The organism is Gemmatimonadota bacterium, from assembly GCA_016712265.1.
Classification (GTDB): domain Bacteria; phylum Gemmatimonadota; class Gemmatimonadetes; order Gemmatimonadales; family Gemmatimonadaceae; genus RBC101.
Genome location: JADJRJ010000030.1, coordinates 1,038,087 through 1,095,757, shown reverse-complemented (window position 1 = coordinate 1,095,757; position 57,671 = coordinate 1,038,087). Strand labels below are relative to the sequence as shown.

The following is a 57,671-nucleotide window of genomic DNA, read 5'->3' as shown; positions in this document are numbered from 1 at the left end:
TTTCTGGGCGTTCGCCGGATCGTTGAACGGGGCCGGGGCCATCCGGATCACGGCGCCATTGGGAAAGACTACGACCCCCGCCTCGTACGGATGGTCGATGCTGACCACGACGTACCCATGCGACGCCAGCTCTTCCATTTGTAGGGTATTCTGCGACTCGTAACCGACCCCAAAGCCATGAGAGAACAACATGACCGGCCAGCGCGCTTCCTTCCACTGGAGCGGCACTTCCGGCCAGGTGTGGGTGGGCGTCCGGGAGAGGTGCTGGAATGCGAACGCCGGAAGGTTCAACGCCTTGGCGAGTGATTGCGCCTGGCGGGGCGGCATCAGCGGGGCCACCCGCGGACCGACGGTGTCGGAGGGTACCAGAGGCGGAGGAGCAGGCCCGCTTGACTGCGGTGTCCGCGACGAAATCCTCGACGCGTGTGCTGTCCACGACAGCGAGCCATCGGCTGCCCACCTGAAACGGCCCGGATGGCGCTGGAAGTCGGATGATCGGGAAGGCCCAGCCCAGGGCTCCGACCGCGATCAGGGCCAGCAGCGAGGCCGCACCCATCGCCCGGCGCAGCATGAGGCTGCCATACGTCGAGGGACGGAGCGTGAAGGCAAGCGCGCCCGCGACGCCGTACGCCGGCAGGAAGGTCGGCCGCCGAACCAGGATGAAGTGGGCGGCCGCAAGGGCCAACGCGGCCCACGGCAGATAGCGCTGGCGCCCCGTGAGGGGCGCCTCCGGAGCAGGACACTACGACCCCTGCGGCGGCCAGGGCCACGAGCGTGACGACGTCGAAGGTGAGCATGTCCGAAAGTTCGCGCGGCAGCTCGCCGGGCGCGAGCGCCCCTGTCGCGGTCATGCGCCGCGTCGCATCTTCGCGTTCGTGTCCCGGCGAAAGCCCCCCCCCCCCCCCCCGCCCCCCCGCCGCGGGCCGCGGTGCCGGCGAAGGCCGGACCCGTTCATGTCTTGTCCCCGCTCCTCACTCCCGCAATCCCATGCTCAATCGTCGCACCTTCCTGACCACGTCCGGTCTCGCCGCCGCCGGCGCCGCGTGCACCCCTCAGTCCGGCGGCGCGGCCGGAGGTGATGCGTCCGACCTTCCACCGGCCCTCGCCGCCCTCACGCCGATGAAGGACGGGGTGGTCGCGATCTCGGTCGATGAGCGCAAGGCTCGGCTGGAGAAGGCGCGGCGCCTGATGGCCGAGCAGAAGATCGACGCCCTCATGCTCACCGGGGGGACGAGCATGGTCTACTTCACCGGGATGCAGTGGGGCAATTCGGAGCGCCTGACCTGCGCGGTGATCCCGGCGAAGGGCAACGCCTTCATCGTAACCCCGAAGTTCGAGGAAGAGCGCACGGTGGAGCAGGCTCGGCTGGGCCCGTTAGGCGCAGAAACGGCGGTGATGACGTGGGAAGAGCACGAGAACCCGTATGCGCTGGTGGCGCAGGGGATTCGGGCGGCCGGGTTCTCGACCGGCGCGATCGGGATGGAGGAGACCGTCAAGCACGTGTTCAGTGCGGGGGTGGCCGGAGCCGCACCGCAGATGCGTGTGGTGTCTGGCACGCCGATCTCGGCCGGGTGCCGAATCGTCAAGGATGAGCACGAACTGGCCCTCATGCGCCACGCGTCCGCCGTCACGCTCAAGGCGTACGAAGCGGCGTGGAAGTCCCTGAAGGAGGGGATGACCCAGGGTGACTTCGCCCGCCTGGTCTCCCAGGCCCACGAGCGACTGGGCTACAATGGAAGTGCAGGTGTGCAGGTCGGGGAGTTCAGCGCCTTGCCGCATGGCTCGGTCACCCCGCAGGTGATCCGCGAGGGGTCAATCCTGCTGATCGACGGCGGGTGCAAGGTGGAGGGATACAGCTCGGACATCTCGCGCACGTTCGTCCTCGGGAAACCGACGCAGAAGATGAACGACGTCTTCGAAATCGAATGGCAGGCGCAGACGGCCGCGCTCAAGGCTGCAAAGCCCGGGGTGCCGTGCGAGGCTGTGGATGCCGCGGCGCGAAAGGTCATTGTGGATGGCGGGTACGGACCGGACTACAAGTACTTCTCGCATCGCGTCGGCCACGGGATGGGGATGGACGGGCACGAGTGGCCGTATCTCGTGCGCGGCAACACGCTGCCACTGGCACCCGGCATGACATTCTCGGATGAGCCGGGGATCTATATCCCGGGCGAGTTTGGCATCCGCTTGGAGGACGACATGTACATCACGGCGGATGGGGCGGCGTTGTTCACGCCGCAGAGTCCGTCGTTGGAGGACCCCTTCGGGCCGGCCCGCTAGGCTGATGGTGGGACCCTGGTCGGCGCTGCAGCGCGTCGCCTTTCGCTTCGCGTTCGTTTACCTGCTGCTGCATGCGGCGCCGTGGAACTGGTTTGACATCGTTCCCGGCGTTGGCGCGATCAGCGGCGTGGTGGATCGCGGCATCGACCAGGCGGTACGGTGGTCGAATGCGCACCTGTTTCATGTGCGCGCCGTATTGGTCCCGCCTAACGGTAGCGGTGACACCTCGTGGGCGTGGGCACGACTCTGGTTGTTCCTCTCGTGCGCGGTGTTGGCTACGGTCGTCTGGAGTCTTGTGGATCGCAAGCGAGACGCCTACCCGAAGGCACTGTGGTGGATGCGTACCACGTTGCGCTATTACCTCGCGCTGTTTGCGTTGAGCTACGGGATCATCAAGTTGTTCCTGCTCCAGATGGGGTTCCCGACCCAGAGCCAGATGGCCACGCCACTCGGCGACTTCCTCCCGATGCGCCTGTCGTGGATGTTCATCGGCTATTCAGCGCCCTACCAGTTCTTCTCCGGGGCGGTGGAGACCCTGGCGGGACTCCTGCTGCTCTGGCGGCCGACCATCACGCTGGGGTTGTTCACGGCGGTTGGCGCGTTTGCCAACGTGTTCATGATCAACATCGCGTACGACGTGCCGGTGAAGCTGTTCTCGATGCAGCTGTTCCTGACGGCGGTCGTCTTGCTCGCCCTCGATGCGCCGCGCCTCCTGTCCTTCCTCGTGCTCAATCGGGGGGCGCCACCCACCCACGCCTGGGAGCCGCCCTTCCAGTCGCCGCGTGCCATCTGGGGGGCGCGTGCGGTCAAGGCGCTGTTCATCTACAGCGCGCTGGGGCTCCCGCTGCAGCGTGGCTGGCAGGGGTACCAGGGTGCCCACCGGCCGGTCAACGCGGCACCCTTCGAGGTTGGGATCTACGACGTGCCGAGCTTTGTCCGGGGGCGCGATACGATCCCGCTCACGCTCGCGGACACCGTGCGCTGGCGCGACGTGGCGATCGACAACGCCGCTGGGGGCAGCGTCGGGTCAACGGACCCGCGGTTCTGGCAGCGGTATCGCCGCGGCTACTTCCGGTTCAAGGCGGACACGACGGCACGAACCCTCGCGGTGTGGCGCACGTCATGGACCTTCGACAGCACGCACCTCTTCACGGCGCGGTACGACGTGCCGGCGCCCGGGACGGTGCAGTTACGCGCCGTCGTCGAAGGGGAGTCATTGTTCGTCGTGCTGCGAAAGAGCGCCCGCCACTTCCACCTCTCCGAACGACAGTTCCACTGGCTGTCCGAGTACAATCGTTAGGGCTGCTCAGCCACCGGCGGGTCAGCTGAACCGTCGCCGCGCGGCGCGCGGCCGTAGCGCTCGGTCAGGCGTCTGAATCTCGAGAGCAATGCCGGGGTGACCTGGTCCCAGGTGAAGCGCCACTGCCAATTGCCGCTGGTGCGGCCGGGGAAGTTCATGCGGGCGTCGCTTCCGAGCCCCAGCACGTCCTGGAGCGGGACGATCGCAGTCTCAGCCACCGAACCGTGCACTGCGCGAATGAAGTCCCAATGGAGTGCCGAACCGTCGGTGTCGAGGTAATCGCACGCACGATCGACCGGGTTCGAAGGCTGTGGCGACGCCCCGGTGGCAGCCGTATCCGCTGGCTTGGCGTCGTCTGCCTTGACGATGGCATCCTGCCATCCACGGGTCGTGTCGTTGTCATGGGTGCCCGTGTACGCCACCAGGTCGTGCGTCCAGTTGTGGGGACGATGCACGTTGTCCGCGTCGTCGTCCCCAAAGGCGAACTGCAGCACGACCATCCCCGGGAGTTGCAGCGACGTTCGCAAGGACTCGACGGCCGGGGTGATCTCACCCAGGTCCTCCGCCACGATGCGCACCGGACCGAGTGCTTCGCGCACCGCGTGAAAGAGCGGGGCGCCGGGACCCGATTGCCAGGTGCCATCCACCGCCGTCGACGCGTCGCCGGCGACTTCCCAGTACGACTCAAAGCCGCGGAAGTGGTCCAGGCGTACGATGTCGAAGCGCGTGAAGGCATGGCGCAACCGCGCGATCCACCAGTGGTAGCCCTGCGCTCGGTGAGCCTCCCAATCGTAGAGCGGATTGCCCCAGAGCTGCCCTGCAGGGCTGAAGTAGTCCGGCGGTACACCGGCCTGGACCTTCAGCCCGCCGCGCTCGTCCAGTCGAAAGAGGCGGCGATTGGCCCAGCAATCGGCGGAGTCGTGCGCCACATAGATCGGGACGTCGCCCATGAGCTGGATGCCACGGTCGTGGGCGGCGGCCTGGAGTGCGCGAAACTGCTGGTCAAAGAGGAACTGCTCGACCTGCCGCGCATGCACCAATGGGACGACCGCGCCAGGGTCGATCCCCAATGCGCGGCGGTCGACGCCCGCGTTCCACGTGGTCCACGCGCTGCCGCCATGCAACTCCTTGAGTGCCATGAACAGCGCGTAGTCCGGAAGCCAGCTCTCGCTCCCGACAAGGAAGCGCTCGTAGTCCGGATCCGGCACGAAGTGCGCGACGGCGTCCGCGAGCGCTGCCTGTCGCGCGGCGATCGTGGCCTGGTAGTCCACGCGCTGCGCCGGCCCCGCGGCTGTCGCGCAGCCCGGGAGGTGGATCAGCAGCGGGTTGCCGGCAAAGCTCGAGAACGACTGGTATGGCGAGTCGCCGTACCCGGTGGGGCCGAGCGGGAGCATCTGCCATACCGAACACCCGGCCTCCGCGAGGACGTCGAGGAAGCGATGGGCGTCTGGCCCCAGGTCTCCGCTGCCGTGGGGGCCGGGCAGGGAGGTGGGATGGAGGAGCAAGCCCGCGGTGCGACGATGAGCCATACCGGCAAGGTACTGCGCCGAGGGGATCGTGGGCACGTGGGGCCCGCCTACTCCAGCATCAGCCGGCGAATCTGCCGAAACGGGAGGTCGCCGTAGGAGAGCAGGGTGTCGTGGAAGTGGCGCATGGAGTAGTGGGCTCCCATGCGCCGCTGGTACTCCTCGCGGAGGGCGACAATGGCCAGCTCCCCGATGATTTCGCGTCCCGGTGGCGTCGCGTTCTGGGAATCGCGCTGCACCTCGAGGAACGCGTTGGTCGGCTCCATCCCCATCTTGTCGATGTAGGCCTGGACGGCCTCGTCGAAGGTCATCTCGCCCTTCGCCATCTTAAGCTTGGTGAGGATGCGCTGCACGCGCCACATCCGCATCTGCCGTCGCGCCAGCATCGTCTTGAGGCGCTCCATATAGGGAAGGACGTCATAGTACCCTTCCTCTTCGAGCAACCGTTCGAGGTAGAACGACCATGCTTGCGAGAAGTACCCGCTCTGGAAGAGCCGACGCATGGGGCGTGTCACGTTCTGCGCCGCGCGCGCCCGCTGTGCGGTATGGCCCAGCCACTCGTGGTACGAGATAACGTGGGTCCAGTACGGGTTGTAGCTGCGGATGCGGCTGGCGCGCTGTTCGGCAGTCAACCAGGGCTCGAGCGGCGTGAGCACGTAGTAGCCCGACAGCCGCCCCGCCACGGTGGGCCCATACTGCGCACCTCCAAACGACAGCGTGCGCCGGGCCATCGGCGTCGTGAGCACGGCGCCGTAGTCAAAGTCCGGGATGGTCACGACATGCGAGCCGGCACCCTTGAGCCAGGCGGTGGTCATGTCGACGTATCGCTGCGCCATCGGGATCACGCCTTCCCATGGTGGGGCTTCGTCCTTCATCTGCTCCCACACGGTCTTCAGGTCGCCCGAGGGATGGATCTGGCGGGCGAGGTCCTGCATCTCAGCGGTCAGCTGCGCTTCTTCCCGTGCGGCGATGCGCAGCATCTCCTCTACGGGATAGGCGTCAAGTTGCTCGAAGACGAGTTGGTAGTGATCGATGTCGCTCGGCTTCCACGTCGGTGCCCGAGTGGAGCGGGGCAGGAGCGTCTCCTGCATCCAGGTCGCGAACGACTCGACCGCCGATCGGGCCTGGGCGCCGGCGGCGAGGAGGTCGCGCTTGAGTTGCGGGTCGTCGACCTGCGCCTGGGGCAAGTTGTCGTCCAGGAGGATGCGTGCGTACCGCGACTGCGCGATCGCATTCTCGGTCCAGGTGCGTGCCGGTGCCTTGAGGTTCGCTCGCGCGTTGGACAGGACCGTTGGGAGCGCGCGCAGTTCGTTGAGTGCGTCGCGGACGCCGGCGTCACTGATGGCACCCGGACGGAGGAATAGGCGATCGGTGGCGCCCAACGTGATGTAGTTGACCGGGACGACTTCGTGCAGCTTGAGGGAGTCGATCTCGAAGGCGCGCGTACGGAGGTGCGCGTCGAGGAGATCGTAGTCGACCTGGTCATCGCGGCCGAGGGCGGAGCGATCCACGGCGCGCAGGCGGGTGAGCACACTGCGGTAGCCCGCGGACGCCGTCGCATATTCCGCCGCAGAGCGCGTCGGGACGGTGATGCGTGCGGCCTCCTGCACCAGGGCACCGAGCTGCTGCGCGGGCGTAGTCTGTTGCGCGCCACCCCGCGAAGGGAGGGCGAAGCACGCAAGCGCAAGAAGGCGCCAGGCGCCGCGCGTGTGTCTCTCGCCGCGGGAGAAGTAGGAATGGAAGTGAGCGGCGGTGCGCATCGCAGAGATCATCGCCAGACGGCGGAGAGCAACCGCATCCAGTTCCCACCCAGCACCTTCTCGATCCGCGCCGACGAATGCCCAGCGGCGGCCATGGCGTCCGCGACCATCTCCATCCGGCGCGGCGAGTTCAAGTCCGGCACATAGTTGAAAATGTCCTCGGCCTCCCCCGGGGCTGAAATGCCGGCCGCGCGTCGGTCCTGGACAAACTTCGCGTGCACGGCGCGGAACTCGGGGGAGAGATCAAGCGGGGTGATCGAGAGGTCACTACCGATCCCGACATGGTCCTCCCCGCAGGTGTTGATGCAGTGCGTGAGGTGCCGAAGAAAGTCTTCCTTGCCGGGTTGGCCCTGTGCGCGCAAGAAGGGCATCATGAACACGCCGATCACGCCGCCCTTGTTGGCCAGCTTGCGGAGGATGTCGTCCGGCTTGTTGCGTGGGACGTTGGTCACGGCGGCCGAGCCGGAGTGCGTGGCGGCGACCGGGACGGTGGAGGCGTCGATGGCTTGGCGCGTCGTCTCCCAGCCGACGTGGCTCAGGTCGACGAGCGATCCCAGCGTGTTGAGCTGTCCGATAACCTCGCGGCCGTATGGCTTGAGCCCACGGTCCTCGGGGACCAGGCAGCCGTCCCCCACGAGGTTGGACCCGTTGTAGGTCAGCTGGACGATGCGCACCCCAAGCCGGTGGAACATCTCCACGCGTTCGATCTTGTCCCAGTACGGTGTGGTGTCCTGGAACCCGAAAATGGCGCCGACCTTGCGTTCCGCCTTGGCCCGCCGGATGTCGGCGACGGACCGGATGGGGAGGAAGGCGTCCGGGTGTGCGTCGAACTCGTGGTGCCACGCCGCGATGTTCCTGAGCGTTCCCTCGAACCCCTCCGCCGGGGTGGGGCCGAGCGCGGAGACCGTGGAGTTGACGGCGGTGATCCCAGAGCGGCGCGCGTTCTCCACCATCGCCGGCGTCAGCGGCTTGTCGAGCCACCCCGGGACGTTGAACGGGCCGGCGGTGGCCAGCATGTCGAGGACAATGGATCTGTCGTACCCGGGCCAGGCGGTGGGCGCGGATGGCAGGTGCCGGGCGAGTGGTACGGCGAGCGCGCCGAGGGCGGTTTGCCTGGTTAAGTCGCGACGATTCATGAGACCAATGCTGCCGTGGGGCGCGTCCGTCGGCAAGCGCGCGCCGCCGAGCACTCCCGCATGGTCTGGCCCACTCCGGAACGATTCTGTTTCAGTGGTGGCCGGGCTCCCGTCCGGCCTTGTGTGAAATCGTTAATCGACATACGCTCCCAGCATTCCCCTTCGCGAGGCAGTATACGTGAGCATCTTCAGCAAGATCCTGAGCAAGCTGGGCCTGGGAAAGGACGAGGCGCCGGTCGCCCCCCCGGTGGTTCCCGTACCCGGGCCGCCGAAGCCGGTGGAAGCTCCGGTCCCACCGCCCCCGATCGCGATCTCCGTGGTTGACGTGGTCGCCAAGCTCGAGACGCTCGCGGCGAGCCATCCCGAGAAGCTCAACTGGAAGACGTCGATTGTCGATCTGCACAAGTTGCTCGGTCTCGATCACTCACTTGCCGCGCGCAAGGAGTTGGCCGTCGAGCTGGGTTGTCCGCCAGAGAAGATGGGCGATTCCGCGCAGATGAACATGTGGTTGCACAAGACGGTGCTCGCCCGGATCGCCGAGAACGGCGGAAACATCCCGGCGGACCTGCTCGACTGAATCCCGCAGGTGATTCGGGGGCGATGCGTGTTGTCGCCCCCGATCTCACCAGCCCGAAGGCACGCGGTCGCGGCGGTGTTGCGGTTCAGCCCCGGTCTGCGTGCTTCAACCGTGCGGCGCAGCATCTCACGCGCGCCGACGGGGCCCCCCCCCCCCCCCCCCCGGCCTCCCCCCCCCCCCCCCCCCCCCCCCCCCCCCCCCCCCCCCCCCCCCCCCCCCCCCCCCCCCCCCCCCCCCCCCCCCCCCCCCCCCCGCCCCGGCCCCTTATTGCCAGCTGCCGTACATCGGGTTCGGGAGCAGGAAGTAGCGCGTGCCAAACCGGGCGAAGGCGGCGTCTCCTTGCCGGCGGATGGACTGATCGAGTGCCGGGAAGTCGAGGATGTTGTCGCCGATCCAGGCGATCACCTCTATGGACTGCGCTGCGGGGAGACCTGCGCCGGCCGCGACCGCGGTGAACCGCGGGTTCTTGTCGGATGGCCCGCCGTTCGGGCGGCAGAGAAAGAGGTCCCAGGGCAGCGACAGTTTGTCAAAGTTGGCGCGCGAGTCGGCACATTCGGAGTCGAGTCGGTTGGTCACGATGGCCACGCGTCCCCCGAGGGTGCGCACGTGGTCGAGGAACGCCTTGGCTCCGGGGATGGAGGTGGCCGCCTGTCGCTTTGTCAATGCGTTCCATGAATCGGGCGTGAAGCCCGAGTCCAGCTTCTCGCGTTCGAGTTGGTAGGCGAGGTTCGAGATCACCGTTTCGTCGGCATCGAGAATGACTGCCCAGCTGCCGCGCCCCTTGCCCGCGGCGGCCCGGGTCACGACGTCGGTGGCCTGCGCATACACTTGGCGGGTGATCGCGCCGAATTCGGCGGACCGGGTAACCCAGCTGGTGTAGGTGACCTGCGGAGCGGGCGTTGGGGCGACTGCCGGCTGTCCTCGCCCCGACGCGCAGGCGGCGACGAACAGGGTAAGGGCCGGGAGGGCGACGACGCGGCTGAGATTTCCTCGGCGCGGGGCGTGACTCATGGGGCGTTGGTCAGGGGGCAATGACTTCGGATTGGTGCTCGTCAGACCAGCGCGTACCCGGCCGTGGTGAAGTCCCGGTCGAAGGCGAACGCATGCGAGAGGCGCTCTGTGCGCATCACCTCGAACGTGATCGCGTCTGTCAGGGAGAAACGCTGGTCCTTGAATCGCTCGATCCACCCACTCATGGCGGAGGAGACGAGTTCCGGCGTGACCGCCGTCCACTCGAAGAGCGGATCACGCAACACCCCGCTCACCAGGCGGCGCGAGGCCTCTGCGTCCAGGTGCCGGATCAGGTGCCCGTGCAGTTCGCCGAGTACCAGGGTATGTCCCACGAAGCGCGTCCCAGCCTTCGCGAGCCGGTCCGCGATGGCGCGCGCGCGGTCATGGTACTGATCGCGGGGGGCGGCCAGGGCGAGCAACGCCCCCGTATCAACGGCGACGCGCCTTGGCGGGCTTGGCGTTCGGGTCGCCATAGAGATACGCGTCATGATTCGAGGAGAGATCGGTAGGAACCGCCGGGGCCGTGAGGACACCGGTGAGTGCTCCGAGTCCGGCACCGGGTTGCGAGGCGACGTCGAGCTCGCGCGCGAGGCTGCGGATCGCCTGGCGGATCACCTCTGCCTTGGGCTGCCCGGTACGTGCGGCCAGTTCGTCGAGGAGGTCGAGGTCCGGGCGATCGAGCCAGGCCTGCACGGGCTCCCGCGACTTTGGTGCGGTGGTTGGCATACATGCATCCTGTAAGGCTATGCATGTAGGATGTGCATGTGCGATCATGGAGTCAAGTGCTGTGGGGATGTGACCAGGATACAAAGTCCGGAGCCGGAGGCCGGTACCGCTTTCACTGCAATGGGGGCCATGTGAATGCGATCGCCGTCAGTCATCCTTCACGACGGAGGAAGGGACCGTGGCCGCCACCAAGCCTAAGGGGGGGGCCCCAGCGAGGCCTTGCCGGTCGCAACCCCCGGCCGCACTGTACGTGCATGCCCCACGCCTGCCATCACATGACTCGCACCGCCCTTTCAGCCGCCCTCGCGGCCACCTTCGCCGCCTCCCTCGTCGCGCAGGCGCAGGACCCCGCGCTCGTCGCCCGGGCCCGCGCCATCCACGACCGGGTCATCACGCTCGATACCCACGTGGACATCTCGCCGGCGAACTTCCGGACCGGGCAGCCGAACTACGAGGATCGCCTGAACACGCAGGTGAATATCCCGAAGATGCAGGAAGGTGGACTCGACGCGGCCTTCCTCATCGTCTACGTCGGCCAGAGCCCGTCGTTTTCGCCCGAGGCCTACGCGCGCGCCAAGACGCAGGCGATGGAGAAGTTCGACGCGATCCATCGCCTGGTCACCGAGATCGCGCCGGACAAGGTCGGCCTCGCTCTTACCCCTGCCGACGTCACACGGATCTCACAGGCCGGGAAGAAGGTCGTCCTCATCGGGATCGAGAACGGCTACCCGATCGGCGAGGACCTCTCCAACGTCAAGCTCTTCGCCGAGCGTGGCGGACGATACCTGAGCCTCGCACACAATGGACACTCGCAGCTCTCGGACTCCAACACGGGAGAGCGTGACGGCAAGTTCCAGTGGAACGGGATCTCGCCGCTGGGTGAACAGGTCATCGCCGAGTTGAACAAGTGGGGGGTGATGGTCGACATCTCGCACCCGTCCAAGGCGTCGATGCTGCGGACGATCGAGTTGTCCAAGGCGCCGATCATTGCGTCGCACTCCGCGGTTCGCGCAATTGCGAACGTCAGCCGCAACCTCGACGACGAGCAGCTGCTTGCACTCAAGATGAACGGCGGTGTGGTGCAGATGGTCGCCTTCAACAGCTACGTGAAGGTGGCGCCGCCGGACTCGCCCGAACGGATCAGCGCCCTGAACCGGCTGCGCGAGGAGTTTGGCCTCACCCCTGGCGGCGGTCCTGGCGGCGTCGGCCCGGGGGCGATGGCGCAGCTGGACTCCACCAAGCGGGCGGCCTTCCAACAGCGGATGGCCCAGCTCAACCAGCAGTTCCCGGCGGCCCCGCGCGCGACGGTGAAGGACTTCGTTGACCACATCGACTACGCGGTCAAGCTGATCGGGATCGACCACATCGGGATCTCGTCCGACTTTGACGGCGGCGGCGGTGTGGACGGGTGGAACGACGCGAGCGAGACGTTCAACGTGACGCTCGAGCTGGTGCGCCGCGGCTACACCGAGGAGCAGATCAACAAGATCTGGAGCGGGAACCTGCTTCGCGTGATGGGTGAGGTGCAGAAGATCGGGAAGCAGTTGCGCGGGGAGCGGTAGCCGGCGCCGTTCCGCGAGGTCGTCGTGTCGCTCCCTCCTGGCCTCCGGCGCGGGTCGGTTCGGGGTAGTTGAGCTGTCCGCGTGTCGTCTACCAGCCCGGCTGCGGAGCGTGAGACCGATGCGAGGAATACCACGGTTAATGCTGGGGCTGGCTGCGGCAGTGGTCGCCTGCTGGCGCGACCCGGTCGGGACGATCGACCCCGTCGATGAGGAGACATCAGTTTACCTGCAGATCGCCATGGTCGATGGCGGTGACTCAACGCAAGGCTACTACCGTGGCGGCATCTGGATTGCACCCTGGGTTGCCGCTCCGGGGGGGGCGCTGGTCGTGTGGGGGGCCATGCGCCCCGGTCGCGTGGAGGGGCGGGATCGCACCCTGTCCGAGGCCGCCGTACGGGTGGCCGGCGTCCGGTTTCCCGGTACGTGGGCACGTGGCACGCTCGAGTTTGGAGGCACCGCGCCGCTCCCCGCCGACCTGACGGCGGCGACCATCATCCTGCCGAAGGTCAGCGGTCTTGCTGAGCCCCCCGCGCCCGTGGTGGCCCGCGTCGGGCGCGGAGCAGCGCCTCCCTTCGTGACCCCGGCGGGTTTGCGCATACCGCTCGTCCCCGCAGATTCAGCGCGCACGGCGGTCAACACCTCGCACACGTGGCAGGCTTGGGTGACGCAGGGGGCGCGGACACTCGAGGTGCGTGGGGACGGCCTCCTGGGGGCGATGCTGGCGCTGCCGCGGTGGCACAACGCGACGGAGGATGCGACAGTGCGTATCCTGCAGCGGGCCTTTGCGACGCAGAGTGGTGCCGGTGTCACGAATTACGGCTACTACATCACGGCGATCTCGACCCTGCGTTGGTCCGGGATCGGGGTACTACCGGGCGGAGGGACCCCATGAAGGCGGCGTGGCTCCTGGCCGCGACATGTCTCGCCTGCTACTCGCCGTTTGACCCCATGGCCCCGCGCGGCGCGACGCTGCGCGTGGACATCGGGGATGACTCCATCGGGGTGCGCCGTGTCCGGGCGTACGTCGATCCGGGACGGGCCACGAATCGTCATCGCCGGCTTATCGCGTCGCCACTCATCGTCCTTGGGGTGCCGTTCGCCTTTGTCACCCCGTCGAATCCCGCCATCGAGTGGCAGGAGGTCACCGGAGTGGTCCCAACTGCGCTCGCACTGGGCGACGAACCGCTGTCCATGACGCTGCCACGCATCGAGGGACTCGTTTCACCGCTCTCCACCCTGGCGTTGTCGACCGTACGCAGCGTGACGGGGGATACCCTCGTGCTCGCCCCGGATGGGTCGCTCACGCTCTCCCTGGTGGTCGCGGAGGGAAACGCCCCGGTGCTCGGCCAGCGCTGGAGCCTCGAACTCGTTGGCGCCTCGGTTCTCTCGATTGGTGGCACCGGGCACCCGCCGGCTCGCCTGGTGGTGCCGCCGGAACTGGTCCCGGCACCGCACGCGCAGGGGACGTGGCATGCGCTCCTCAGCTTTACGGAGCGCCAGGGAGTCGCTCCGCCGCCCGGGCGCGATCTCGGACGCAACGACCTCTCCGTCGACGCCTCGTGGTCCCAGCGGGTTCGGATGCGGATCCGGAAGGCTCCGCTCGCCTGATCGCGGCGGTGTCGGGTGCTGCGGTGGCACTCGCGTCCTCGTGAACCGGTCGTGCTACCCGCAGTCGGTGACGCCGCCCACCAGAGTACGCGATGCCGGCACGTGTGAGGACGCGGCGCGGGTGCGCCCGTGCTGCGGCTCAGGGCTTCGTCGGCGGGTCGTCGTGGACCATGCGGATCGCCGGCGTGTCCAGGTCGTCGAACTGCCCGCTCTTCGCTGACCAGACAAACGCCCACAAGGCGACCCCGACCACGAGCAGCGCCAACGGCAGCACGATGTAGATGATCGTCATGGACGCGGCGCCTCCCGGTCAAACGTTCGGCCGTACCAGGCCCCGGCCACCACGGTCAGTGAACTCAGGGGCATCATCAGCGCGGCTACCACGGGATCGAGCTGCCCTGTCATCGCGAGCCCGATGCCCGCGACGTTGTACGCCAGCGAGAAGGCGATGTTGCGCTTGACGACCCGCATCGTGCGACGAGCGCCGTCGACGACCTCGACGAGCGGCTGCAGCCCGGGACGCGTCAGGTAGGCGTCCGACGACGCGAGCGCGGCCTCGGCGCCGCCGTGTACCGCAATGCCGACCGACGCAGTGGCCATCGCGGCAGCGTCGTTCACCCCGTCACCCACCATCACGACCTCGCCGCGCGTCCTGGCTGTGGTCACAGCCGCCGCCTTGAGTTCAGGTGTTGCGCCGCCGCGCACGCGGTCCGACGGGATCCCGACCTGTGACCCCACCGACTCACACACGGAGGGCGCGTCGCCGGAGAGCATGCCGACGGACCACCCACGGGCTACGAGGGCGGCCACCGCCGCCCGGGAGTCGACTCGCACCGGGTCGCCAAAGCCGGCCGTGCCAACCAGCTGGCCGTCAATGGCAATGTGTACTGGGGTGAGGGAGGGAGCGACGGCAACGACACCAGCTCCCAGCGCTCGCTGGGACGCGTCGGAGGGAACGACACTGGGTCCCGGCTTTCGCCGGGACGCATAAGTGGGGGATCGTAGCGCCTCAGAGATCGCGGCATCGACAAACGCCGGTGAGCCAATGGCCACGTCATGTCCCTCGACGACGCCGGCGATCCCACCTCCGGACGTGTGCTCCACCGAGGACAGAACTGCAGGGGCCACACCGTGCCACGCCGCGCGGAACCCGGCGGCTATGGGATGCAATGACCCCTGCTCCAGCGCGAGGATCATCGGCCGGACATCATCAGGCCCGTCCCATGATACTAAGGCACTGCGACCCTCGGTCAGTGTGCCGGTCTTGTCCAAGAGCATTGTGCCGTGGCCCGCGAGCACCTGCAGGGCATCGCCGCCCTTCACGAAGATCCCCCGCCGGGCGGCGCGCCCCAGGGCGACGGTGACGCTCAGCGGGGTCGCCATCGCCAGCGCGCACGGGCAGGTGACGATCAGCAGGGCGATCGCGTTGTCGATCGCGGCGTTGGGGTCACTCGTGCGCCAGAGCGCCCAGGTGACCACCGAGAGGGTGAGGACCGCGGCCACGAACACCCCTGCCAGCCGATTGGCCAGCAACACCACCGGGGCGCGGCGCTGGGCGCTTTCCTCGACTTGTTGGAGTACCCGCGCGACCCGTGTTTCCTCCCCTGCGCGCGTGACGCGCACGCGTACGGGCGCGGCGACGTTGATGGTCCCCGCGAGGACTTCATCACCCACCGCAGCCGCGACGGGACGCGACTCGCCGGTGAGCCATGCCATGTCGAGCGTGGTGCGCCCGGACTCGATCGTACCGTCGGCCGCCAGCGTGTCGCCGGCTCGCACGTCGAGCAACATCCCTGGGGTAATTGCGCTGGCGGGGACCTCGCGGATCGCGTCTCCCTCGACGACCCGGGAGCCGTTCGGAGTGAGGGAGTGCAGCAACTCGGACGCATCCGTCGCGGCGCGTTGCCAGCGTTGCTGGAGGTAACGCCCCACGAGCAAGAGGAAAATCAGGACGGCGATGCCGTCCAAGTACACCGGACCACTCCCTCGAAACGTATTGAACGCACCGCGCACGAAGCCGACGCCTAACGCGATGGCGATCGGGAGGTCGAGGTGCAGGGCGCGCGCTCGGAGCGAGGCCCACGCACTCCGGAAGAACACCCGGCCGGGGCCGAGCATCGCCGGGATGACCAGCGCGAGCGAGAGCCAGCGGAAGAAGCGCTCGAAGGAGGCGTCCAGCCCCTGCCCGAAGAAGCTCGTATACGAGGCGAGCGCCGCGAGCATCACGTTGATCGCGATGGCGCCGGAGATCCCAATCCGAACGAGGGCGGCGCGATCCTCCCGGCGGCGCAGGGACTCACGCGCCCCGCCGACAAAGGGATGGGGCGGGTAGCCAAGGGCGGCCAGCGTACGCGCGACCGCCGACAGTGGGGTCGCCACGGCATCCCACTCGATCGTCACCAGGGAACGGCGCACATCGAGTTCGGCGCGCGTAACACCAGGGACCAGGAGCGGGACCCGCTCCACCAGCCAGACGCAGGACGCGCAATGAATCCCCTCGAGCAGCAGCACCACGCGGGAGAGTCCCCCGGTGAGTCCGCGCACGTGCAGGTCACGGAAGCTCGGGTGGTCAAACTCCTCGTAGCTGCGCGCACTCGCGCCGACGGCAGCCAACCGCCGCTCGGGCAGGCGATAGTACTGGTCCAGCCCGTGCTCGTGCAAAATCTCCCACGCGGTCGCACAGCCGGCGCAACAGAACTGTTGCTCGGCGCCGTCCCGGACGTCGCCGGCGGCGACGGGGAGGGCGCAGTGGGAGCAGGCGACGGCGGCCGCAGGGGGAGGGACGGTGGTCGTCACGGCTTCCGGGTACGGTAGGGCAACAGATGAAGCACGAGCGGTACGAGCAGCACGGGGGGCACGGGCGTGGTCGTGCGGGTCATCGGTGGGCGTGCGCTGGGGCGGCCGCCGTGTGGCCGGTGTGCAGGGACGTTGCGAGCCGGCCGCTGATCGAGAGGGCACCGATGAGCATCACGACTACGGCGGTTACCATCGGGAGGCGCGGGCGCAGAGGTCCGGCCAGGCGCTGCAGGCCGAGTCCGACGGTGGCCATGGCGGGGAGGGTGCCAGCCCAGAACGTGGCCATCACCACGAGCGCTCCGGGGACCGACCCGGTGCCAGCGGCAGTGACGGCGAAGGCGTACAGCCATCCACACGGGAGCAGGGCGGACAGGACGCCAATCGTTCCAGCTCGCACCGTGGGCGAGGCGTCACGGGTGCGGGCGAGCAGGGGAGCGAGCAGCCGCTGGCCGAACCGCGTGGTGCCTAACGGCACTCGTATGCCGAGTGCCTTGAGCAGGAGCGTGGTGCCCCAGGCGAGGAGCAATGCACCGGAGAGGATCGCGGCGCCGCGGGAGATGCCGACGAGGAGCGCCGCGTTCTCGACCCCGGCGCCGAGGAGGCCGGCAAGGGTCCCGACGATCAGGTACGAGACGAGACGTCCGCCGTTGTAGGCCACGTGTGACAACGGCCCCCGCTCTTCACCGGCATACAGGCACACAAATCCCCCGCACATCGCCGCACAGTGCGCGGAGCCGAGCAGGCTCGCGATGAAGATGGGGATGAGGGGGGGCATGGGGGAGGGGAATCAGTCAGACGGCAGACGGTGGACGGGAGATGGTTAGGTGGCAGCGAAGTCACACGGCAGACGTCGCCCACGGCTCAGACGACGGACCCAGACGGGCTCGTTAGAGTGCGTGGCGTGGGGCCGGTAACTGGCCTAGCGCGCCTGTATCCGAAGCGACTGGGTGAAGCGCTCATCGCCCCGAGTGGCACGCACGCGGACTTCCCACTCGCCGGGACGGTGCGCGTCGAGGGCGGCGGCGTATCGACCAGCCCCCACGGCCGTGAGCACGGCTTCATAGCGCTGGGACGCGCGTGCATTGTGCATGGCTTCCACCGATACGATGGCGTCCGTGAGGGGCGTCCCTCCGGCGCCGACCAGCGATACCGACACGCGGCCCGGGGTGCCGGGTGCGGCGAGGGTCAACGCGCCGCTGGCGGCCCAGCCTAACGAGGCATTCGTCCGGGCCTGCGCCATCGTGGCGTCCCACGTCACGGCCTTCTGGTAGTAGTCTGGCTCGACGGCAAAGGCGGGATCCGCCTTGGCGATGAACATCACGAGGATGTTCGCTCCGGCCGACAGCAGCAGGGCCATGGCAACGCCGATGGGCCAGCCATACCGGCGGGCAAAGGACGCCTGGCCCTGGTCGCCTGGGTGGGCGCCCGTGGGACGGACAGTGGTCGTGGTCACTTGGGCGTGGGTTGAGGGGAACCCGAGTTTGGGCCAAGGAGCTGGTAGGAGAACTCCTGCGTGTACTCTGCCCCGTCGGAAATGGTGAGCTTGAGTTCGTGTTGCCCGTTGGTGAAGGCCTCCCGGGGGAGGAGAACGAAGAGGCTCGTCGTCTCGGTGTGGTTGTTCCTGACGGACAGTGGATTGACCGGGATGATGACCTGGCCGCCGTCGACGCCGGCCACGCGAATGTCGTACCGCCGCTCCGTGCCCGAGCGGTTGGCGATCCGCAGGCGCACCTGGTTGCGAATGCGGCCGTCGGCTTCCTCGATGAACGGGGCATCGAGAGAGCGGAGCAGGGTGATGTCGGCGGTGTCCTTGGTGCTGAGCTGCCAGCTGAAGATGCCGATGAGTGCCGCGAGCGCTACCGGGTACGCGACGGTCCGCGGGCGGATGACATGCTTGGCGTCGCCGCTGAGGATCTCGCGCGAGGTGTACCGGATGAGGCCACGTGGCTGGTGCACCGAGTCCATGATCTGGTCGCAGGCATCGATGCACTGCGTGCAGTGGATGCACTCCATCTGCAGGCCGTCCCGGATGTCGATCCCCGTGGGGCAGGTCTGCACGCAGGCGCCGCAATCGATGCAGGCCCCCGCGCCGGTGCGGTCCTTCCCCTTCATCCGCGGCTCACCGCGGTTGTAGTCGTAGGCGACGATGAGGGATGACTTGTCGAGCAGGACCGACTGCCAGCGTCCGTACGGGCAGGCGATGGTGCAGGTCTGCTCGCGGAAGTACGCGAAGTCGAGGAAGACCAGGACGCTCGTGACGCCCATGATGGCGAACGACGACGGGTGCTCGATCGGCGAGCGGGTCACCCAGACCTTGAGCGCGTCCACCCCGACGAAGTACGCGAGGAATGTGTGCGCGAGGACCAGAGCCAGCACGAAGTACACCGCGTACTTGAGGAGGCGCCTCGGATGCAGGTGGCCACCCGATTTGTCGATGTTCATCGACCCGACGCGGCCCCCTTCGATCAGGCGCTCCAGCGGGCGAAAGAGGTACTCCATCCAGACCGTCTGCGGGCATCCCCAGCCACACCACACGCGCCCAAACAACGCCGTGAAGGTGAACACCAGGAGGATCAGGATCCCGAGCAACAGCATGAAGAGCAGGGTGTCCGTCGGCAGAAACGTGTAGCCGAAGAACGTGAACTCACGGTGCGGCGCGTCGAGCAGGATGATCGGCTTCCCGTTCATCCGCAGGTGCGGGATCGCGAGGTACACGATCATCAGCACATATGCGACGGCACGGCGGCGGGTGAACCAGTTGCCGTCGCTCGGCTTGGGACGGATCCACCGCCGGGATCCGTCCTCGTTCATCGTGGGAAGGACGCGGCCCTTCGCCTTGGGTGCGACGGACACGCTACAACCCGAAAGAGTGTGAGACGAACGACACTGGGCCCCGGCTTTCGCCGGGGAACGTCAACCGACCCGCTGGTTCGTCGTGCCTCACGGGACGACAGTGCCTTCGGCGGCCTTCCCGCCGGGGACGTTGGTGTTCCGCATCGAGTTCACGTACACCGTCACCGCGTCGATCTGATCGGGCTTGAGCAGCGTGCCCCAAGGGGGCATCCCCTTGGCGATGACCCCTTCGGTGATCGTCTTGTGCATCTCCATCAGGGTGCCGCCGTGAATCCAGGCGTTGTCCGTGAGGTTGGGCCCGATCATCCCGCCGCCATCCGCCTTGTGGCACGATACGCAGTTCACCGTATAGACCGCCTTGCCGGCCTCGATCACCTGTGCGTTTGTCGCCATCGCGGCGAGTTCGTCTGGCGAGCTGAATTCCACGGGCGGGGGGGCCGCTGCCTTCGCAGCGGCGACCTCGGCCTCGTATTGGGCGATGCGCTCAGGGCCGCTGCCGACGCCAATGTTGAAGGTGTACAGGACCGAAAAGACGATCGTGGCCCAGAAGAGGATCACCCACCAACGCGGGAGGGGGTTGTCGTACTCCTGAATGCCGTCGTACTGGTGTTCGATGAGACGATTATTGTCGGCCATCGGAAGATGAAGGAAAGAGGTCAGGGGTCGGCGAAGCGGGGCGCTAGTCGTCCTTCAGCGGCAGCATGCGATCGGCGTCTTCGTACCGCGCCCGATTGCGGCGGGAGAACGTCCGCCAGACAATCGCCCCGAAGGCGGCCATGAACGCGATGAGCGCGACCTGGGCGTACCGGTCGAGGTTGGCCGCGCTCATCAGTTCGGTGAGGCTCATGGTTGCCCCCCGGCCTTCGCCGCTGTGGCGACACCCGGGGCCGCCTTGATGTCCTTTCCGAGACGCTGCATGTACGCGATGATCGCCGTGACTTCCTTGGTCTCCATCCCGCTCGGGCCGCCGGTCGCCGCCAGATCCGCCGCGATCTCACGCGCTTGCTGACGGGCCAGTTCCGGCGCCGTGTTGACCGCATCGCCGTAGGGGACGCCCAACATCAACATGGCATCGATCTTCTTCTGGATGCCCGGGAAGTCGATGTCGCTCGTCGCGAAGTGCGGATACGCCGGCATGATCGACCGCGGGTTGATCTCCCGCGGGTTCTCGAAGTGCCGCAGGTGCCACAGGTTGCTCTTGAGCCCACCCTCGCGAGCGAGATCCGGACCAATGCGACGTGATCCCCACAGGAACGGATGGTCGTAGACGGACTCGCCCGGCTTGGAGTACTCGCCGTAGCGCTCGGTCTCAAACCGCAAGGGACGGATCATCTGCGAATGGCAGTTGAAGCACCCTTCACGGATATAGATGTCGCGTCCGGCGAGCTCGAGCGGCGTATAGGGCTTGACCGAGGCGATCGTCGGGACGTTCGACTTGATCAGGAAGGTCGGGATGATCTCGAAGAGTGACGCGACAATCACCGCCACGGCGACGAGCACGGTGAACACCACCGGGGTGCGCTCCCACGCCCGGTGGAAGGTCATGGCGACAAACCGCCCCCACGCCGTCGCAGGGACATCAACCCCAGGTCGGAGTGGCTCAGGAACGAATTCCTTCGAGAGGGCAGGCGCCTGGACCGTCGTCACGGCATACGTCGCCGCACGGCGCTTCCACGTCATCCAGATGTTCCAGGCAAAGACGCACATGCCAACCAAATACAGTGTGCCGCCAACAACCCGCGTCCAGTACATCGGGATCAGGCGGGCGACGGTCTCCACAAAGTCGGGGTACTGCAGACGACCCGTCTCGTCAAAGGCGCGCCACATGAGCCCCTGCGTGACGCCGGCACTGTAGATAGACACGATGTACAGCAGGATGCCAACGGTCGCGATCCAGAAGTGCCACTCTGCCAGCTTCTTGCTGTACAACTCGGTTTGGAAGAGGCGAGGCGCGAGCCAATAGATCATGGCGAACGTCAGGAAGCCGTTCCAGGTCAAGGCCCCGGAGTGCACGTGCGCGATCGTCCAGTCCGTGTAGTGCGAGAGGGAGTTGACGCTCTTTACCGAGAGCATCGGCCCCTCGAACGTGGACATGCCGTACCCGGTGATGGCAATGACCAGGAACTTGAGGATCGGGTCGTCCACCACCTTGTGCCACCCGCCGCGCAGCGTGAGGAGCCCGTTGATCATGCCGCCCCAGCTCGGCGCCCACAACATCACCGAGAACAACATGCCCAGGGTCGACGCCCACTCCGGCAATGCCGTGTAGTGGAGGTGATGCGGACCGGCCCAGATGTACATGAAAACGATCGTCCAGAAGTGAATGATCGAGAGCCTGTAGCTGAACACCGGCCCCTCTGCGGCCTTCGGCATGAAGTAGTACATCAAGCCGAGGAATGGCGTGGTGAGGAAGAACGCCACGGCGTTGTGCCCATACCACCACTGCATGAAGGCGTCCTGCACGCCGGCGTACAGGCTGTAGCTCTTGAACAGCCCGGCCGGCACCGCGAGGTTGTTGAAGATGTGCAGGATCGCGACGGTCACGATCGAGGCGATGTAGAACCAGATCGCCACGTAGATGTGGCGTTCGCGTCGCCTGACCAGGGTGCCGATGAAGTTGATGGCGAAGATCACCCAGACCACGGCGATCATGATGTCGATCGGCCACTCCAGTTCGGCGTACTCCTTGGCCTGCGTGAAGCCGAGGGGCAGGGTAACGGCCGCCGCTACGATGATAAGCTGCCACCCCCAGAAGTGCGCGCGGCTCAACCCGTCGGAGAACATGCGAGCCTTGAGCAGCCGCTGCGTGGAGTAATAGATGCCGGTGAAGATCGCGTTTCCGGCGAACGCGAAGATCACCGCATTGGTGTGCAGGGGACGCAGCCGTCCAAAGGAGTGCCAAGGGGCGAAGTTCAGGGCAGGCCAGGCCAATTGGATGGCGATGATGACACCAACCAACATCCCGACCGCGCCCCACAGGATCGTGACCCAAAGGAATTTCCTGACGATGTCATCGTCATACGAGAACGTCTCCATACGTCCCGTGGCTTGCGCGTCAGCCATGTCGTGCCATGCCTGTTTGGGGGTGTGAGTCAACACAACGGGCTGGATCCCCTCAGGGAATCCTGCCGGATGTGGCCGAATGTCGGCGACTCTCCCTTCGCGCGCGGTCAGGCGGAGACGGAGCGTGTGAAGGGGAAACCCTGACAGGGCAAGGCCAGCCGCAGCCCGTAGGCGCCCGGTCGGTTGATGGATCCCACGCAGAGCCGTGCCACCTTGGAGGCCCCCGGCGAACGCCGGGGCCTGGCGTCGTTCGACTCCTACTTGGCCACCGGCTCAGGCAGAAGGACGAATCGCGCCACGTTTCCGCTGGACAGGTATCGCCGCGCCGCCTGCTGGACCTGGGCAGGAGTGAGCGCCCGGATGAAGTCGCTGTACCGGAGGATGTTTTCCAGCTCCTCGCCGTTCTCGACACGGGCGGCCAGGTTCGCGAGCCAGTAGCTGTTCTCGCGAAGGCTCACTTCCTGCGCGCGCTGCTGCTGCTCACGGATCTTGGCGATGTCTGCGTCGGTGATCGTTCCATCGAGGGTTTGAGCGATCACCAACTGGATGGCCGCGTACAGTGAGTCCGCCCGGGCTGGCGCCGACCCGAACTGGATCGAGATGGAAAACTCCTCGCGCGGCACCCGTTGCAGGCCGCCGGAGACCGAGACCGAGTACGTTCCGCCGAGCGCCTCACGCAGCTGCTCGAGCAGCCGCATTTCGAGATACTCGGTCAACGAACGGAGCGCGTGTCGCTCGGCCGGGGAGAACATCGCCGGCCCCTGGTAAACGACCAACGTTTGCGCCTTGGGCTCCACTCCCTTGCGGACCACCTTGGTAAGCTCGCCTTTCGGGGCCAGGACGCCGACGTCCTTCCACGTCTCCTTGCGATTGGTTGCCGGCAAGGTGGCCAGCCACTGCTCCACCAGGGGCCGCACCTGGGCGAGGCTGAACGCCCCGACCACCACGAAGGTGTAGTCCGAGAAGTCCGCAAACCGATCGCGGTAGATCTCGATCGCTCGGTTGAAGTCCACCTGGCGAAGGAATGCCACGTTGGTGGGCTGTACCCGCGGGTGGTGCTGCGCGAGTGTCAGCTGGATGGTGTCCGAGAAGGCCGCCTCGGGAGAGGTGCCGCGGTTGGCGAGGAAGGGCTCCACCTGCGCGCGAAACGCGGCGAAGGCGGCGGAGTCGCGGCGCGGCGCGGTCAGGCGCGCATGGGTGAGTTCAAACAACGTCGCGAGGTCCTTGGGCGATGCAGCGCCAGAAACTCCTTCTGACTCCCCATCAATAGAAGTACTGGCTTGGGCCTGCACGCCGGCAAGCTTCTTGGAAAGCGCAATCGCATCGAAGGTGCTCACGCCGCCGCGCTCGACGATGGTCGTGGCAAGGGCGGCGCTGGGCAGGTCGCGATCCGGGATCAGCGACGTGCCACCGGGACTCCATCCGCGCAAGATCACCTCGTCCGCCTTGAAGTCGGTCGGCTTGAGGAGGACGCGGATCCCGTTGGACAACGTCCACTCGGTCACGCCGATCGCCGCGATCGTCCGCTCGTTGGTGATGCGTCCGGGGGTTGGGCGGGAGGGGACCAGGGCGCCCTCGCCGACTTCCTCGGTCCAGGCGATCACGGGGGTGCGTTCTGCCTCGGCAAAGGTGCTCAGCAGGGCGTCTTTGGTGGGCAGCGCGGCGCTGTCTCGCGCCGGCGCAGACAAGACAACCACGCGGTTGGAGTCGGTGATCAACCGACGCCCCACCTGGTTCACCTCGTCGAGGCGGATCCCCGGCAGCAGCTCCTTGACCGTGCGGAACTCCCAGTCGATGCCCGGCGATGGTTCGCCCGTCAGGAAGTGATCGACGTACTCGCCCGTGAACTCCGCGCTTTCCGTCGTGGCGCGGTCGTCGAACGCACTCTCGTAGCTGCGGAGCGTTGCCGCGCGCACGCGCGCCAACTCACTCTCGAGAAAGCCATGTTCGCGGACGCGACGCGCCTCGGCCAGCACGGCCAGCAACCCCTCACGCGTGCGGCCGTCCTTGGCCACCGCATTCAATTGATAGGCATCGGTGCCGCGAACAAAGCTGCCGTATCCCGAGGACGCCACCGAGAACGGCGCCTGTCCGCGACGGGAGAGCTCGCCGAGCCTGGCGTTGAACATCGCGTTGTAGAGCCCCTCGACGAGCGAGCGCCGATAGTCGGCGCGCGTGCGCAGGCGTGACGGGGCGTGCTTGAACAACACGCCGACACTCGCCACTTGCTCCTCGGCATCCGTGGCAATGGAGACGAGTGGGGCCGCGTTCGCCGGGACCGGTGTCGCGGGACGTGGACGCGGACGCGCGGGATTCCGCAATCGGCCGAAGCGGGCGCGGATCAAGCGTTCGATGCGCGCGGGGTCCGCGTCCCCAACGGCGACGACGGCCATGAGGTTGGGCCGATACCAGTCGCGATAGAACCGCTTGAGGGGGGCGGGGTTTGCGCCGCGCAGGATCTCCGGCAGCCCGATGGGGAGTCGATCGGCGTACCTGGAGCCCTGGAAGATCACAGGGAATTGCTGGTCCCTGATCCGCGAGTCCGCGCCGAGTCCCCCGCGCCACTCTTCGAGGACGACGCCACGTTCTGCGACGACCTCGAGGGAGTCGAAGGTGGCGGCAGAGGCCCAGTCTTCGAGGATGTCAAAGGCCCGCTCGACCAGTCCGGGTTTGTCCGTGGGCACCGGCAGGATGTACATCGTCTCATCAAAGCCGGTCTGGGCATTGAGGTCTGCGCCGAATCGCACGCCGATCGACTCGAGGTAGGAGACGATGTCGTTCTTCTTGAAGCGTCGGGTGCCGTTGAAGAGCATGTGCTCGACAAAGTGCGCCATGCCGCGCTGGTCGTCGTCTTCGAGCACCGAGCCGGCGTTGACGACGAGGCGGAGTTCGAGGCGCTTTTCGGGGCGACTGTTCTTCCGGATGTAGTACCGGAGCCCGTTGGGCAGCGTGCCCACGCGGACCGCTGGGTCCATGGGGAGCGCCGTTGGGCGCGCCTGGGCGCTGAGTGCGGTCGCGGCGAGCACCGCGACGAGCGGGAACGTGCGGCGAAGAATGAACATGCTCCAAGCTAAGTCACCGGGGGACGCGTCGGGGAGCCCCTGACGGTTGTAGGGAATGCACGGACACCGGCGTTGGATGTCCACCGATCTTGGGAATACCTAACGAACACAAGCCTTTACTCAGCTACCAATGAGCCGACACTGGGAGTGTCTCACTCTCCCCGCCCCAATGGATGACCTCCTCCGGGATTTTCTCACCGAGAGCAACGAAGGGCTGAACCAGCTCGACCGCGACATCGTCGACCTCGAGCGACAGCCGGAGTCGGCCGAGCTGATCAATCGGATCTTCCGCGCAATCCACACGATTAAGGGAACTTGCGGCTTCCTCGACCTGGTCCGCCTCGAACGGGTGGCGCATGCCACCGAGAGCGTGCTCGTGCTGGTCCGGGAGCGTAAGCTGGCCGTGTCGCGGCCGGTTATCGATGATGTGCTCGCCGGTGTGGACGCCATCAAGGCCGTCTTGCAAGTCATCGAGGCCACGGAACATGAGCCGGCGGGAAACGATGACGAGGTGATCGTGCGACTGAACGCGCGAGTCCCCGGGAACGCACCCGCCCCAGCCGAGGCCACCTCCGCGGCCGGGACCATCGAGCTGTTCGAGACGGGCGAGGTGATCGCCGTTCATGCACGTGCGGTGGCCGCAGCCGAGGAGTCGGCCGCGCCAGCGCCTGCGACGGCCGCCCTCCCAGAGGCGCGACCAGCCGGGGAACCCGCGTCGGAGTCAAAGCCGGCAGTCGCCGATTCGTCCCTGCGCGTGAATGTCGTGCTCCTCGACAAGCTCATGAACCTGGTCGGCGAGCTCGTGCTCGGCCGCAACCAACTCATCCAGCTGACGGCGGGCCAGGAAGGCTCGGTCTTCGAGGCCCCGGTTCAGCACCTCAATCGTGTCACCACGGACCTGCAGGAAGCGGTGATGAAGACCCGCATGCAGCCGGTAGGGGCCGCCTGGGGCAAACTGCCGCGCCTGGTCCGCGACCTCGCGGCCGCTTCCGGCAAGCAGATCGAACTCGTGATGAGCGGCGCCGAAACGGAGCTCGATCGGCAGATCCTCCAGGCCATCCAGGATCCGTTGACCCACATGGTGCGGAACTCCGCGGATCACGGCATCGAGGCGCCCGACGTTCGTGTAGCCAACGGCAAGGGACGAGCCGGCACCATCCACTTGAACGCCTTTCACGAGGGTGGCCACGTCATCCTCGAGATTCGCGACGATGGGGCCGGGATCAATGTCGATCGGGTCCGCCAGAAGGCCGTCGAGCGAGGCCTGGTGAAGGCGGATGCCGCGGCGGCGCTCTCCGAGCAGCAGGTGCTGCGTTTCATCTTTGAACCAGGGTTCTCCACTGCCGCGCAGGTGACGAACGTCAGTGGGCGCGGCGTGGGGATGGATGTCGTGCGCAGCAACATCGAGCGCATCGGGGGCGCCGTCGAGCTGGCGTCGCGGGTGGGTGAGGGCGCCACGGTGCGCATCAAGATTCCGCTGACCCTCGCCATCGTCTCGGCCCTCGTGGTCACCGCCGGCTCCCAGGTGTTTGCCATCCCGCAGATCGGGGTGGTGGAGCTGGTGCGCGTGACGGAGGAGCAGCAGGGGCGCGTGCAGGAGATGCACGGGACGCGCTTCTATCGGCTGCGCGATACCCTGTTGCCACTGGTGGACCTCTCCGCCCTCCTCGCGCTCAATCATGCGGCGCGCACCACGGAGGCCAACATCGTGGTGTGCCAGGTCGGGGCCCTGCGCTTCGGCCTCGTAGTTGACGACGTCTACGACACGCAGGAAATCGTTGTCAAGCCGATGGGCCGCCTGGTGAAGCACGTGACCGTGTATTCCGGGTGCACAATCCTCGGCGACGGACGGGTCATCATGATCCTTGATCCCGCCGGCATCGCAGCGACGGCCATGCCCTCAGGGCAATCGGAGCGAACGCGTGAAGGCGAGACGCACGCGGCCGCCGCAGGCGCGGGCGAGCGCGAGAGTGTGCTGCTCTTTGACGCCGGCTTTGCAGCGTTGCAGGCGGTTCCCCTGCGCCAGGTCGCGCGCCTCGAGGAGTTCACGAGCGCGCAACTCGAGGAGGCGGATGGGCGCCTGCTGGTCCAGTATCGCGGCGCCCTCCTGCCGGTCATTCCGGCGAATCCTGCGATGGACGTCCGGGCGCGCGACCCACGCCCCGTCGTGGTGCTCGGGAGGGACGGCCAGGCGATGGGACTCGCCGTCGATGAGATCCGCGACATCGTCGAGGAACACCTCAAGCTGGAGGCCGTCGCGCGACGTCCAGGCGTGCGCGGCGTCGGAGTGATCGGCGGGAGGGCGACCGAGGTCATCGACACGGGGCATTTCCTCGCCGCGGCGGGCCACGCGAATCAGGAGGAGCCGGCATGACCCAGACGGGCATCAGAGAGTTTGTCACTTTCCGCGTGGACGGACAGTGGCTCGGCGTCCCGGTCGCCACGGTGCAGGAGGTCCTGCTCGCCCAACGCATGGCGGTGGTCCCTCTCGCCCCGGCAGAAGTCGCGGGATTCCTCAACCTGCGCGGCCAGATTGTGACGGCGCTCGACTTGCGCACCCGGCTGGACATGCCGGGCGAGCCCCGGCTGGCGGATGCGATGAACGTTGTCGTGCGCCACGACGGTGAGTTGTTCTCCCTGCTCGTTGACGACGTGGGTGACGTCCTCGCCATCGACGCGGAGCAACTCGAACCCGTCCCGCTCACCCTGGACGCCGGGTGGCGCGCGGTCAGCTCCGGCATCGTGCGTCGCGACACGAATCTGCTTGCGGTACTCGACGTTGGGGCCCTGCTGCGCCTCGATACTCTCGCTACAACCTGATCATGACTACCATGACCCGAGGCCGCGACGACGTGGCCCTCCTCCGTGGCTCCCTCGCTGCGCTTGCGCCGCGCGGGGAGGAGTTGACCGCGACGTTCTATCGCCTCCTGTTCGAGCGATACCCGGCGGTGAAGCCACTGTTTGCGCATGTCGACCTGGGCGAGCAGCAGAAGAAGCTGCTGCAGTCGATCGCCGTGGTGGTAGCGAATGCGGACCGCCCGAAACGCCTGGCCGGGGTCGCCCGCGCCCTGGGCGCGCGCCACGTCGCCTATGGCGCAGAACCCGCGCACTACGACGCAGTGGGTGAGTGCCTCATCGCCGCGCTCCGCGCTGTTGCTGGTCCGCTGTGGACCCGTGCCCTCGAGGGCGCGTGGACCCGAGCCTACACCCTTGTTGCGCGCCACGCGATCGCGGGCGCACAGGCTGTCTCCCCAGTCACTCCTCGCGCCAACCCTCCCATGTCCAGCACCGCCACTCGCCGCTCGCGTGCATCCGCCGCCCCCGTCCTCGCCTCGTTCCCGACCCCCGTGGAGTCGCCGATCCTGCGCGATGGTCGGCTGCTCTACAACGCCCTGGATGGCCTCGGCACGAACATCTTTGTGGCCGACGCCCAGTTCAATCTGGTCTACATGAACAAGCGGGCGGAGACGACCCTGCGCTCGATGGAAGAGGTGGTGCGGCAGCTGTACGGGATCGGCGTGGATGAGCTGGTCGGTGGGTCGATCGACCGCTTCCATCCCGGCGAGCTGCGGCAGCGCGTCCGTAGTGTGCTGTCTGACCCTCGCAACCTGCCGTACAACCGGGTCATCACGGTGGGGCCCCGCAAGCTCGACCTCAACGTGAATGGGGTCGTCAAGGATGGGGCCCTCGAGGCGTACATCGTCAACTGGGAGGACGTGACGGAACGTGAGCGTGCCCGGGCGGACGCCATGCGCCTGCAGAACATGATGGACAACGTCAACATCAACGTCATGATGGCGGATCGTGACCTCACCCTGGTCTACGTCAACCCCGCGTCCATCCAGACCCTGCGCAAGTTGCAGCAGTACCTGCCGGTGCCTGCTGACCAGATCCTGGGCCAGAAGATCGACATCTTCCACAAGCGGCCGGAACACCAGCGCCAGATCCTGTCGTCGGACAAGAACCTGCCGCGCCAGGCCAAGATCAAGCTGGGGCCGGAGACGCTGGACCTCAACGTCGTCCCCATCCTGGATGGCAGCAAGCAGTACATCGGCGCGATGGTCACCTGGTCTGTGGTGACGGATCGCGTGGCCCTGGCGGACGACTTCGAGCGCGACGTGCAAGCCGTGGTGAACATCGTCTCCTCGTCCTCAACGGAACTCGAGGCGTCGTCGCAGAGCATGGCGGCCGCCGCGGAAGAGACCACCCGGCAATCGCAGGTCGTCGCGGCGGCGTCCGAGCAGGCGACGCGCAACGTGCAGACGGTGGCGGCCTCGGCCGAGGAGCTCACGGCAAGCATTCGCGAGATCGCCTCGCGAGTCCAGGAGGCGTCGCAGATCTCCCAGGTGGCGGTGCGGCAAGCCGCGTCCACGACCGACACAATGGCGAAGTTGGGTCAGTCGAGCCAGGAGATCGGCCAGGTGGTGAAAGTGATCACGTCGATCGCCCAGCAGACGAACCTGCTGGCGCTCAACGCCACGATCGAGGCCGCGCGCGCCGGGGAGGCCGGAAAGGGGTTTGCGGTTGTGGCGAACGAGGTGAAGGAACTCGCGCGCCAGACGGCCAAGGCGACGGAAGAGATTGGAACGAAGATCGCGGGGGTACAGCACGACACGGGCGTCGCGGTGCAGGCGATCCGCGAGATTGCCACTGTGATCGACAAGATCAATGACATTTCGACGACGATCGCGGGTGCCGTCGAGGAGCAGAACGCGGCAACGAGCGAGATTTCCCGCAACGTGAGTGAGGCGGCACGCGGGACGTCCGATGTGAGCTACAACATCACCTCGGTCACGCAGGCCGCGTCGGAGTCCGGGCGCACGGCCGAGGGGATCAAGGTGGCGGCGGGTCAGCTGTCAACGGAGTCCGAACGCCTGGCCAGTGCCGTTGCGCAGTTTCTCCAGAAGATGCGAGCTTTCTAGCAGCCTTCGCGACGGGCGCTGCTGCCACCGCGGCGGCGCCGCCGGTCCCGGTACACGCCGGGGCCGGTCCTTCCAGATCCAACGACCCTGTCGACCCGGTGACTCCCACCTCTCCCCGCGCGCGGTTGGCGCTCGCAACCTTCCTGTGCCTGGTACCGGTGACGCTGCTCGTCCCCGGGCTGCATGAGTTGGTCGTGGTGGCGCATGGCGGGACGGAAGGTGATGCCCACGCCTTCATGACGGTGAACATGCTGGCGGGAATGATCACCGTTCCGTTGGTGATGCGCGCTCTTCGGCGCCACCCGGGGGCGGTCCAGCGCTGGGCCATGGGAGCGCTCCTGGTGGATGCGGCGGCGTTTGTGGGGATGGCATTCGCTCCCGGCCTGGCGGCGCTGTACGCGTTCCGGGTGCTGGATGGTGCCGTGCACCTACCGGCGATCACGCTCCTGATGGTGGCGAGCAACCGGTCCACCGGCGAGGGACGCGGGCGGTCGTTAGGTGCGCTGGCCACCGCGATCATGATCGGGGTGGCGATCGGGTCGCCCCTGGGCGGGCGATTGGTGGAGGTGGGGGTAAAGACCACGTACCTCACCGGGGCGGTATTGCTGGTCCTTGCCGCCGTGGTGGTGCGTCTCACGACCATGCCAGAGGCGGTCATGGCCTCCGGGTCACGGTATGCTTGGCGGCGCAGCACCCTCGCCACCTGGATCCCGCTGGCCTATGGGTTCCTCGATCGGTTTTCCATCGGCATTTACGTGTCGACGTTTACCCTGTACCTGACCAACGTGATGGGCATGAGCGCCCCGCAACGGGGCGCCCTCGTGGCCTTGTTCATGGTGCCGTTCGCGTTGCTTTGTTACCCGGCCGGGCGGCTGGCGGATCGGGTGGGCTGGTTTGCCCCGTTGCTCATTGGCAACGTGTTGTTTGGCCTCACGTTCGGGGCGTACGGGTTGGTGAGCGCGGCCTGGTTGCCCTACCTCATGCTGGCGTCGGGGGTCTTCAGTGCGCTGATGTTTGCGCCCAACCTCGTCTTGATCTCCGAACTCGCGTCGCGCGGGCATGGGGAAGGGCTGTTCGGCGCGTTCCAGGTCGCGGGATCGCTGGGGTTCCTGACCGGCCCGATCGTGGGCGGGCTCCTCGTGACCTACACACGAGGCGCGGATGGCCTGCCGGCATACCGCGCGATCTTCCTCGCCGTGGGGACCCTCGCCGCCGTGTTGTCTTTGGTAAGCTGGTTCGTGTTGCGGCGACTCGCGCGCGCGCTCGCGAATGAGCCGCGGGCCGCGATCCCGGTGTCGCTGCCGACGCACTGACACTGCAGCGCGTTCGCGAACGCGCCGATACTCCCACGGGAGAACCTGCCGACGACATCGTGTCCGGCACCCACCCCCGAGGCCGACGTGAAACGCATCCTCGTCGTCGACGACTCCGGCGCGATCCGCAAGGCGATTCGCCGCATTTTGGAACCGATGGGCTATCACGTCGAGGAGGCGGGCGACGGTGCCATCGGACTCCAACAGTGCGAAGCATCTGCCTTCGACGCCGTCCTCTGTGACATCGACATGCCGAACCTCGACGGCCTCGGCTTTCTCGGGGCCCTGCGCGCGCGCGCCGACCTCGCGCAGCCGCCGGTCATCATGTGCACCACGCACAACACGTTTGACAAGATCCAGGCCGCACTCGGCCTGGGCGCCAGCGAATACATCATGAAGCCGTTTGATGCCGAGATCATTGGCGGCAAGCTGGCCGGGTGCGGAGTCCTGCCGTGACCCTTTCCCCAATCCGCGTGATGCTCGTCGATGACAGCGCCGTGGTGCGAGGTGCCGTCGGCCGCATGGTGGATGCGGCTCCCGACATGCGTATCGTCACTACCGCAACCACCGGACGACAGGCCCTGGCAGCGCTGGCCCACACCCCAGTCGATGTCATCCTGCTCGATGTCGAGATGCCCGACATGGATGGGCTGACGGCACTCCCCATGTTGTTGCAACAGCAGCCCGGCGTGCAGGTGATCATGCAAAGCTCGCTGACCCTGGCCGGGGCGAGTGTCACCCTGCAGGCGCTGGCGCTCGGCGCCACCGACTTCATCACCAAGCCGACGGCGCGCGGCATGAGCGGGCTGCAGGATATCGAGCGCGAGATCGTGTCCAAGATCCGCGCCGTCGGCCGCCGGTCCGCGACCGCAGGTGCGACGCGCACCCCGCCGGCCCCGGTCGCCCCGCGGCCGCGGGCCATCCTTGGTTCGCGTGAGAGCGCGAGTCTCCAGGTCATTGCGATCGCGGCGAGCACCGGGGGGCCGAATGCCCTGGCCGATGTGCTGAAGGGGCTGCCGCGGGAGCTCACGCTCCCCGTGCTCATCACGCAACACATGCCGCCGGTGTTCACCGGACTGTTGGCGCAGCGCCTGACGCGCGATTGCGGCCGGGAGTGCGTGGAGGCAACCGAGCAGATGCCCGTACGGTCGGGGCGCGTCTACATCGCGCCGGGGGACCGGCATATGGTTGTTGCGACTCATGAGGGGGCACCCTTCCTGCGCCTCACGGAAGACCCTCCGGAGAACCACTGCCGTCCGGCGGCCGACGTGATGCTGCGCTCGGTCGCTGCGGTGTACGGCAACACGGCGTTGGCCGTTGTCCTGACCGGGATGGGAGAGGATGGGCGCCGAGGGTGTGAGATCATTCACTCGCGTGGCGGCCGTGTGATTGCGCAGGATGAAGCGAGTTCCGTGGTGTGGGGAATGCCTGGTGCGGTCGTGGCTGCCGGGCTGGCGGACTACGTGCTCCCCCTTGGCCAGATCGCCGGCAAGGTCGGGAACCTCTGCGCCGTGCCGGTATGAGTGTCACGCCCGAGGTCTACGCCTTCCTGTCTGACCTGCTGAAGAAAAACAGCGGTCTTTCCCTTGGAGCGGGCAAGGAATACTTGATTGAGGGTCGTCTCCCACCGGTGGCCACCACGTTTGGGCTGTCCGGGATCGATGCCCTTGTCCAACGGCTCCGCGGTGCGCCGGATCCGAAGCTGCTGAAGGCGGTCTGCGACGCGATGACCACGGGGGAAACGCTGTTCTTTCGGGACGGCGGACCCTTTGACGCGTTCCGTGACCGGCTGCTTCCCGAGGCGGCACAGCGTGCCCGCGCCGCGCGGCGTCCCCTGCGCCTCTGGGTGGCCGCGACGTCCACCGGCCAGGAGGTGTACTCCCTCCTGATGCTCGTGGCACAAGCTGGCGCCGTGATGGATGGGGTACGGCTCGAGCTCGTGGCGACCGACTACTGCACCGCATCGCTGGAGCGCGCGCGACAGGGGATTTACAACCAGTTCGAGGTGCAACGCGGCTTGCCGGTCCAGCTGTTGGTCAAGTACTTCCAGCCGGTTCCCCAGGGATACCAGGTCATTCCGGCCCTCCGAGACCAACCGCAATTTTCCGAGCAGAACCTCCTGCGTCCCTTCACCAACCTCGGGCTGTTCGACATTGTGTTCATTCGCAATGTCCTGATCTACTTCGACGTGCCGGACAAGGCCGACGTGCTGGGCCGCATTGCGCGTCAACTCCACCCGGGCGGTGTGGTCGTCCTCGGTGGAACCGAGAGCATCCTGGGGATTACCGACGCCCTGGCACGCCTCGAAGGCTACCCGGCACCCGTCTACTCGCGCACAGGCGATCCCGCGGTGCGCGCCGATGGCAAACGCTCGGCGGCCTGACCGCGCCCTGGCGCCCGCCGCATGACAAGAGGCCCCCGGCAGATGCCGGGGGCCTCTTGCGAACTTGCCGATCGTTAGCGGTTCTGGTAGTCCGACATCGGGCGGCAGCCGGTGGGGGCGGCCGTACCGTTGAGGTTCCAGATCTCCACGCGACGATTCCGTCCATGCTCGGCCTTCGACTTCGACGGCGAGGTGTGGTCATCATCGAGCACCAGACAGGCTTCACCGAAGCCGCGCTGGCCGCCCACGCGCGAAGCGGGGACGCCGCCACGGGCACGGGTGAGGTAGTTGTACACGGTCTGGGCGCGACGCGTGGAGAGGCGATCGTTGTAGGCGTCCGAACCGTACGGGTCCGTGTGGCCTTCGATCGACACAACCCAGCTCGAACCGGCGGGCGAGTTGAGCTGCCCGATGACCCAGTCGAGGGTGTCGCGGCCGGCGCGGGTCAGCGTGGCCTGGTTGAACGCGAAGTGCACGTCCGACAGGTTGGCGACGAGGCGCGCGGCTGGCGGCGGCGGCGGTGGTGGCGGCGGCGCGTTGCAGATCACCTGCACGGTGCCGGAACGCGTCTCATCCGCGCGGGTCATGGTCGCGGTCAGCGTGGCAGTGCCGGCGCTGACGCAGCGGTAATTGCCGTTGCTATCGACCGTGGCGACCGACGGGTTGCTCGAGGTCCACACGAGGGCACCAGTGACCGGGCGATTGTCTTCGTCGACCGCCGAGGCGCTCGCGGAGCCGCCCTGGCCGACCATGTGCGTGCCACCGCCATTGACCGTGAGCCGCCAGTCCGGGCGACGAACGGTGATCTGGTGCGTGCCGGACTGCATCACGCCGCCCATCATCCCGGAGCAGGTGATCGTCGCAGTGCCCGGGGACACGGCGGAGACGCGGCCATTCGCGTCGACCGTCGCAACGTTCGGGTTGTCGGACGAGCAGGTGTAGTTCTTCAGCTTGGACAGCGGGAAGGAAGCACCCTTGCCATCGCGGGCGGTCACCTGCAACTGCTCGACCTCACCCACCCGGTGCCGGCTCGAACCCGGGGCAACGGCGAGCGACCACACGGTCGGCGACCCCGGGCAGTTGCCGCGGATCATCGTGCCGAAGCCAGCGCGCAGGCCGAGGTTGACCGCCGTACCACCTTCGGAATTGCCATCGACAGGCGCGGCCCCGTTGAAGTTCGGCGACGGGTTGTAGTCACCCACGCCGTCCACGCGGAAGTTCCACTTGTCGTTCATGCAATACTTGATGCCGACGAGTCCGGTGACGGCATCTTCGTACTCGTTTGGCTGGACGAAGCCCGGGGTGATGGTCTTGGTGCGGCCCGAGTACTGGTTCTGCTGGTAGCCGGCACCGATGAGAAAACGGGTCTTCTCATTGAGCGGGATGCCGTACACAAGGCGCGCGGCCCAGGGGCGCAGGGTCAGCGAGGTCGTGGTCGACCCATCTTCCCAGTCGGCCTTCCCAAGCTGGCCATCCACTTCGGCCGCGAGGTTCTTGAGGAGGTACAACGCCAGGCGGCCGCCAATGGTGGGGCCGTTGGCGATGTTGAGGTCCGAATCCTGAATGGTGAACTGCCCGAACGCGCCAACCTCAAGGTTGAGGGGCCGCTGGGCTACGGCCGTCTGGGTTGCCGTCAAGGCAACCAGCGCGGCGAGGCCGGCTACGATCTTTCGCATGTAGTTCCTCTGGTGGGAGGCGGAGTGGGCGTGCCACGCGTGTCGAACGCGCAGCTCGCAGGTGAACGGGGGTCGCGCCAGAAGTAAGACTATTATAACGAGACCGGCCGTTTGTCACCACGGATTGGGGGTCTTCTGGCCTCCCTCAAGACGGTCCAACTGCTAGTGGCGTCAAGATTTGGGTCAGATCCCGATTCCGGATTCTAGCCTGCGCCTGGCGGGTTCTGGTCGACGCGGGCACCATGCGGGTCGACGCGCGCAACGCGGACGTTCACGTCAATCCCGGCCGACTCGTACGCGGCACGCACGGCGTGCGAAACGCGCTGGGCCCCGACATCGCTATCGCACGCGGCGAACATCGTCGGCCCGGCCCCGGAAATGCTCGCTCCCAAGGCCCCGGCGGCCATGGCTGCCGCCTTCGCGCCTTCAAAACCGGGAATGAGAGGACTCCTCGCCGGTTCGGCCACCTGGTCGTCCAACGCGCGCCCCAGGAGCGGGAGGTCGTCCGCGTAGAGGGCGGCGACCAGGGCGGCGACATTGGCCATCTGTCTCACCAGGAGCGCCCGATCAACCTGGGCCGGCAGCACGGCGCGCGCGTCCGCGGTCCGAAGCTCCTGGGCCGGATGTGCGATGACGAGGCGCAACCGGGTGGGGACCGGGAGCCGGACGATGTCGACCGGATCAACGGCCCGCACGAGGCAGATGCCGCCGAGCAGGGAGGGCGCAATGTTGTCCAGGTGCGCCCCCGCCACTCGGGATTCGGCCTCCAGCGCCGCCCGGATAAGGCTGTCCCGGTCGCACGGGCTGCCTAACAAGGCGTTGGTGGCGACCGCGCCAGCGACGGCCGAGGCGGCGGACCCGCCCTGTCCTCCAGCCAGAGGCAACCCCTTCCGAACCGAGAGGCCGATCGCGCGTCGCGGAAGTCGCAGGCCCCCGGCGATGGCGAGGCGAAGGACGGCGGATGCGGCGATGGCACTCGCGTGGAGCGTGGGGTCCGTCGGTAGGGCGGGGTGGCCCGGATCGAGCACCCGGACCCCATCGCCCTCGAGCCATGTCGCCGTGACACTGTCGCCCCCACCACTGATCGCGGCCCCGAGAATGTCGAGCCCGGGTCCGAAGTTGCCAATGGAACCAGGGACGTGGCACGCGGCGATTTCCATGAGCGGCATGGGCGGGTAAGAAATGGCTCGGCGGCCGGACGGCAAGAGGGAGGGACGGTGATGGCGAACGGCTGACGGCCGTCGGCCACGCGCGGGGGAACACGTGGCAGTTCGCAGCGTGCGCCCACGCTCCACCGAATTTCTCGACGACCGACGCATCGCTCCCTACCTTTCGGCGTGCAGTAGTCCCCCACCCACAGGTTCCTCATGCTTGTCCATTCCCGTTGGCGCCGCCTGGCATCCCTGGGCCTCGCGGTGACCGCGTCCGCCGCGCCGCTGCATGCGCAAGGCCGCATCACCAGTCCCAAAGACCACTTCGGCTTCGCGATCGGCGACGACTATCGACTCGCGACCTACACACAGTTTGTCGACTACTGGAAGAAGCTGGATGCGGAGTCGGACCGGATGGTGGTCCAGGAGATCGGCAAGACGGCGGAAGGACGGCCGCAGCTGATGGCGATCGTGACGTCACCCGAGAATCACCGCAACCTGGCGAAGTACAAGGACATCGCGACGAAGCTGGCGAAGGGTGAGGTCGGCGAGGCCGAAGCGAAGCAACTGGCGGCCGAGGGCAAGGCCGTGGTGTGGATCGACGGTGGACTGCATGCGACGGAAGTGCTCGGTGCCCACCAGCTCATCGAGACCAACTATCGCCTCGTGAGCTCGACGGAGCCGGAGATCCTGCGTTTCCTGAATGACGTGGTCATCCTGATGGTGCATGCCAACCCGGATGGCATGGAGCTGGTCTCCAACTGGTACATGCGCAAGTCGGATGAGCGGCAGCGCTCGTTTGGGGACATCCCGCGGTTGTACCAGAAGTACGTGGGGCACGACAACAACCGCGACTTCTACATGGGGGCGCAGCCGGAGAGCGAGAACATCATGCGGATCCAGTACCGCGACTGGTATCCGCAGGTGATCTACAACCACCACCAGACCGGCCCGGCCGGGGCGGTCCTCTTCGCGCCACCGTTCCGCGCGCCGCACAACCACAACATCGACCCGCTGGTGATCTACGGCATCGACCTGCTGGGGACGTCGATGCACACGCGCTTTGCGGTGGAGAACAAGCCGGGGGCGGTGCGTCGCGACCAGGCCGGGTACCAGACCTGGTGGAACGGGGGCCTCCGGACGGCGCCGTACTTCCACAACCAGCTGGGACTCCTGACCGAGACCATCGGCAGCCCCACGCCGATCGAGATTCCGTTCACGCCCGAGAAGCTCATCCCGCAGGAGAACTACGTCTTCCCCATCACGCCCCAACGCTGGCACTTCCGGCAGTCGATCGAGTACTCCGTGACGGCCAACTGGGCCGTGCTTGATGTGGTGTCGCGCCACCGCGAGCAGTTCCTGTTCAACATCTGGCGCATGGGACGCAATGCGATCGAGAAGGGAACGAAGGACACCTGGACTGACTATCCGCGCCGCATTGCCGCGGTGACGGCGGAAATCCAGCGGAACCGCCAGGCCCAGGCGAGCGACAACTCGTTCATGACCACGCAGGGCGGTGGCGGTGGTGTGCAGCCCGCACAGTATTTCGCATCGCTCCGCAAGCCGGAGTTGCGTGACCCGCGCGGCTTCATCATGCCGGCGGACCAGGCGGACTTTGGGACGGTGACCAAGTTCATCCAGGCCCTGCAAAAGGGTGGCGTCGTGGTGCACCGGGCCCGCAGCGCGTTCAGCGCCGGGAGCAAGCAGTACCCGGCCGGGTCGTACGTCGTGAAGAGTGCCCAGGCCTTCCGCGCGCACGTCATGGACATGTTCGAGCCGCAGGACTACCCCAACGACCTGCAGTATCCCGGCGGGCCGCCCAAGGCGCCGTATGACAACGCGGGGTACACGCTCGCGTACCAGATGGGGGTGCAGTTCGATCGGATGCTTGACGCGTTCGATTGCCCATGCGAGGAAATTCGGGGGATGGCCACGGCACCCGCCGGCCGTGTGACGGCCGGGAACGCGGGGTGGATCGTCGACCACGCGGCCAACGATGCCTTTGTGGCGGTGAACCGCGTGATGAAGGCAGGCGGCGAAGTGAGCTGGATGAAGGCGGCCTCCACGGTGGCCGGCCGCACGTATCCCGCCGGAGCATGGTTCATCGCCAACCGGGCGGGGGCGCGCCCCATCGTCGACAAGGTTGCCGCGGACCTCGGCGTCAGCTTCGATGGCGTGGCGTCGCGCCCGACGGGCGACGCACTACGCATGAAGAACATTCGCGTCGGCCTCTGGGATCAATACGGCGGGTCGATGCCGAGTGGGTGGATGCGCTGGATTTTCGAACAGTTTGACTTCCCGAATGTCCGCCAGGTCTTTGCGCAGGAGTTGGATGCGGGCAGCCTGAACAGCAAGTTCGACGTGCTCGTGTTTGCCGATGGCGGGATCCCCGAATCCGACCGTGGTGCGGGCGGTGGGTTTGGCGGGCGTCAGCCGCAGGCAGCCGATGTCCCGGAGGAGTTCCGGGCGCACCTCGGCCGCGTCACCATCGAGAAGACCGTCCCGCAGCTCAAGGCGTTCATGGAGAACGGCGGGACGGTGATCACGATTGGCGGGTCGAGCGCACTCGCGCAGCACCTGGGGCTCCCGGTGCAGGACCACTTGGTCGAGCGTACCCAGGCTGGGGCCGACCGACCGATCCCCCGCGAGCGGCTCTTCGTGCCGGGCTCGGTGCTGAATGCGGCGGTCGACAACACGCATCCGTTGGCCCATGGACTCCAGAAGCGCGTCGACCTTTTCTTTGACAACTCACCGGTCTTCCGCCTCGGGGCTGATGCGCCCATGAAGGGCGTCACGCCAGTGGTCTGGTTTGACACACCATCCCCGCTGCGTTCGGGTTGGGCGTGGGGTCAGGGCTATCTCAATGGTGGCGTGGCCGTCGCTGAGGCGGTCGTGGGCAAGGGCCGCCTGTACCTGATGGGTCCCGAAGTCGCGAACCGGGCGCAGCCGCACGCTACGTTCAAGCTCCTCTTCAACGCGATGTACTACGGCCCCGCGATTTCGGCGGCGATGACGAGCATTGTCGGCATGGATCGGTGATCGGTCGCACGATCGGTCGGTGACGGGGGGAGCACTGCGGTGCTCCCCCTTTGTCGTGGCGGGTGACCGGGGTCGCGGATGGGCCGTCGATAGGGGACTCCTTCCACGCCCATGCCTCGCCATCTCGCCCTATCACTCGCGCTCAGCTCACTGCTCGCCTGTTCCAGCGACGAAGCCTCGTCGCCCCCGCCGCCGGTTGCCGTGGCCAGCATCAGCATCGCCGGGATGCCGGATTCGGCCATGGTTGGCGACGTGATTCGGCTGACGGCCGCCACGCGCGACGCGGGGGGCGCGACGCTCACGGGTCGCGCGGTGACGTGGAGCGCGACGGATACCCTACTGGCCTCGGTGGCGGCCGACGGAGCCGTGACGGTCCGGGGGCACGGCCCGTTTTCCGTCACGGCCACGAGTGAAGGGAAGACGGCATCGGTGCCCAGCCGCGGGGTCCTCGCGCGCGTGGTCGATCGTTTTGCCTACGCGACGATTGCCGGCGTCGCGGGCAGCGCAACGGCGTCCCGCGTGATGAACGCGACCGGCGGCGGGGTCCGGGCGACGATGAACGCGTCGGGCGACGCGGTCGTCACCTTTGAGCGCCTGGCGCGGGCCGAGGCGGGATGGCGTGAAACCATCATGGTGACCCGAACCGGGTCGATCGCCACGCGGTGTCACCTCAATGGCTGGGGCGCGGCCAGCAACCGGCGGGACCTCGAGGTGTCCGTGTCGTGCTACGCCACCGATGGGACGAAGCTGCCCGGCACCTTCTCCATCCTCGTGGTGGGGGCGAACACCCTGCAGGGCCGGCACGGCTTTGTGGAGAGCACCGATGCCGCCGCGACGCACACGCCAGCGGCCGATCGTGGCTTCAACTCCTCCGGCACGCCGATGTCGATCACGCGGTCCAGCGCGGGCCGCTACCGTGTGGTGGTGGGCAACGCGCGCCCAGCAGGAAAGACCGAGAACTACTTTGTGACGACCATCGGCCCGGATGCGGGCACCTGCCTGCTGAGCGGGTGGGCGTTTGGGGATTCCAGCGACGTGGACTGCACGGTGCTTGGGGCGGCGCGGGCGGACGCGCGTTTCTCCCTCCAACTCATAGAAGCTGGTCGTGCGGGGCGCCGCTGGGCCTATGCGTGGAACAGCCTGCCGGCCGGCTCCCTGGGTGTCGAGGCATCGGTGAGCGCCTCGTATGCTGCCAGCTCGACCGCCCAGGTGGCCGCGGTCACCCGGCAGGCGGTGAACGGCGTGACCAACGGCGTGTACGACGTGCGCTTTCCCGGACTCGGTGGCCTGGTCGGAAGCCCGTTCAACATCCAGGTCTCGCCGTACACAAGTGGGAGCGCCACCTGCGTCCCCGGGAGCACAAGCGCCGCCAGCGGTGGCGCCGACCTGCTCGTGCGTGTGGAGTGCTTCGATCGCTACTCGTTTGCGCCGACCAACGCCTATTTCACCATCCTCGTGATCGAATAGGTCACAGCACGTCTCGCGTGTCGGTGGACTTCCGGGGTGTCGACCGCATTCCACTGACACCAGGATCGGCGCGCCGCTGACAGCTGCGGCGTCGCCGCCGCCTTAGCATGGGTCAACCTCGACGACAGGCTCCCTCATGCTCAAGATGGTGGAAGGCGACATCCTGCTAACCGATGCGCAGGTCATCGCACACGGGATCGCTCCCAACGACGACTTCAAGCAGGGGCTCGCGCTGGCCCTGCGTGAGCGATGGCCCGCCATGGTGAAGGACTTCAGACACTACTGCCACACGGATAAGCCTGGGGCTGGCGGCGCGTGGATGTGGGGCGCCGTCGGCGGCCTTCGGATCGTCAACCTCCTCACGCAGGAAGCGGCCGAGACCCCCGGCGGGCGGCCGGGACGCGCACAGCCCCATCATGTGCACCATGCACTCCGTGCCCTGCGGGAGATGGCGCAGCAGGAGCGGTTCGAGAGCATCGCGCTGCCGCGCCTGGCGACCGGGGTTGGCGGTATGGAGTGGGAAGAGGTCCTACCCGAGATCCGGAAGTACCTCGGCGATCTCGGCATCCCGATCATCATCTACACGACGTACACCCGGGGGACGAAGGCCGCCGAGGGGCTGCCGGAACGCACACACGCCTGACCGGCGACTCAGGTCGTGGGATCGTGCCGCGCGCCTTGCCATGGGGTGCGCGGCACCGACATTTCAGCGTCCGTCACCTTCCGTCCGGAGTCTTCGATGCGTTTCCCTGTCCTGGTGGTCGCGACCGCCACGCTGACCTCCCTTGCTGCGGCCCAGAGTTATACGGTGGCCGACCCGGTCATCCGCCGGCTGTATGAGTCCGGGATGCAGCAGTCCCAGGTGGGGAAGCTGCTGCAGGTGCTTAGCGATTCGATTGGGCCGCGACTGACAGGATCACCGGGACACAAGAGCGGGAACGAGTGGCTGGCGAAGACCTACACCGCCTGGGGGATTGGGGCGACGACGCCGAGCTACGGCACCTGGAAGTCGTGGCGTCGCGGGGTGTCCCACATCGACCTCGTGGCCCCGCGCGTGCGCTCGCTCGAAGGGACGATGCTCGCGTGGAGCGCCGGGACCGGGGGGAAGGACGTCGAGGGGGAGGTGGTGATCCTGCCCGATGTTCCGGATTCCGCGGCGTTTGTGGCCTGGTTGCCCCAGGCGCGCGGCAAGTTCGTGCTGATCTCGATGCTGCAACCGACCTGCCGTCCCGATGACAACTGGGAGCGGTTTGCCACGGTCGAATCGTTCGCCCGGATGCGGGCCGCGCGCACCGAGGCCCAGACCCAGTGGAACCGGCGGCTGCAGAAGACCGGGTATGGGACCGGACTCGGGACAGGATCGTTAGGCGTGCGGCTGGAGCAGGCGGGCGCGGCCGGCGTGGTGGCGTCCCGCTGGTCCAACGGCTGGGGGGTGCAGAAGGTGTTCGATGCGCAGACCACGCAGGTCCCGTCGCTCGATGTCGGTTGCGAAGACTACGGCCTGCTGTACCGGCTTGCCGAGAACCACCAGGGGCCGCGACTGCGCGTCCGCGCGCAGGCCGACTTTTTGGGTGAGTTGCCGGTAGCCAACACCGTGGCGTCGATCCCCGGCACCGCCAAGCCGAACGAGTATGTCATGCTGTCCGCCCACTTTGACTCGTGGGACGGCGGGAGCGGCACGACGGACAACGGGACGGGCACGGTCATCATGATGGAGGCGATGCGCCTGCTCAAGCAGCACTATCCCAACCCGAAGCGCACCATCCTCGTGGGGCACTGGGGAGGGGAGGAGCAGGGGCTGAACGGATCACGCGCCTTTGCCGCCGACCGGCCGGAAGTGGTGCGCGGCCTGCAAGCACTGTTCAACCAGGACAACGGGACCGGGCGTATCATCAACTTCTCCTCGGGTGGCCTGACGACCGCGGCTGGCAATGTTGCGCAGTGGATCGCGAGTATCCCATCCGAGTTGACGCGTGGCATCACGCTCAACTTCCCGGGATCCCCGGCGGGCGGTGGCTCCGACCATGCGTCGTTTGGTTGCGCTGGCGCTCCGGCGTTTGGCCTCGGTGCGCTCGACTGGTCGTACGGCACGTACACCTGGCATACGCAGCGCGACACGTACGACAAGGCGGTGCTGGACGACCTGCGGCAGAATGCCGTGCTGGTGGCCATGCTGGCCTACCTCGCCAGTGAGGACCCGGAGACCGTGTCACGGGACCGGCGCGTCTTTGATCGGGGGGCTCCCGCGCCGACCGCCGCTGGCGGGCCGCCGAGTACCGCAGCGTGGCCGACCTGTCAGCAGCCCATTCGCGATTCGAAGGGCTACCGTCGTTAGGACGGCGGGATGCTGCTCAATCTGTTTGACTATGAACGTGCTGCCCGCGAGCGCGTCGCGGAGTCGGCGTGGGACTACCAAAGTGGTGGTGCCAACGATGAAGTGACGCTGCGCGCGAATCGCGCCGCGTGGGACGCGCTCGCCATTCGATATCGCACCATGGTCGACGTCTCGACGCGATCGATGGCGACCACGGTGCTCGGCGCCCCCGTGGCGATGCCGGTCCTTATTGCCCCAACCGCGATGCAGAAGCTGGCCCATCCCGAGGGGGAAGTCGGGATGGCGCGCGCCGCCGCAGCCGCGGGAACGTTGCTCGTCGTGAGTACCACTGCAACGACAGGTTTGTCCGAGGTGGCGGCGGTGGAGCCGGCGGCGCCCAAGTGGTTTCAGGTGTACGTGTACACCGGTCGCGAACACACCGAGGCGCTCGTTGCCCAGGCCGTGGACGCCGGGTATCGCGCCCTGATGTTGACGGTGGACACACCGGTCCTTGGGCGGCGGGAGCGCGACATCCGCAGCGGTTTCACCCTGCCTCCGGGCCTGCGGATCGCGAATGCCGTGGAGGCCGGAATGGGCGCGGTGCCCACCGCCACGGGAGAGGCGAGCGGATTGATGCGCCACTTCAGGGGGCTGCACGACCCGTCGATTTCCCCGAGGGACATTCGCTGGCTCCGGGACATCTCTGGGCTCCCGGTGGTCGTCAAGGGAATCGTGCGCGGGGACGACGCGCGCCGCGCGATCGATCATGGGGCGAGCGCCATTGTGGTGTCGAACCACGGGGGGCGACAGCTCGACACCGCGATCGCCACGGCGCGCGCCCTGCCCGAGGTGGTCGCCGCGGTGGACGGCCAGGTCGAGGTCTATGTCGACGGCGGAATTCGCCGGGGGACCGACGTCCTCAAGGCGCTGGCAATAGGGGCCCGGGGGGTGCTCCTCGGGCGACCTCCCATCTGGGGATTGGCGGTAGACGGCGCCGCGGGCGCGCGGCACGTCCTGGAGTTGCTGCGTGACGAACTGGACCTGGCGATGGCGCTTTCCGGGTGCCCCACACTGTCCGAAATCACGCCGGATCTCTTGGTGGGGGCCGACGCGCGATAGGTTTCCCCGACCCGTTCCCCTCGCGCCATGAACCTCGCTCGTCTGATCCCCGCCGCCGCCCTCTGCCTCGCGGGCTGCCTCCCCAACGACACTACGGACGTGACTATCCCCGACCCGATCGCCCTCGAGCAGCAAACGTGGGGCAGCACCCTGAGCATCTCCCTCGCTTCGTTCACCAAGCTGCCCTCAGGCGTCTACATGCTGGATACGCAGGTGGGCACCGGCGCCACCCTGTCTGGGCTGCAGACGGTGCGGGTGTATTACACCGGGTACCTGGCCAACGGGACGCGATTTGACGGGAACGTCGGGGCCGCATCCCCGGCGGTGTTCCCCCTCGCCAACCTGATCCAGGGGTGGCAGGTGGGGATGCAGGGGATGAAGGTGGGCGGGCGTCGGCGCCTGCTGATCCCGTCGTCGTTGGGGTACGGATCCGCTGGCGTCGGTCCGATTCCGCCTAACGCGAACCTGGTCTTTGACATCGAGCTGAACGGCATCGCGTGAGCCGCGCGGAAGGGGCGGTGGACGCGCCGTTATGGCGTCCGTCCGCGGATCGCATCGCGGCGAGCCAGCTGGCGGGGTTCCACCGCTCGCTGGTCGGTGCCGGCGTGTTGTCCGATGAACCCTATAGCTACGCAGCGCTCCACCGGTTCTCGATCGAGGAGCCCGCCGCGTTCTGGGGGGCGGCCTGGCGGTGGTGCGGTGTGATAGGCGACTGGCCCGAGGGTAGCCCCGTCGTGCAGCACGCCGAGCGGATGGCTCCTCCAGATCCTGTGCTCGGGCCGACGTGGTTCCCCGAAGCCCGCCTCAACTTCGCGGAGAACCTGCTGCGTTTCTCGGATGATCGGCCCGCACTGGTCAGCTGGACCGAGGCGGGTCGGCTGGAGGGGCTGACGTACGCCGACTTGGGGCGTGCGGTACGGGAGATGTCCGTGGCGCTGGCGCGTGTGGGGATCGTGCCCGGCGACCGGGTGGTCGGCTTCCTGCCCAATACGGTGCACGCGGTGATCGCGATGCTGGGCGCGGCGTCGCTCGGCGCCACCTGGTCGTCCTGCTCACCGGATTTTGGGGTGAACGGGGTGCTGGACCGGTTCGGGCAAGTGGCACCGAAAGTGTTGATCGTCGCCGACGGCTACCGATACGGCGGCAAGGTGCATGATTGCCTGGAGCGCACGCGCGGGATCGTGGCGGCGATCGACGCGATCGAACACGTGGTCGTGGTCCCCCTGCTGGAGCGGCTCGGAGGCACGCGCGGAGATCTCGCCGGAATCCGTGGCGGGGTGTGGTGGGATGCGTTTGTGCGGCCGAGCTCAGCCGCGCGGGGGGCCCCCCCCGAACAACACGATACGATCACCCCGTCACGTGAGCATCACGCGTCGACGGCCCGGCCCTCGGTCGGCGTCACGCCGCCCCAGGCGTTTCCCCGGTTTCCGTTCGATCACCCGCTGTACATCATGTACTCGTCGGGGACGACCGGCCTGCCCAAGTGCATGGTCCACGGGGCTGGGGGCACCCTCCTGCAGCACCTCAAGGAGCACCAGCTGCACGTCGACCTCACGCGCGACGACACCATCTTCTACTTCTCCACCTGCGGCTGGATGATGTGGAACTGGCTCGTCTCGGCCCTCGCGACCGGGGCCACCGTCGTTCTCTACGATGGTGCGCCGATGGCTCCCGCCCTGCGCCCCGGTCGAGGAGAAGCCGCCCCTGGGCCGGACCTGCTCTGGCAGATGGCCGAGGAGGAACGGATCACGGTGTTCGGGACCAGCGCCAAGTACCTCGCGCTCGCGGAGAAGGAGGGGCTGCGGCCCCGGCAGACGCGCGACCTCGACCGACTGCGTGCGGTGCTCTCCACCGGGAGCCCACTCGCACCACCATCGTTCGACTACGTGTACCGGGACATCGGGGACGATCTCCAGCTCGCGTCGATCAGCGGCGGCACCGACATCATCTCCTGCTTCGCGTTAGGCAACCCGACGGCGCCGGTGTGGCGTGGCGAGTTGCAGGCGGCGGGGCTCGGCATGTGCATCGACACCTTCGACGAGCGCGGGGCCTCCGTGCGCGGGACCCCGGGGGAACTGGTGTGTACGCGACCGTTTCCGTCCATGCCTGTCGCCTTCTGGAACGACCCCGACGGCGCGAAGTACCGGGCCGCCTACTTCGACACGTGGCCTGGGGTGTGGCGCCACGGGGACTGGGCCGAGTGGACGGCGCACGAGGGGCTCGTCATCACTGGTCGGAGCGACGCGACCCTGAACCCCGGCGGGGTCCGCATCGGCACCGCAGAGATCTACCGCCAGGTGGAACAGTTGCCCGAGGTGGTGGAGAGTCTGGTCGTCGGGCAGGAGGTTGGCGACGCGCGCGAACGTGATGTGCGCATCGTGTTGTTTGTCCGCTTGCGCGAAGGCGTTGTGCTGGATGATCCACTCCGGGACCGCATCCGCCGGCACATTCGGGCGAATACCAGTCCGCACCATGTACCGAAGGTGATCGTGCAGGTGGCAGACATCCCGCGCACGATTTCCGGCAAAATTACCGAGTTGGCGGTGCGCGACGTGATCCACGGACGGCCCGTCAAGAATACCGACGCGCTGGCGAATCCGGCCGCGCTGGAGCTGTTCCGCGACCTCCCGGAACTCCGACCGGGCTGAGCCACCGATCAGCTCGCGGTGCTTGGGGGCGCCCGTCGCCCACACTCCGGACATGAGCCTCCCCCGGAACGGCGGACAAGATGCCGCGCTCGTTGAATCCGGCGGCTGGCAGGGCATCGCGCGACTGTATTGCGGCCCCCGTGTTAGGTCGTCCTCATGTATGAAGTCGGTGGGACGAACGGTCGAGACTATAGCGAATGAAGGTGGTACTGGTGACGCGAACCGGAAGGCACCCGGACGACGTGGTGCGTCCGGGCGGCGCTGGCGTTCGCGTGGGCCCGCGCAGGATGGGATTCACGCTCATCGAGCTCCTGTCCGTTGTGGCGATCATCGGGGTCCTTACAGCCATCGCGGTTCCCCGCGGGCGCGACCTCGTGGAGCGCGCCCGTGTGGCGAAGGCTATCGGAGACCTGCGCGCGATCGCCCAGGACCTGTCCGGATTGGACTCGCTTCCCACCTCGTTGGCGGCCATCGGACGCGGTGCCATGCTCGATCCGTGGGGAAACGCATACGTCTACAATCCGTTTCCGCCGGGCAAGAAGGGTGCGCCCCCTGGGGCGCGGAAGGACCGATTCCTCGTGCCGATCAACTCGGCGTTTGACCTGTATAGCAAGGGGAAGGACGGCAGCTCGGTGTCGCCGCTGACAGCCGCACACAGCCGCGACGACGTCATCATGGCCAACGATGGTGGGTACTTTGGACTCGCCAGTCGGTACTGACCTCCTCGGCCGCCTGGGCGGCGTGCGCTCGCGCGTCGGTCAGCGCTTGCTCGCCCTGTTCATCGCGTGCGCACTCGTTCCGGTGGCCGTGCTCGCCATCTGGTCGCATCGACAAGTGCGCTCCGCCCTCGTCGAACGCGCCGTGGGGCGGCTCGAAGTCGCCGCCAAGGAACAGGCCGTTGCCGTCGTCGATCGTGGGCTTGGGATCGCCGACCTCCTTCGGGCACTCGATGCAGCGGGGACCACCTTCACCGGCCTGGACAGTACACGCCAGCCGCGCACCTGGCGAAGCGCGGTGTGGACAGGTCCGCGACTCACCGCTGACGAGGAACGGCACCTGGCCGCGGGCCGACCGATCGTCGTCCTGGATTCATCGGCGCACGGCATGGTGCGATTTGTCCACGCCGAGCCCGGCGAGCAGGCAAGGTGGCACTGGGGCGAGGTCCCACTCGCTCGACTCCTCGGGTTCGACGCAGGCGAAGACACCGACCCGATACTCTGCGTCACGAGTACTGCGGATGGCCGCGTGCTCCAGTGCTCGGCCGGGGCAGACCAGGCAAGGGCCGCGGGCGCCCTTGCGGCCACGACCCCGGATTGGCTGGTCGCTCGGCGAGCCATCTTTCTGCGGTATGAATTCGCGTCCCCGGACCTCGAGCTGATTGCCCTGCGGAGCCGCCAGGACGTGGTCGCGGCGGCTGGCGACATGGGATCCCTCTTTGGCCTCGTCGCGGCGCTCTCGATGCTGGTGGTGTTCTTCACCGGCCATCAACAGATTCGCCGAATCACGGCCCCCCTGGATCGCCTGACCGCGGCCACGGCGCGGATGCGCGATGGTGAACGTGCGGTTCAGGTTCCGGAGCAGGGAAACGACGAACTCGCTGCGCTGGCGCGCAGCTTCAACACCATGTCGACCGCCATCGCGCGCCAGGTGGGGGCGATGACCGCGTTGGACGAAGTGGACCGAGCGGCGCTCGACGCCGGTGACCGTGAGCGCGTGTCACAGGCCGCGCTGACGAGCGTGGCGGCGCTCGCCCCGGTACGGGAGGCGCTGGTGATCATTCCGGCGGAACGAGACAGCGACGCGACGACGATCCTCCGTGCCGGACACCCCGTCTCACACGTCAGCATGCCAGCCGCCATGTGCCCCATTCGCAGCGGCCGCTCATTCTCGTCCACGGAGTGTGGCTCACGCATGGCCCTCCTTGGCGTGGCCGGCGCGCAGGAGTTGCAGTGGGTGATGGTCCCGCTGCGGCATGGTGCGCGCGTGGAAGGTGTGGTGGCCGTTGGGACGATGCAGGGTGTGGATGACGCCAGTGAACACGCGCATTTCATTCACCAGGTGAGCGATCGCCTCGCGATGGCGCTGGCCAACCGGCGTCTGGTGGACGAGTTGGACGCATTCTCGCTGGGCACGTTGACGGCCTTCGCGCGTGCTGTCGACGCCAATTCGCCGTGGACCGCCGGTCACTCGGAGCGGGTAACGAACACAGCGGTTGCCCTGGGAGCGCAACTCGGCCTCGATCCGCGCGAGCTCGACCTCTTGCGACGAGGAGGACTCTTGCACGACATCGGCAAGATCGGCGTCCCGGCAGCGATCCTGGACAAGCCGGGACGCCTGACGCCTGACGAGATGGCATCCATGCAGCTGCATCCGGTGATTGGTCATGACATCCTCTCCCCGATCCCCGCCATGCGCGACGTCTTGCCGATGGTCCGCCATCACCATGAACGAATGGATGGCGCTGGCTACCCCGATGGGTTGGCGGGGGCGGCCATCCCGGTCCTCGCGCGCGTCCTGGCGGTGGCCGACGTCTACGACGCCCTGGCTTCGGATCGACCGTATCGCCCCGGGCTCACCCCGCCGGAGGCGTTGCGGGTGATGTCCGGCATGTCGGGACCGCATCTGGACCCCACCTTCTTCAAGGCCTTCCTGGCGTTGCAGGCCGGGCGAGTGTTGGCCACGCCAAGGCCGGCGGAGGCTCCGTCGATGATGTCCCCATTGGAGGTGGGCGTGTGAGCGATCCCCTGAACAGTCGTCCTGCGAACCCGCCGGCCGAGGCACGGGCCTCGACCGTGAAGGACGGTGACTTGGCGACCCCGATGGAGCTGCGCGACTTTCTGGAGCAGGTCGGGACGACCATGCGGCTGCCGTCCCGGACGACGGTCTCGATGACTGCGGTGCGCGAAGCGCCCGCCCCCAGGGCTCGCAGCCGCCCCGTGTTCCTGCCGTTGCTGGCGCTCGTGTCGCTGGGTGCATGGGCGGTTCTTGAGCTGCAACCGCCACCGGTGGCGACCGTGCCCACGACACTTCACGGCACGTGGGTGACCGACGATCCGCGGTATGCCGGTCGGACCCTGGAGCTTCAGCTTGAGCGCGTGACCGTCCGGTACCCCGGCGGCAACGAGACCACGACGGTTCGATCGGTCGATGTGCAGTCGCGGGGCGACACACTGGCCGTGATCCTGCGGCACGGGGACGCGGTCGCCCCACAGGAACTGTCCTTTGCCCTCGTGCCGACGCCGGAGGCGCACCTGGTCCTGCGCAATCCGGAAGCGGTGCGGTGGTACCGCGTGGCCGTTGGCGGCGCCTAACGACCGAGTCGCGGGACGGCGGGTGTGGTCGGCAAGGATCGCGCCTCGATGATGGATCGGGCTCGCGCGGCCAGGCGTTCGACGATCTCGCGCGCCGACCGATCCTTGTCCTTCTCGATGTGCCGGTTGATGGCGCGCGCAAAGCCGTATGCGCCTAGCGCGACGAGTGCGAAGACCGGGGCGGCGAAGAGGAGGGACTTCGTGGTGGCTGCGACGGCACCGAAGGCCGCCCCACCCACGCCGCCGCCAACACCCCCCGTCACCCCGCCAAGCACCCCCTGGATGGTACTCTTGAAGTCCTCGTAGGCACGAATGGTCGTTCGGCCGTGGCGTGAGGTTACCGAGACCTGGAGGCGGCGCGGCATGCCGTTCGGCGTCATGAGCGGGGCGGTGAACTCGATCGTGCGTCCCCGTGAGTTCACGTTGCCGAACTCCCCAACGGCGCGACGCATCTCGTCGGCGATCTCGTCGAGTCCGTCGTCGTCGAGTTCTCCCGGGAGGATGGCCTCGTACTCGACCCGGGTGCGCGCGGCGGTCCACTTGCCGGGTTGGGCTTCCATCCCGGGACCCGGCCGCACGAGTCCCGTGCTGTCGGAGCCGCGGCGCTCGGCCAACGCGCGATCCACATACCGGCGATCAATGCCTGCCCCCGCCGCGGCGGCGACGACATCGTCAACCTGAAAGCCGGTGGTGAGCGCCGGATCGGCCGGGGTGGCGCGCGTAAGCGCGGCCGGTGGCACCTGTTGCCCGGTCATCTCCTGCAGGAGTGCGGCGCGCTCCCACACGGCTTGCGCGTCGGCGGACGAGAGCAGGTCGGCCGCGGGGAGGGGTTCGGCGAGTCGAGCGTGTGCTCGTTGGAGTGCCTGCTGGACGTCGGTGGAGGCGGCGAAGCGAGCCGCGGGGGACTTGGCCAGCAGCCGGTCCACGACCTCGGCGAGCGCCACGGGCACTGCGGGAGCAAGCGAGCGCAGTGGCGGGGCGGGGCGCGTGACGTGGGCGACGAGCACGGCTGATGGCGTCTCGTGCTCAAAGGGAAACCGCCCGGACAACATGTAGAATGCAAGCACGCCCAGGGCGTACAGGTCGCTCCGGCCGTCGACCTTTTCCCCGCTAATCTGCTCGGGGCTCATGTAATGCACCGTGCCGAGGACCGTCCCGGTCGCGGTCATGGGGGCGGATTCGGCGAGCCGTGCGATACCAAAGTCCGTCACCATCGCGCGGTCGTCGATGGTGTCGAGGAGGATGTTCTCGGCCTTGATGTCCCGGTGGACGACCCCTCGTCCGTGCGCGTAGCCTAACGCGCCTGCCACATCGGACAGGATCGCGATGGTCGCGGCCGGCGAGATGGGGCCGCCGGACTTGAGGCGCTGCGCGACGGATTCCCCGCCGATGAAACCCATCACGAAGAAGACCAGCTCGCCCACTTCCTCGGCGCGGTGGATCGGGACGATGTTGGGATGGGTGAGGGCCGCCGCCGTTCGCGCCTCGCGAATGAAGCGTTCGCGGACGCCGGCATCTGACGCGAGGTGGGCCGGCAACGTCTTGATCGCCACATGCCGGTCCAGTCGGATATCGCGCGCCAGGAACACGATCCCCATTCCGCCACGCCCGACTTCCCTCTGCAGGTCGTACTGACCGCGGAGCGCGTCCTTGAGACGGTCCATTTCCCATGTCGACATTGCGGGAAGTCTAGGGTGGCCCACGACGGTGGGGCAGGGCGACCTACGGGACGGCCAGCCCGGATGATTCGCCACGCGTCGTTCTCGCCGCCTGGCGGACCAGGTCGAGAAAGGCGGAGACCACCGGGTTGGCGTTGTCACGGCGCCAGGCGGCGTCGATGTGCGAGGTGGCGGCGGGATCGCGGATCGGGAAGTACTTCACGCCGCGCCATCCCATCTTGCGGACGGACGCTGGGATGATCGTCACCCCGATGCCGGCCTCGACCAGGCTGACCGTGGTGTACAGCTCGCGACTCACCTGACGCACGCGGGGGGCGAACCCGGCCCCAGCGCAGATGGCCAGCACCTGGGCGTGGAGCCCCGGGGCGAGGTCCGCGGGAAAGAGCACGAAGTCCCGGTGGGCCAGCTCGGCGAGCGATAGGCGCCGTCGCGTCGCGAGGGGGTCACGCCGACTGACTGCAATAAGGAGTGGCTCGGTCATCACGGTTTCCGTGACCAGGAGCGGATCAGGGGGCGGGTGCCGCAGGAATCCGACGTCGAGGTCGGCCGTGCGGAGGGCAGCGAGCTGAGGGCCAGTGGCGAGTTCGCGGAGCTCCAGGTCAACGGCCGGGAAGAGGTCTCGGAACTTCCGGATGATCCGTGGGAGGGCGAGGAACATGACGGATGCGGCGAAGGCCACGGTGATGGAGCCGGACTCGCCACGCGCCGCGCGCTGGGCCTCCACGACGGCGTGCTGGGCGTCGCTGAGGATGCGCCGCGCGCTGGAGAGGAAGGCGGCTCCGGCGGGAGTGAGTGCGACGTGGCGGCGTGAGCGCTCGAGGAGCAGGACGCCGAGGATGGCCTCGAGGGCCTGGACCTGCTGGCTCAAGGGCGGCTGGGCTATACCCAGTCGTTCGGCCGCGCGGCCGAAGTGGAGTTCCTCGGCGACCGCGACGAAGTACCGGAGGTGTCGGAGCTCGAATCCTTTCATATCGACCAGATATCACAGGGCGGTTGGCAATATATTGGACACCACCACGGTCGATCGTGCAGATATCGTCACGCCCTGTCACCCACGCTGCCCATGACCAGCATCCTTGCCGCGCCCGAGACGGCGCATGACACCTTCCCGATCAACGGGACCGACTACATCGAGTTCTGGGTGGGGAATGCGAAGCAGTCTGCCCATTACTACCGGACCGCGTTCGGCTACGAACTCGTCGGCTATCGCGGGCCGGAGACCGGCGTGCGCGATCGGGCAAGCTACCTGCTGGTGCAGGACAAGATTCGCCTGGTGCTGACGACACCGATGGGGCCCGAAGGGGTGATCTCCGACCACATCCGGCTGCACGGCGATGGGGTGCGTGACCTCGCGTTCTGGGTGGACGACGCGCGGGACGCGTATGCGAAGGCGATCGAACGTGGGGCGGTGAGCGCCGGGGAGCCGCAGGTGATGACGGATGAACACGGGGAGGTCGTCATCGCGGCGATTCGCACCTATGGCGATACGATTCACTCCATCGTGGAACGCCGGAACTACCGGGGGCTCTTCCTTCCCGGGTTTGTGCCGGTGACGTCCGAATACAAGCCGTCGCCCGTCGGGCTCAAGTACGTCGACCATTGCGTGGGCAATGTCGAGCTGGGCAAGATGAACCACTGGGTGAGCTTCTATGCCGATGTGCTGGGCTTCTTCAACCTGCTGACCTTTGACGACAAGGACATCTCCACCGAGTATTCGGCCCTGATGTCCAAGGTGATGTCCAACGGGAACGGGCGGATCAAGTTCCCGATCAACGAGCCGGCGTCGGGCAAGAAGAAGTCGCAGATCGAGGAGTATCTCGACTTCTATCGCGGCCCCGGGGTGCAGCACATCGCGGTCGCCACCGACGACATCATCTCCACCGTTCGGGCGTTGAAGGCGCGTGGGGTGGAGTTCCTGCGCACCCCGGGGACGTACTACGACGAGGTGTTCGACCGCGTCGGGAAGATCGATGAGGATACGACGGCATTGCGCGAACTGGGGATCCTGATCGATCGCGACGACGAGGGGTACCTGCTGCAGATCTTTACCAAGCCGGTCGAAGATCGCCCGACCCTCTTTTACGAGATCATCCAGCGCAAGGGCGCGAAGGGGTTCGGCAAGGGGAATTTCCGGGCCCTGTTCGAGTCGATCGAGCGGGAGCAGGCCGCGCGCGGGAATCTCTAGCCGCCCACACGTCATTCAACGTCCACGGTTTCCTCATGCCGATCTACCACCAGCTGGGCACGTTCCCGCAGAAGCGTCACGTGGTCTACCGCCGCCCTGATGGCGGGCTGTACGCCGAGGAATTGATGGGGCACGAGGGGTTCATCGGGACTTCGTCGCTCCTGTACCACACGCATCCGCCGACGACGATTCTGCGGGCACGGAAGGTGGCGAACGTGAAGTGGGAGGCCGACGAGGACACGTCGCTGCGTCACCGGCACTTCCTCACCTCGCGCGTGCGCCGGGGTGGGAGTGCCACCATGAGCCGCATTCCCCTCCTGTTCAACGCCGACATCGCCATGTCGTACGTCGAGCCGGACGTGATCGACGCGCACTTCTACCGCAACTCGCAGGCGGACGAAGTGGTGTACGTGGTCGAGGGCACGGGAGTGCTTGAGTCGGTCTTCGGTGATCTCCCCTACAAGCCGGGAGACTACATCGTTATCCATCGCAACATCCTGCACCGCTGGCGCCTCGATCCGGCGGCGCCGAGCAAGTTGCTGGTGATGGAAAGCGCCGGGCACATCCGCTGGCCGCGGCGCTACCGCAACGAGTACGGCCAGCTGCTCGAAGGGGCGCCGTTCTCGGAGCGCGACATCCGCCGGCCGCAGGTGCTGGAGCCCAGGGACGAACGTGGCGAGTTCTCGCTCTACGTCAAGCAGTACGACGCGATCAACGAACTCGTGCTGGACCACCACCCGTTCGACGTTGTCGGCTGGGACGGGTATTTCTACCCCTGGGCCTTCAACATCCACGACTTCGAGCCGATCGTGGGGCGCATCCACCAGCCCCCGCCAGTGCACCAGACCTTCCAGGGTGATGGGTTCGTCATCTGTTCGTTCTGCCCGCGGCCGTACGACTTCGACCCGAACGCGATCCCGGCGCCGTACAACCACTCCAACGTCGACTCGGACGAGGTGTTGTTCTACGCGTCGAGTGAGTTCATGAGCCGCAAGGGGATCGAGTACGGTTCGATCACGCACCATCCCGACGGGCTGCCGCACGGGCCGCACCCGGGCCGGACGGAGGCGAGCATCGGCGCCAAGTACACGAACGAGTTGGCGGTGATGATGGATTCGTTCCGTGCACTCAAGGTGGCGAAGGACGCCATCGCGATCGAGGACCCGAAGTACCACTTGAGCTGGATCGACCAGCAGCACGCGGCGTTCAGCCCGCCAACCAGCTGAGTGATTTGGGTTCTCCCGGACCGAAAGTATGGCCTGCGGTGCGAGGGGTCGGCGATCGAGCGCCGACCCCTCGGCCGTTCACGGATGCGGGAGCGATGCCGCCGGACGTCAGCGAGGCGGCAGCGCCCCGGCGACGAACCGTCCGACGGCGTGGCCCTGGGTGAGCCCTTCCTCCGCTGCGGCGCGGAAGTGATAACCCACGTAGACCCGCGACGCCGCGTTTTCGCTGGCTGCCTGCGCGAGGGAACGGAAAGACCGCGTGACGACCGGCAGGGATGCACTGGTCGTGCTGAACAGCCCGGTGTCACGTCCCAGCGCGTCGCGGATGATCGAGGCTGCGGCGCCGCCTGCACTCGCGTGGGCACTCGGCCAGTCCGGAACGGGAGGCGTCGGGAACGCGAGCACCTGCCATCCCGGCTGTGTCGAAGTGTTCGGGTTACCGTCGCTGTCGGCCAGCTCAACGGCGGTGACCGGACGCCAGAAGTTGTGGTAGTACTTGGATTCCAGGGTGGTTGCGTACACGTCGAACTCGCCCATCTGCAGCAGTGCGAACAGTCGTGCGGCCGCCCAGCCATTGAGTCCGTGTTGGATCACCAGGGTGCGCGCGATACGGTTCCACGCGGCCGGCGAATTCTCGACCCAGAACAGCGCGATCTCGGACTGTTCAGCGGTTCGCGCAGCGCAGGCCACGCACCCCAGCGCCTTCACCTCGTTGAAGTCGCGCGTGTACCACGGCGTCAGGACTGCGGCCGAGTTGGTCGCGGCGCCGTAAGGTGCGCGACTCCGGAAATGCGACGTCGACGGGACCAGGAATGGGGTCACGGTCGTTCCCCAGACCGATCCGTCGGCAAAGCCGCCAGTCCCAAAAAAGTCGAACGCTGGCGTATTGAAGGGAAAGGTGAACTGGTAGTCCCCCACAGCCTGGCCGGGGTGGTACGGGGCGACGCCCCCGCCGGCGGTGCCGTCGTTTGCCCGCCGGGCGAGGATGGCGGCGGCGGCACGCTGCCCGATGGTGACGCCGGCGATGACATCCGGACCCGGAGCCAGCTGGGCCATCTGGGTGGCGTACCACGCGTCAGTTGAGCCCTGCGCGCTCGGCGCGGCTCCGACGATGGCATCGTGAGCAGCAGTGAGCACCGCGGCCACGGGGTTCCCAGCTGAGTTCACCGGTCCGACGTCAGCGTACCGCGCGTACCGCGGGCGAATCGCGTTCAGGGCATCATGGATGGCGACATTCGCGATCGCATAGAGTCGCGCCTCGACAAATGGGGCGAGCGGCGCCCCGGGTGGTACAAGGGATGGGGCGGCCGCGATAGCCTGGGCGTTGGCTGCCAGCACGGCGGCGAGCGGCTCCTGCGCCGTCAGGTAGACCGCTGGCGCGACGTGGGCGCCTGAGGGCGCGGTTGTTGGGGCGCGGCCGTCCGACGAGCAGCTGGCGCTCAGCGTGACAAGGACCCACGTGGTGAGTGGTACGATTCGTCGTGCGCGTGACATGGCAGTGCCTCATTGGAGGTGTGACCGCGAACAGCGGCGTGTGAGGCGCAGGGTGGAGCGTACGCGTGAGCCAGGTGCCGCGTGGTGGCGAGGTGCGTGTGAGGTGGCCGTTCACCCGGCCAAACGCCCTTTACGGTCACGGGGAACGCGGCCTACCTTCTCGGCATGCTCGTCTTTCGCATGCTGGGTGAAGCGCAGTTGGCAGACGCCGATGGCCGACAGTTTGACGCCCTCCTCCGCCAACCCAAGCACCTGGCGCTCCTGGCCGTCCTCGCGATGCCGCGACCCGGTGCGTGGCACCGACGCGACGTGCTGCTCGGGCTCTTCTGGCCTGAGCAGGACCAGGCCAAGGCGCGGTCGGCCCTGCGCAGCGCACTCTATACAGTCCGGCGGCACTTGCCGGACGGCGCGATTCGGACCCGCGGAGATGACGAGCTGAGCCTTGATCCGGAAGCCGTCACCACCGATGTCGCGGCGCTGGAAC

The 57,671-nt window shown here is 67.3% G+C and carries 47 protein-coding genes (2 of these 47 cut by a window edge); 26 read left to right on the top strand and 21 right to left on the bottom strand.

Going from position 1 to position 57,671, the window contains the following annotated elements:
- Window positions 1–327, bottom strand: partial view of a hypothetical protein gene (locus IPK85_20235; GenBank protein ID MBK8249705.1) — the 5' portion only. It extends 114 nt beyond the left edge of the window; the window shows 327 of its 441 coding nt (coding positions 1–327); its start codon is at window positions 325–327; the stop codon falls past the left edge of the window.
- A gap of 660 nt (window positions 328–987) precedes the next feature.
- On the opposite strand from IPK85_20235, the gene IPK85_20230 reads away from it, so the two are divergent.
- Complete coding sequence (locus IPK85_20230; protein MBK8249704.1) at window positions 988–2,280, top strand: aminopeptidase P family protein; 1,293 nt, start codon at window positions 988–990, stop codon at window positions 2,278–2,280.
- A 4-nt stretch (window positions 2,281–2,284) separates the two neighbouring features.
- Complete coding sequence (locus IPK85_20225) at window positions 2,285–3,580, top strand: hypothetical protein (GenBank protein ID MBK8249703.1); 1,296 nt, start codon at window positions 2,285–2,287, stop codon at window positions 3,578–3,580.
- Here IPK85_20225 and malQ read toward each other — a convergent pair.
- From malQ to IPK85_20210, 3 genes are read right to left on the bottom strand one after another with little or no spacing between them, the layout of a single operon-like run.
- On the bottom strand, window positions 3,577–5,109 hold the full coding sequence (gene malQ / locus IPK85_20220; GenBank protein ID MBK8249702.1) for a 4-alpha-glucanotransferase: 1,533 nt from the start codon (window positions 5,107–5,109) through the stop codon (window positions 3,577–3,579). The two genes, IPK85_20225 and malQ, sit on opposite strands and share 4 nt — an antisense overlap.
- 47 nt (window positions 5,110–5,156) lie before the next feature.
- Entirely contained in the window at window positions 5,157–6,866 is a 1,710-nt protein-coding gene (locus IPK85_20215) for a DUF885 family protein (GenBank protein ID MBK8249701.1), read from the bottom strand.
- Window positions 6,867–6,874: 8 nt separating this feature from the next.
- On the bottom strand, window positions 6,875–8,002 hold the full coding sequence (locus IPK85_20210) for a membrane dipeptidase (GenBank protein MBK8249700.1): 1,128 nt from the start codon (window positions 8,000–8,002) through the stop codon (window positions 6,875–6,877).
- 178 nt (window positions 8,003–8,180) lie between these two features.
- Between IPK85_20210 and IPK85_20205 the strand changes: the two genes are divergently transcribed.
- The gene (locus IPK85_20205; protein ID MBK8249699.1) at window positions 8,181–8,579 is read left to right on the top strand and encodes a DUF3597 domain-containing protein; all 399 of its coding nucleotides are present in this window, start codon (window positions 8,181–8,183) and stop codon (window positions 8,577–8,579) included.
- A 264-nt stretch (window positions 8,580–8,843) separates the two neighbouring features.
- On the opposite strand, the gene IPK85_20200 is transcribed toward IPK85_20205, so the two are convergent.
- Genes IPK85_20200 through IPK85_20190 form a run of 3 tightly spaced genes read right to left on the bottom strand, consistent with a single transcriptional unit; the run spans window position 8,844 to window position 10,316 of the window.
- On the bottom strand, window positions 8,844–9,590 hold the full coding sequence (locus IPK85_20200; GenBank protein ID MBK8249698.1) for a hypothetical protein: 747 nt from the start codon (window positions 9,588–9,590) through the stop codon (window positions 8,844–8,846).
- Window positions 9,591–9,631: 41 nt separating this feature from the next.
- A complete protein-coding gene (locus tag IPK85_20195) occupies window positions 9,632–10,078 on the bottom strand; it encodes a PIN domain-containing protein (GenBank protein ID MBK8249697.1) in 447 nt (148 codons plus the stop codon).
- Window positions 10,020–10,316, bottom strand: coding sequence for a ribbon-helix-helix protein, CopG family (locus tag IPK85_20190; GenBank protein ID MBK8249696.1), 297 nt, complete (start codon window positions 10,314–10,316; stop codon window positions 10,020–10,022). Before IPK85_20190 ends, IPK85_20195 begins: the two co-directional genes overlap by 59 nt.
- A 275-nt stretch (window positions 10,317–10,591) precedes the next feature.
- Here IPK85_20190 and IPK85_20185 point away from each other — a divergent pair, with 275 nt between their 5' ends.
- The 3 genes from IPK85_20185 to IPK85_20175 all read left to right on the top strand — a co-directional run bounded on the left by IPK85_20185 (window position 10,592) and on the right by IPK85_20175 (window position 13,486).
- Complete coding sequence (locus IPK85_20185; protein ID MBK8249695.1) at window positions 10,592–11,878, top strand: dipeptidase; 1,287 nt, start codon at window positions 10,592–10,594, stop codon at window positions 11,876–11,878.
- Window positions 11,879–11,996: 118 nt separating this feature from the next.
- Window positions 11,997–12,770: a hypothetical protein gene (locus tag IPK85_20180; protein ID MBK8249694.1), complete on the top strand. Its 774-nt coding sequence runs from the start codon at window positions 11,997–11,999 to the stop codon at window positions 12,768–12,770.
- Window positions 12,767–13,486, top strand: a complete 720-nt coding sequence (locus IPK85_20175; protein ID MBK8249693.1) for a hypothetical protein — start codon at window positions 12,767–12,769, stop codon at window positions 13,484–13,486. Before IPK85_20180 ends, IPK85_20175 begins: the two co-directional genes overlap by 4 nt.
- Before the next feature lie 139 nt (window positions 13,487–13,625).
- Here the strand turns inward: IPK85_20175 and ccoS are convergent, their stop codons facing one another.
- From ccoS to IPK85_20130, 9 genes are all read right to left on the bottom strand, one after another.
- Window positions 13,626–13,778 (bottom strand): cbb3-type cytochrome oxidase assembly protein CcoS, encoded by a 153-nt coding sequence (gene ccoS, locus IPK85_20170; GenBank protein ID MBK8249692.1) that lies wholly within the window; start codon window positions 13,776–13,778, stop codon window positions 13,626–13,628.
- A complete protein-coding gene (locus tag IPK85_20165) occupies window positions 13,775–16,282 on the bottom strand; it encodes a heavy metal translocating P-type ATPase (GenBank protein ID MBK8249691.1) in 2,508 nt (835 codons plus the stop codon). The genes ccoS and IPK85_20165 overlap by 4 nt, the downstream gene beginning before the upstream one ends.
- Window positions 16,283–16,361: 79 nt before the next feature.
- Window positions 16,362–17,057, bottom strand: a complete 696-nt coding sequence (locus tag IPK85_20160) for a sulfite exporter TauE/SafE family protein (protein ID MBK8249690.1) — start codon at window positions 17,055–17,057, stop codon at window positions 16,362–16,364.
- 144 nt (window positions 17,058–17,201) lie between these two features.
- On the bottom strand, window positions 17,202–17,735 hold the full coding sequence (locus IPK85_20155; protein MBK8249689.1) for a FixH family protein: 534 nt from the start codon (window positions 17,733–17,735) through the stop codon (window positions 17,202–17,204).
- Window positions 17,732–19,093: a cytochrome c oxidase accessory protein CcoG gene (gene ccoG, locus IPK85_20150; GenBank protein MBK8249688.1), complete on the bottom strand. Its 1,362-nt coding sequence runs from the start codon at window positions 19,091–19,093 to the stop codon at window positions 17,732–17,734. The genes IPK85_20155 and ccoG overlap by 4 nt, the downstream gene beginning before the upstream one ends.
- A gap of 129 nt (window positions 19,094–19,222) precedes the next feature.
- Window positions 19,223–19,771 carry a c-type cytochrome gene (locus IPK85_20145; GenBank protein ID MBK8249687.1) on the bottom strand — a complete coding sequence of 183 codons (549 nt, stop codon included), beginning with the start codon at window positions 19,769–19,771 and terminating at the stop codon, window positions 19,223–19,225.
- A 43-nt stretch (window positions 19,772–19,814) separates the two neighbouring features.
- Window positions 19,815–19,982 carry a cbb3-type cytochrome c oxidase subunit 3 gene (locus tag IPK85_20140; GenBank protein ID MBK8249686.1) on the bottom strand — a complete coding sequence of 56 codons (168 nt, stop codon included), beginning with the start codon at window positions 19,980–19,982 and terminating at the stop codon, window positions 19,815–19,817.
- Window positions 19,979–22,198 carry a cytochrome-c oxidase, cbb3-type subunit I gene (ccoN, locus tag IPK85_20135; GenBank protein ID MBK8249685.1) on the bottom strand — a complete coding sequence of 740 codons (2,220 nt, stop codon included), beginning with the start codon at window positions 22,196–22,198 and terminating at the stop codon, window positions 19,979–19,981. The genes IPK85_20140 and ccoN overlap by 4 nt, the downstream gene beginning before the upstream one ends.
- 257 nt (window positions 22,199–22,455) lie before the next feature.
- On the bottom strand, window positions 22,456–25,260 hold the full coding sequence (locus IPK85_20130; protein ID MBK8249684.1) for an insulinase family protein: 2,805 nt from the start codon (window positions 25,258–25,260) through the stop codon (window positions 22,456–22,458).
- Window positions 25,261–25,429: 169 nt separating this feature from the next.
- On the opposite strand from IPK85_20130, the gene IPK85_20125 reads away from it, so the two are divergent.
- The 7 genes from IPK85_20125 to IPK85_20095 all read left to right on the top strand — a co-directional run bounded on the left by IPK85_20125 (window position 25,430) and on the right by IPK85_20095 (window position 33,878).
- Window positions 25,430–27,634, top strand: a complete 2,205-nt coding sequence (locus IPK85_20125; protein ID MBK8249683.1) for a chemotaxis protein CheA — start codon at window positions 25,430–25,432, stop codon at window positions 27,632–27,634.
- Window positions 27,631–28,080: a chemotaxis protein CheW gene (locus IPK85_20120; protein MBK8249682.1), complete on the top strand. Its 450-nt coding sequence runs from the start codon at window positions 27,631–27,633 to the stop codon at window positions 28,078–28,080. The genes IPK85_20125 and IPK85_20120 overlap by 4 nt, the downstream gene beginning before the upstream one ends.
- A gap of 2 nt (window positions 28,081–28,082) precedes the next feature.
- Window positions 28,083–30,182 carry a PAS domain-containing protein gene (locus tag IPK85_20115; protein MBK8249681.1) on the top strand — a complete coding sequence of 700 codons (2,100 nt, stop codon included), beginning with the start codon at window positions 28,083–28,085 and terminating at the stop codon, window positions 30,180–30,182.
- Window positions 30,183–30,280: 98 nt separating this feature from the next.
- Window positions 30,281–31,495, top strand: a complete 1,215-nt coding sequence (locus IPK85_20110) for an MFS transporter (protein ID MBK8249680.1) — start codon at window positions 30,281–30,283, stop codon at window positions 31,493–31,495.
- 87 nt (window positions 31,496–31,582) lie between these two features.
- A complete protein-coding gene (locus tag IPK85_20105) occupies window positions 31,583–31,951 on the top strand; it encodes a response regulator (protein ID MBK8249679.1) in 369 nt (122 codons plus the stop codon).
- 20 nt (window positions 31,952–31,971) lie between these two features.
- Window positions 31,972–33,018 (top strand): chemotaxis response regulator protein-glutamate methylesterase, encoded by a 1,047-nt coding sequence (locus tag IPK85_20100; protein MBK8249678.1) that lies wholly within the window; start codon window positions 31,972–31,974, stop codon window positions 33,016–33,018.
- On the top strand, window positions 33,015–33,878 hold the full coding sequence (locus tag IPK85_20095) for a protein-glutamate O-methyltransferase CheR (protein ID MBK8249677.1): 864 nt from the start codon (window positions 33,015–33,017) through the stop codon (window positions 33,876–33,878). Before IPK85_20100 ends, IPK85_20095 begins: the two co-directional genes overlap by 4 nt.
- Window positions 33,879–33,952: 74 nt before the next feature.
- Here IPK85_20095 and IPK85_20090 read toward each other — a convergent pair whose 3' ends face one another.
- Together IPK85_20090 and IPK85_20085 are read right to left on the bottom strand one after the other, a co-directional pair.
- Window positions 33,953–35,554 (bottom strand): Ig-like domain-containing protein, encoded by a 1,602-nt coding sequence (locus IPK85_20090; protein MBK8249676.1) that lies wholly within the window; start codon window positions 35,552–35,554, stop codon window positions 33,953–33,955.
- A 203-nt stretch (window positions 35,555–35,757) separates the two neighbouring features.
- Window positions 35,758–36,723, bottom strand: coding sequence for a homoserine kinase (locus IPK85_20085; protein MBK8249675.1), 966 nt, complete (start codon window positions 36,721–36,723; stop codon window positions 35,758–35,760).
- Window positions 36,724–36,921: 198 nt separating this feature from the next.
- Here IPK85_20085 and IPK85_20080 point away from each other — a divergent pair, with 198 nt between their 5' ends.
- From IPK85_20080 to IPK85_20035, 10 genes are all read left to right on the top strand, one after another.
- On the top strand, window positions 36,922–39,744 hold the full coding sequence (locus IPK85_20080) for a peptidase (GenBank protein MBK8249674.1): 2,823 nt from the start codon (window positions 36,922–36,924) through the stop codon (window positions 39,742–39,744).
- 111 nt (window positions 39,745–39,855) lie between these two features.
- Window positions 39,856–41,211, top strand: coding sequence for a hypothetical protein (locus IPK85_20075; protein ID MBK8249673.1), 1,356 nt, complete (start codon window positions 39,856–39,858; stop codon window positions 41,209–41,211).
- A 136-nt stretch (window positions 41,212–41,347) separates the two neighbouring features.
- A complete protein-coding gene (locus IPK85_20070; GenBank protein ID MBK8249672.1) occupies window positions 41,348–41,854 on the top strand; it encodes a macro domain-containing protein in 507 nt (168 codons plus the stop codon).
- A gap of 96 nt (window positions 41,855–41,950) precedes the next feature.
- The gene (locus IPK85_20065) at window positions 41,951–43,546 is read left to right on the top strand and encodes a M20/M25/M40 family metallo-hydrolase (GenBank protein ID MBK8249671.1); all 1,596 of its coding nucleotides are present in this window, start codon (window positions 41,951–41,953) and stop codon (window positions 43,544–43,546) included.
- A gap of 9 nt (window positions 43,547–43,555) precedes the next feature.
- Window positions 43,556–44,644, top strand: a complete 1,089-nt coding sequence (locus tag IPK85_20060; protein MBK8249670.1) for an alpha-hydroxy-acid oxidizing protein — start codon at window positions 43,556–43,558, stop codon at window positions 44,642–44,644.
- A 27-nt stretch (window positions 44,645–44,671) separates the two neighbouring features.
- A complete protein-coding gene (locus IPK85_20055; protein MBK8249669.1) occupies window positions 44,672–45,145 on the top strand; it encodes an FKBP-type peptidyl-prolyl cis-trans isomerase in 474 nt (157 codons plus the stop codon).
- A gap of 17 nt (window positions 45,146–45,162) precedes the next feature.
- Window positions 45,163–47,292 (top strand): acetoacetate--CoA ligase, encoded by a 2,130-nt coding sequence (locus tag IPK85_20050; GenBank protein ID MBK8249668.1) that lies wholly within the window; start codon window positions 45,163–45,165, stop codon window positions 47,290–47,292.
- A 197-nt stretch (window positions 47,293–47,489) separates the two neighbouring features.
- Window positions 47,490–48,011, top strand: coding sequence for a prepilin-type N-terminal cleavage/methylation domain-containing protein (locus IPK85_20045; protein ID MBK8249667.1), 522 nt, complete (start codon window positions 47,490–47,492; stop codon window positions 48,009–48,011).
- A gap of 22 nt (window positions 48,012–48,033) precedes the next feature.
- The gene (locus IPK85_20040) at window positions 48,034–50,028 is read left to right on the top strand and encodes an HD domain-containing protein (GenBank protein ID MBK8249666.1); all 1,995 of its coding nucleotides are present in this window, start codon (window positions 48,034–48,036) and stop codon (window positions 50,026–50,028) included.
- Window positions 50,025–50,603 carry a hypothetical protein gene (locus IPK85_20035; protein ID MBK8249665.1) on the top strand — a complete coding sequence of 193 codons (579 nt, stop codon included), beginning with the start codon at window positions 50,025–50,027 and terminating at the stop codon, window positions 50,601–50,603. The genes IPK85_20040 and IPK85_20035 overlap by 4 nt, the downstream gene beginning before the upstream one ends.
- Here the strand turns inward: IPK85_20035 and IPK85_20030 are convergent.
- Both IPK85_20030 and IPK85_20025 read right to left on the bottom strand, forming a co-directional pair.
- Entirely contained in the window at window positions 50,600–52,282 is a 1,683-nt protein-coding gene (locus tag IPK85_20030) for a serine/threonine protein kinase (GenBank protein ID MBK8249664.1), read from the bottom strand. The genes IPK85_20035 and IPK85_20030 overlap by 4 nt on opposite strands.
- 43 nt (window positions 52,283–52,325) lie before the next feature.
- A complete protein-coding gene (locus IPK85_20025; protein ID MBK8249663.1) occupies window positions 52,326–53,252 on the bottom strand; it encodes a LysR family transcriptional regulator in 927 nt (308 codons plus the stop codon).
- Between the two features lie 93 nt (window positions 53,253–53,345).
- Here IPK85_20025 and hppD point away from each other — a divergent pair, with 93 nt between their 5' ends.
- Together hppD and IPK85_20015 are read left to right on the top strand one after the other, a co-directional pair.
- Window positions 53,346–54,467, top strand: coding sequence for a 4-hydroxyphenylpyruvate dioxygenase (gene hppD, locus IPK85_20020; GenBank protein MBK8249662.1), 1,122 nt, complete (start codon window positions 53,346–53,348; stop codon window positions 54,465–54,467).
- Between the two features lie 35 nt (window positions 54,468–54,502).
- On the top strand, window positions 54,503–55,693 hold the full coding sequence (locus IPK85_20015) for a homogentisate 1,2-dioxygenase (GenBank protein ID MBK8249661.1): 1,191 nt from the start codon (window positions 54,503–54,505) through the stop codon (window positions 55,691–55,693).
- A 108-nt stretch (window positions 55,694–55,801) separates the two neighbouring features.
- Here the strand turns inward: IPK85_20015 and IPK85_20010 are convergent, their stop codons facing one another.
- The gene (locus IPK85_20010; GenBank protein ID MBK8249660.1) at window positions 55,802–57,187 is read right to left on the bottom strand and encodes a vanadium-dependent haloperoxidase; all 1,386 of its coding nucleotides are present in this window, start codon (window positions 57,185–57,187) and stop codon (window positions 55,802–55,804) included.
- A gap of 165 nt (window positions 57,188–57,352) precedes the next feature.
- On the opposite strand from IPK85_20010, the gene IPK85_20005 reads away from it, so the two are divergent.
- A protein-coding gene (locus IPK85_20005; GenBank protein ID MBK8249659.1) for a hypothetical protein crosses the window boundary here: on the top strand, window positions 57,353–57,671 show its start. The gene runs 2,009 nt beyond the window's last position; only the first 319 of its 2,328 coding nucleotides appear in the window; its start codon is at window positions 57,353–57,355; the stop codon falls past the right edge of the window.

Bases quoted from the DNA above. Each gene is read 5' to 3' on its own strand.
- IPK85_20230 (MBK8249704.1), top strand. From the start codon at position 988: ATGCTCAATCGTCGCACCTTCCTGACCACGTCCGGTCTCGCCGCCGCC.
- IPK85_20225 (MBK8249703.1), top strand. From the start codon at position 2,285: ATGGTGGGACCCTGGTCGGCGCTGCAGCGCGTCGCCTTTCGCTTCGCG.
- malQ (MBK8249702.1), bottom strand. From the start codon at position 5,109: ATGGCTCATCGTCGCACCGCGGGCTTGCTCCTCCATCCCACCTCCCTG.
- IPK85_20215 (MBK8249701.1), bottom strand. From the start codon at position 6,866: ATGCGCACCGCCGCTCACTTCCATTCCTACTTCTCCCGCGGCGAGAGA.
- IPK85_20210 (MBK8249700.1), bottom strand. From the start codon at position 8,002: ATGAATCGTCGCGACTTAACCAGGCAAACCGCCCTCGGCGCGCTCGCC.
- IPK85_20200 (MBK8249698.1), bottom strand. From the start codon at position 9,590: ATGAGTCACGCCCCGCGCCGAGGAAATCTCAGCCGCGTCGTCGCCCTC.
- IPK85_20195 (MBK8249697.1), bottom strand. From the start codon at position 10,078: ATGACGCGTATCTCTATGGCGACCCGAACGCCAAGCCCGCCAAGGCGC.
- IPK85_20190 (MBK8249696.1), bottom strand. From the start codon at position 10,316: ATGCCAACCACCGCACCAAAGTCGCGGGAGCCCGTGCAGGCCTGGCTC.
- IPK85_20185 (MBK8249695.1), top strand. From the start codon at position 10,592: ATGACTCGCACCGCCCTTTCAGCCGCCCTCGCGGCCACCTTCGCCGCC.
- IPK85_20180 (MBK8249694.1), top strand. From the start codon at position 11,997: ATGCGAGGAATACCACGGTTAATGCTGGGGCTGGCTGCGGCAGTGGTC.
- IPK85_20175 (MBK8249693.1), top strand. From the start codon at position 12,767: ATGAAGGCGGCGTGGCTCCTGGCCGCGACATGTCTCGCCTGCTACTCG.
- ccoS (MBK8249692.1), bottom strand. From the start codon at position 13,778: ATGACGATCATCTACATCGTGCTGCCGTTGGCGCTGCTCGTGGTCGGG.
- IPK85_20160 (MBK8249690.1), bottom strand. From the start codon at position 17,057: ATGCCCCCCCTCATCCCCATCTTCATCGCGAGCCTGCTCGGCTCCGCG.
- ccoG (MBK8249688.1), bottom strand. From the start codon at position 19,093: ATGAACGAGGACGGATCCCGGCGGTGGATCCGTCCCAAGCCGAGCGAC.
- IPK85_20145 (MBK8249687.1), bottom strand. From the start codon at position 19,771: ATGGCCGACAATAATCGTCTCATCGAACACCAGTACGACGGCATTCAG.
- IPK85_20140 (MBK8249686.1), bottom strand. From the start codon at position 19,982: ATGAGCCTCACCGAACTGATGAGCGCGGCCAACCTCGACCGGTACGCC.
- ccoN (MBK8249685.1), bottom strand. From the start codon at position 22,198: ATGGCTGACGCGCAAGCCACGGGACGTATGGAGACGTTCTCGTATGAC.
- IPK85_20130 (MBK8249684.1), bottom strand. From the start codon at position 25,260: ATGTTCATTCTTCGCCGCACGTTCCCGCTCGTCGCGGTGCTCGCCGCG.
- IPK85_20125 (MBK8249683.1), top strand. From the start codon at position 25,430: ATGGATGACCTCCTCCGGGATTTTCTCACCGAGAGCAACGAAGGGCTG.
- IPK85_20120 (MBK8249682.1), top strand. From the start codon at position 27,631: ATGACCCAGACGGGCATCAGAGAGTTTGTCACTTTCCGCGTGGACGGA.
- IPK85_20115 (MBK8249681.1), top strand. From the start codon at position 28,083: ATGACTACCATGACCCGAGGCCGCGACGACGTGGCCCTCCTCCGTGGC.
- IPK85_20100 (MBK8249678.1), top strand. From the start codon at position 31,972: ATGCTCGTCGATGACAGCGCCGTGGTGCGAGGTGCCGTCGGCCGCATG.
- IPK85_20095 (MBK8249677.1), top strand. From the start codon at position 33,015: ATGAGTGTCACGCCCGAGGTCTACGCCTTCCTGTCTGACCTGCTGAAG.
- IPK85_20090 (MBK8249676.1), bottom strand. From the start codon at position 35,554: ATGCGAAAGATCGTAGCCGGCCTCGCCGCGCTGGTTGCCTTGACGGCA.
- IPK85_20085 (MBK8249675.1), bottom strand. From the start codon at position 36,723: ATGCCGCTCATGGAAATCGCCGCGTGCCACGTCCCTGGTTCCATTGGC.
- IPK85_20080 (MBK8249674.1), top strand. From the start codon at position 36,922: ATGCTTGTCCATTCCCGTTGGCGCCGCCTGGCATCCCTGGGCCTCGCG.
- IPK85_20075 (MBK8249673.1), top strand. From the start codon at position 39,856: ATGCCTCGCCATCTCGCCCTATCACTCGCGCTCAGCTCACTGCTCGCC.
- IPK85_20070 (MBK8249672.1), top strand. From the start codon at position 41,348: ATGCTCAAGATGGTGGAAGGCGACATCCTGCTAACCGATGCGCAGGTC.
- IPK85_20065 (MBK8249671.1), top strand. From the start codon at position 41,951: ATGCGTTTCCCTGTCCTGGTGGTCGCGACCGCCACGCTGACCTCCCTT.
- IPK85_20060 (MBK8249670.1), top strand. From the start codon at position 43,556: ATGCTGCTCAATCTGTTTGACTATGAACGTGCTGCCCGCGAGCGCGTC.
- IPK85_20055 (MBK8249669.1), top strand. From the start codon at position 44,672: ATGAACCTCGCTCGTCTGATCCCCGCCGCCGCCCTCTGCCTCGCGGGC.
- IPK85_20045 (MBK8249667.1), top strand. From the start codon at position 47,490: ATGAAGGTGGTACTGGTGACGCGAACCGGAAGGCACCCGGACGACGTG.
- IPK85_20030 (MBK8249664.1), bottom strand. From the start codon at position 52,282: ATGTCGACATGGGAAATGGACCGTCTCAAGGACGCGCTCCGCGGTCAG.
- IPK85_20025 (MBK8249663.1), bottom strand. From the start codon at position 53,252: ATGAAAGGATTCGAGCTCCGACACCTCCGGTACTTCGTCGCGGTCGCC.
- hppD (MBK8249662.1), top strand. From the start codon at position 53,346: ATGACCAGCATCCTTGCCGCGCCCGAGACGGCGCATGACACCTTCCCG.
- IPK85_20015 (MBK8249661.1), top strand. From the start codon at position 54,503: ATGCCGATCTACCACCAGCTGGGCACGTTCCCGCAGAAGCGTCACGTG.
- IPK85_20010 (MBK8249660.1), bottom strand. From the start codon at position 57,187: ATGTCACGCGCACGACGAATCGTACCACTCACCACGTGGGTCCTTGTC.